This is a genomic window from uncultured Parasphingorhabdus sp., assembly GCF_963975555.1.
Lineage (GTDB): Bacteria > Pseudomonadota > Alphaproteobacteria > Sphingomonadales > Sphingomonadaceae > Parasphingorhabdus.
Window position 1 is genome coordinate 402,690 of the sequence record NZ_CAXBHH010000002.1, and the last position, 55,177, is coordinate 457,866.

The 55,177-nt window shown below is 55.9% G+C and carries 61 protein-coding genes and 1 other RNA gene (2 of these 62 only partly in view); 32 read left to right on the forward strand and 30 right to left on the reverse strand.

Annotation, left to right across the window (positions count from 1 at the left end):
* Positions 1–608: the final stretch of a diguanylate cyclase gene (locus AAC060_RS07270; protein WP_339824398.1), read on the forward strand. 865 nt of this gene lie to the left of the window's left edge; the window shows 608 of its 1,473 coding nt (coding positions 866–1,473); its start codon lies off the left edge, out of view; the stop codon is at positions 606–608.
* Positions 609–813: 205 nt separating this feature from the next.
* The gene (locus AAC060_RS07275; protein WP_339824400.1) at positions 814–1,062 is read left to right on the forward strand and encodes a DUF465 domain-containing protein; all 249 of its coding nucleotides are present in this window, start codon (positions 814–816) and stop codon (positions 1,060–1,062) included.
* Between the two features lie 102 nt (positions 1,063–1,164).
* Here the strand turns inward: AAC060_RS07275 and topA are convergent, their stop codons facing one another.
* From topA to plsY, 3 genes are all read right to left on the reverse strand, one after another.
* A complete protein-coding gene (topA, locus tag AAC060_RS07280) occupies positions 1,165–3,759 on the reverse strand; it encodes a type I DNA topoisomerase (protein ID WP_339824402.1) in 2,595 nt (864 codons plus the stop codon).
* Between the two features lie 123 nt (positions 3,760–3,882).
* Positions 3,883–5,001 (reverse strand): DNA-processing protein DprA, encoded by a 1,119-nt coding sequence (dprA, locus tag AAC060_RS07285; protein WP_339824404.1) that lies wholly within the window; start codon positions 4,999–5,001, stop codon positions 3,883–3,885.
* Positions 5,002–5,006: 5 nt separating this feature from the next.
* Positions 5,007–5,600: a glycerol-3-phosphate 1-O-acyltransferase PlsY gene (gene plsY / locus AAC060_RS07290; protein WP_339824406.1), complete on the reverse strand. Its 594-nt coding sequence runs from the start codon at positions 5,598–5,600 to the stop codon at positions 5,007–5,009.
* Positions 5,601–5,753: 153 nt separating this feature from the next.
* On the opposite strand from plsY, the gene murI reads away from it, so the two are divergent.
* Both murI and hemA read left to right on the forward strand, forming a co-directional pair.
* Positions 5,754–6,566, forward strand: a complete 813-nt coding sequence (gene murI / locus AAC060_RS07295) for a glutamate racemase (protein ID WP_339824408.1) — start codon at positions 5,754–5,756, stop codon at positions 6,564–6,566.
* 116 nt (positions 6,567–6,682) lie between these two features.
* Positions 6,683–7,903: a 5-aminolevulinate synthase gene (hemA, locus tag AAC060_RS07300; protein WP_339824410.1), complete on the forward strand. Its 1,221-nt coding sequence runs from the start codon at positions 6,683–6,685 to the stop codon at positions 7,901–7,903.
* Between the two features lie 335 nt (positions 7,904–8,238).
* Here hemA and AAC060_RS07305 read toward each other — a convergent pair whose 3' ends face one another.
* Positions 8,239–9,222, reverse strand: coding sequence for a threonine/serine dehydratase (locus AAC060_RS07305; RefSeq protein WP_339824412.1), 984 nt, complete (start codon positions 9,220–9,222; stop codon positions 8,239–8,241).
* Positions 9,223–9,275: 53 nt separating this feature from the next.
* Here AAC060_RS07305 and AAC060_RS07310 point away from each other — a divergent pair, with 53 nt between their 5' ends.
* From AAC060_RS07310 to AAC060_RS07330, 5 genes are all read left to right on the forward strand, one after another.
* Positions 9,276–10,493 (forward strand): saccharopine dehydrogenase family protein, encoded by a 1,218-nt coding sequence (locus AAC060_RS07310; RefSeq protein ID WP_339824414.1) that lies wholly within the window; start codon positions 9,276–9,278, stop codon positions 10,491–10,493.
* A gap of 1 nt (position 10,494) precedes the next feature.
* Positions 10,495–11,664 carry a carboxynorspermidine decarboxylase gene (locus AAC060_RS07315; RefSeq protein WP_339824416.1) on the forward strand — a complete coding sequence of 390 codons (1,170 nt, stop codon included), beginning with the start codon at positions 10,495–10,497 and terminating at the stop codon, positions 11,662–11,664.
* 145 nt (positions 11,665–11,809) lie between these two features.
* A complete protein-coding gene (locus tag AAC060_RS07320) occupies positions 11,810–13,009 on the forward strand; it encodes a type III PLP-dependent enzyme (protein WP_339824418.1) in 1,200 nt (399 codons plus the stop codon).
* Between the two features lie 76 nt (positions 13,010–13,085).
* Positions 13,086–13,517 (forward strand): MAPEG family protein, encoded by a 432-nt coding sequence (locus tag AAC060_RS07325; RefSeq protein ID WP_339824420.1) that lies wholly within the window; start codon positions 13,086–13,088, stop codon positions 13,515–13,517.
* Positions 13,518–13,545: 28 nt separating this feature from the next.
* Positions 13,546–13,977 carry an MAPEG family protein gene (locus AAC060_RS07330; RefSeq protein ID WP_339824422.1) on the forward strand — a complete coding sequence of 144 codons (432 nt, stop codon included), beginning with the start codon at positions 13,546–13,548 and terminating at the stop codon, positions 13,975–13,977.
* A 42-nt stretch (positions 13,978–14,019) separates the two neighbouring features.
* Here the strand turns inward: AAC060_RS07330 and AAC060_RS07335 are convergent, their stop codons facing one another.
* From AAC060_RS07335 to AAC060_RS07370, 8 genes are read right to left on the reverse strand one after another with little or no spacing between them, the layout of a single operon-like run.
* Complete coding sequence (locus AAC060_RS07335; protein ID WP_339824424.1) at positions 14,020–15,228, reverse strand: class I SAM-dependent RNA methyltransferase; 1,209 nt, start codon at positions 15,226–15,228, stop codon at positions 14,020–14,022.
* Complete coding sequence (locus AAC060_RS07340) at positions 15,225–16,607, reverse strand: NAD(P)H-hydrate dehydratase (protein WP_339824426.1); 1,383 nt, start codon at positions 16,605–16,607, stop codon at positions 15,225–15,227. The genes AAC060_RS07335 and AAC060_RS07340 overlap by 4 nt, the downstream gene beginning before the upstream one ends.
* A gap of 29 nt (positions 16,608–16,636) precedes the next feature.
* Positions 16,637–17,092 carry a hypothetical protein gene (locus tag AAC060_RS07345; protein ID WP_339824428.1) on the reverse strand — a complete coding sequence of 152 codons (456 nt, stop codon included), beginning with the start codon at positions 17,090–17,092 and terminating at the stop codon, positions 16,637–16,639.
* Positions 17,073–18,794 carry a dihydroxy-acid dehydratase gene (gene ilvD, locus AAC060_RS07350; RefSeq protein WP_339824430.1) on the reverse strand — a complete coding sequence of 574 codons (1,722 nt, stop codon included), beginning with the start codon at positions 18,792–18,794 and terminating at the stop codon, positions 17,073–17,075. Before ilvD ends, AAC060_RS07345 begins: the two co-directional genes overlap by 20 nt.
* Positions 18,795–18,845: 51 nt before the next feature.
* Positions 18,846–19,574, reverse strand: a complete 729-nt coding sequence (locus tag AAC060_RS07355; protein WP_339824431.1) for an N-formylglutamate amidohydrolase — start codon at positions 19,572–19,574, stop codon at positions 18,846–18,848.
* Positions 19,571–20,425, reverse strand: coding sequence for a 4-(cytidine 5'-diphospho)-2-C-methyl-D-erythritol kinase (locus AAC060_RS07360; RefSeq protein ID WP_339824433.1), 855 nt, complete (start codon positions 20,423–20,425; stop codon positions 19,571–19,573). Before AAC060_RS07360 ends, AAC060_RS07355 begins: the two co-directional genes overlap by 4 nt.
* A complete protein-coding gene (locus AAC060_RS07365; RefSeq protein ID WP_339824435.1) occupies positions 20,425–22,062 on the reverse strand; it encodes a tetratricopeptide repeat protein in 1,638 nt (545 codons plus the stop codon). Before AAC060_RS07365 ends, AAC060_RS07360 begins: the two co-directional genes overlap by 1 nt.
* A 19-nt stretch (positions 22,063–22,081) precedes the next feature.
* On the reverse strand, positions 22,082–23,737 hold the full coding sequence (locus AAC060_RS07370; protein ID WP_339824437.1) for an electron transfer flavoprotein-ubiquinone oxidoreductase: 1,656 nt from the start codon (positions 23,735–23,737) through the stop codon (positions 22,082–22,084).
* A 128-nt stretch (positions 23,738–23,865) separates the two neighbouring features.
* Between AAC060_RS07370 and AAC060_RS07375 the strand changes: the two genes are divergently transcribed.
* Both AAC060_RS07375 and AAC060_RS07380 read left to right on the forward strand, forming a co-directional pair.
* Positions 23,866–24,642: a uracil-DNA glycosylase family protein gene (locus tag AAC060_RS07375; RefSeq protein WP_339824439.1), complete on the forward strand. Its 777-nt coding sequence runs from the start codon at positions 23,866–23,868 to the stop codon at positions 24,640–24,642.
* Entirely contained in the window at positions 24,639–26,381 is a 1,743-nt protein-coding gene (locus tag AAC060_RS07380) for a lytic transglycosylase domain-containing protein (protein ID WP_339824441.1), read from the forward strand. The genes AAC060_RS07375 and AAC060_RS07380 overlap by 4 nt, the downstream gene beginning before the upstream one ends.
* Positions 26,382–26,466: 85 nt before the next feature.
* Here the strand turns inward: AAC060_RS07380 and ahcY are convergent, their stop codons facing one another.
* Together ahcY and AAC060_RS07390 are read right to left on the reverse strand one after the other, a co-directional pair.
* A complete protein-coding gene (gene ahcY / locus AAC060_RS07385; RefSeq protein WP_339824443.1) occupies positions 26,467–27,867 on the reverse strand; it encodes an adenosylhomocysteinase in 1,401 nt (466 codons plus the stop codon).
* 157 nt (positions 27,868–28,024) lie between these two features.
* Positions 28,025–28,585, reverse strand: coding sequence for a YqgE/AlgH family protein (locus AAC060_RS07390; protein WP_339824445.1), 561 nt, complete (start codon positions 28,583–28,585; stop codon positions 28,025–28,027).
* A gap of 151 nt (positions 28,586–28,736) precedes the next feature.
* Here AAC060_RS07390 and AAC060_RS07395 point away from each other — a divergent pair, with 151 nt between their 5' ends.
* Positions 28,737–29,213 carry a peroxiredoxin gene (locus tag AAC060_RS07395; protein ID WP_339824447.1) on the forward strand — a complete coding sequence of 159 codons (477 nt, stop codon included), beginning with the start codon at positions 28,737–28,739 and terminating at the stop codon, positions 29,211–29,213.
* Positions 29,214–29,270: 57 nt separating this feature from the next.
* On the opposite strand, the gene AAC060_RS07400 is transcribed toward AAC060_RS07395, so the two are convergent.
* The 4 genes from AAC060_RS07400 to AAC060_RS07415 all read right to left on the reverse strand — a co-directional run bounded on the left by AAC060_RS07400 (position 29,271) and on the right by AAC060_RS07415 (position 33,276).
* The gene (locus tag AAC060_RS07400; RefSeq protein ID WP_339824448.1) at positions 29,271–31,109 is read right to left on the reverse strand and encodes a M2 family metallopeptidase; all 1,839 of its coding nucleotides are present in this window, start codon (positions 31,107–31,109) and stop codon (positions 29,271–29,273) included.
* Between the two features lie 57 nt (positions 31,110–31,166).
* Positions 31,167–31,694 carry a hypothetical protein gene (locus AAC060_RS07405; protein ID WP_339824449.1) on the reverse strand — a complete coding sequence of 176 codons (528 nt, stop codon included), beginning with the start codon at positions 31,692–31,694 and terminating at the stop codon, positions 31,167–31,169.
* 8 nt (positions 31,695–31,702) lie between these two features.
* On the reverse strand, positions 31,703–32,455 hold the full coding sequence (locus tag AAC060_RS07410; protein WP_339824450.1) for an alpha/beta fold hydrolase: 753 nt from the start codon (positions 32,453–32,455) through the stop codon (positions 31,703–31,705).
* 173 nt (positions 32,456–32,628) lie between these two features.
* Entirely contained in the window at positions 32,629–33,276 is a 648-nt protein-coding gene (locus tag AAC060_RS07415; protein ID WP_339824452.1) for a DsbA family protein, read from the reverse strand.
* An 89-nt stretch (positions 33,277–33,365) separates the two neighbouring features.
* Between AAC060_RS07415 and AAC060_RS07420 the strand changes: the two genes are divergently transcribed.
* Genes AAC060_RS07420 through AAC060_RS07430 form a run of 3 tightly spaced genes read left to right on the forward strand, consistent with a single transcriptional unit; the run spans position 33,366 to position 36,452 of the window.
* On the forward strand, positions 33,366–33,827 hold the full coding sequence (locus tag AAC060_RS07420; RefSeq protein WP_339824453.1) for a MarR family transcriptional regulator: 462 nt from the start codon (positions 33,366–33,368) through the stop codon (positions 33,825–33,827).
* On the forward strand, positions 33,817–34,905 hold the full coding sequence (locus AAC060_RS07425; RefSeq protein WP_339824454.1) for an HlyD family secretion protein: 1,089 nt from the start codon (positions 33,817–33,819) through the stop codon (positions 34,903–34,905). The genes AAC060_RS07420 and AAC060_RS07425 overlap by 11 nt, the downstream gene beginning before the upstream one ends.
* On the forward strand, positions 34,902–36,452 hold the full coding sequence (locus AAC060_RS07430) for a DHA2 family efflux MFS transporter permease subunit (protein ID WP_339824456.1): 1,551 nt from the start codon (positions 34,902–34,904) through the stop codon (positions 36,450–36,452). Before AAC060_RS07425 ends, AAC060_RS07430 begins: the two co-directional genes overlap by 4 nt.
* Here the strand turns inward: AAC060_RS07430 and AAC060_RS07435 are convergent.
* From AAC060_RS07435 to ffh, 7 genes are all read right to left on the reverse strand, one after another.
* Positions 36,449–37,474, reverse strand: coding sequence for an aspartate-semialdehyde dehydrogenase (locus AAC060_RS07435; protein WP_339824457.1), 1,026 nt, complete (start codon positions 37,472–37,474; stop codon positions 36,449–36,451). The genes AAC060_RS07430 and AAC060_RS07435 overlap by 4 nt on opposite strands.
* Positions 37,475–37,558: 84 nt before the next feature.
* Positions 37,559–37,951 (reverse strand): 50S ribosomal protein L19, encoded by a 393-nt coding sequence (gene rplS, locus AAC060_RS07440; protein ID WP_335651785.1) that lies wholly within the window; start codon positions 37,949–37,951, stop codon positions 37,559–37,561.
* A gap of 3 nt (positions 37,952–37,954) precedes the next feature.
* Positions 37,955–38,698, reverse strand: coding sequence for a tRNA (guanosine(37)-N1)-methyltransferase TrmD (gene trmD, locus AAC060_RS07445; protein WP_339824459.1), 744 nt, complete (start codon positions 38,696–38,698; stop codon positions 37,955–37,957).
* On the reverse strand, positions 38,695–39,009 hold the full coding sequence (locus AAC060_RS07450) for a hypothetical protein (RefSeq protein WP_339824460.1): 315 nt from the start codon (positions 39,007–39,009) through the stop codon (positions 38,695–38,697). Before AAC060_RS07450 ends, trmD begins: the two co-directional genes overlap by 4 nt.
* The gene (gene rimM / locus AAC060_RS07455; protein ID WP_339824461.1) at positions 39,006–39,488 is read right to left on the reverse strand and encodes a ribosome maturation factor RimM; all 483 of its coding nucleotides are present in this window, start codon (positions 39,486–39,488) and stop codon (positions 39,006–39,008) included. Before rimM ends, AAC060_RS07450 begins: the two co-directional genes overlap by 4 nt.
* 120 nt (positions 39,489–39,608) lie before the next feature.
* Positions 39,609–40,136 (reverse strand): 30S ribosomal protein S16, encoded by a 528-nt coding sequence (rpsP, locus tag AAC060_RS07460; protein ID WP_339824463.1) that lies wholly within the window; start codon positions 40,134–40,136, stop codon positions 39,609–39,611.
* Between the two features lie 44 nt (positions 40,137–40,180).
* Complete coding sequence (ffh, locus tag AAC060_RS07465; RefSeq protein WP_339824465.1) at positions 40,181–41,644, reverse strand: signal recognition particle protein; 1,464 nt, start codon at positions 41,642–41,644, stop codon at positions 40,181–40,183.
* A 257-nt stretch (positions 41,645–41,901) separates the two neighbouring features.
* On the opposite strand from ffh, the gene AAC060_RS07470 reads away from it, so the two are divergent.
* From AAC060_RS07470 to ispZ, 5 genes are all read left to right on the forward strand, one after another.
* On the forward strand, positions 41,902–43,575 hold the full coding sequence (locus tag AAC060_RS07470; protein ID WP_339824467.1) for an EAL domain-containing protein: 1,674 nt from the start codon (positions 41,902–41,904) through the stop codon (positions 43,573–43,575).
* A 71-nt stretch (positions 43,576–43,646) separates the two neighbouring features.
* Positions 43,647–44,453: a diaminopimelate epimerase gene (dapF, locus tag AAC060_RS07475; protein WP_339824469.1), complete on the forward strand. Its 807-nt coding sequence runs from the start codon at positions 43,647–43,649 to the stop codon at positions 44,451–44,453.
* Positions 44,450–45,715, forward strand: a complete 1,266-nt coding sequence (mtaB, locus tag AAC060_RS07480; protein ID WP_339824470.1) for a tRNA (N(6)-L-threonylcarbamoyladenosine(37)-C(2))-methylthiotransferase MtaB — start codon at positions 44,450–44,452, stop codon at positions 45,713–45,715. Before dapF ends, mtaB begins: the two co-directional genes overlap by 4 nt.
* Positions 45,712–46,641: a signal recognition particle-docking protein FtsY gene (ftsY, locus tag AAC060_RS07485; RefSeq protein WP_339824472.1), complete on the forward strand. Its 930-nt coding sequence runs from the start codon at positions 45,712–45,714 to the stop codon at positions 46,639–46,641. Before mtaB ends, ftsY begins: the two co-directional genes overlap by 4 nt.
* Positions 46,638–47,276, forward strand: a complete 639-nt coding sequence (ispZ, locus tag AAC060_RS07490) for a septation protein IspZ (protein ID WP_339824474.1) — start codon at positions 46,638–46,640, stop codon at positions 47,274–47,276. The genes ftsY and ispZ overlap by 4 nt, the downstream gene beginning before the upstream one ends.
* 15 nt (positions 47,277–47,291) lie before the next feature.
* Here the strand turns inward: ispZ and AAC060_RS07495 are convergent, their stop codons facing one another.
* Positions 47,292–47,897, reverse strand: a complete 606-nt coding sequence (locus AAC060_RS07495; protein WP_339824475.1) for a superoxide dismutase — start codon at positions 47,895–47,897, stop codon at positions 47,292–47,294.
* A 184-nt stretch (positions 47,898–48,081) separates the two neighbouring features.
* On the opposite strand from AAC060_RS07495, the gene AAC060_RS07500 reads away from it, so the two are divergent.
* A complete protein-coding gene (locus AAC060_RS07500) occupies positions 48,082–48,645 on the forward strand; it encodes a urate hydroxylase PuuD (protein ID WP_339824476.1) in 564 nt (187 codons plus the stop codon).
* A gap of 48 nt (positions 48,646–48,693) precedes the next feature.
* Here AAC060_RS07500 and pspF read toward each other — a convergent pair whose 3' ends face one another.
* Positions 48,694–49,740: a phage shock protein operon transcriptional activator gene (pspF, locus tag AAC060_RS07505; protein WP_339824477.1), complete on the reverse strand. Its 1,047-nt coding sequence runs from the start codon at positions 49,738–49,740 to the stop codon at positions 48,694–48,696.
* Positions 49,741–49,901: 161 nt separating this feature from the next.
* On the opposite strand from pspF, the gene AAC060_RS07510 reads away from it, so the two are divergent.
* The 11 genes from AAC060_RS07510 to AAC060_RS07560 all read left to right on the forward strand — a co-directional run bounded on the left by AAC060_RS07510 (position 49,902) and on the right by AAC060_RS07560 (position 53,911).
* Positions 49,902–50,078: a hypothetical protein gene (locus AAC060_RS07510; RefSeq protein WP_339824478.1), complete on the forward strand. Its 177-nt coding sequence runs from the start codon at positions 49,902–49,904 to the stop codon at positions 50,076–50,078.
* A gap of 149 nt (positions 50,079–50,227) precedes the next feature.
* Positions 50,228–50,902: a phage shock protein PspA gene (pspA, locus tag AAC060_RS07515; protein WP_339824479.1), complete on the forward strand. Its 675-nt coding sequence runs from the start codon at positions 50,228–50,230 to the stop codon at positions 50,900–50,902.
* Entirely contained in the window at positions 50,902–51,210 is a 309-nt protein-coding gene (gene pspB / locus AAC060_RS07520; RefSeq protein ID WP_339824480.1) for an envelope stress response membrane protein PspB, read from the forward strand. Before pspA ends, pspB begins: the two co-directional genes overlap by 1 nt.
* On the forward strand, positions 51,207–51,590 hold the full coding sequence (gene pspC / locus AAC060_RS07525) for an envelope stress response membrane protein PspC (RefSeq protein ID WP_339824481.1): 384 nt from the start codon (positions 51,207–51,209) through the stop codon (positions 51,588–51,590). The genes pspB and pspC overlap by 4 nt, the downstream gene beginning before the upstream one ends.
* 23 nt (positions 51,591–51,613) lie before the next feature.
* Complete coding sequence (locus tag AAC060_RS07530; protein ID WP_339824482.1) at positions 51,614–51,922, forward strand: hypothetical protein; 309 nt, start codon at positions 51,614–51,616, stop codon at positions 51,920–51,922.
* Positions 51,922–52,251: a hypothetical protein gene (locus AAC060_RS07535; RefSeq protein WP_339824483.1), complete on the forward strand. Its 330-nt coding sequence runs from the start codon at positions 51,922–51,924 to the stop codon at positions 52,249–52,251. The genes AAC060_RS07530 and AAC060_RS07535 overlap by 1 nt, the downstream gene beginning before the upstream one ends.
* Before the next feature lie 30 nt (positions 52,252–52,281).
* Entirely contained in the window at positions 52,282–52,560 is a 279-nt protein-coding gene (locus AAC060_RS07540) for a hypothetical protein (protein WP_339824484.1), read from the forward strand.
* A complete protein-coding gene (locus AAC060_RS07545; protein WP_339824486.1) occupies positions 52,560–52,814 on the forward strand; it encodes a hypothetical protein in 255 nt (84 codons plus the stop codon). Before AAC060_RS07540 ends, AAC060_RS07545 begins: the two co-directional genes overlap by 1 nt.
* A 33-nt stretch (positions 52,815–52,847) precedes the next feature.
* On the forward strand, positions 52,848–53,108 hold the full coding sequence (locus AAC060_RS07550; RefSeq protein ID WP_339824488.1) for a hypothetical protein: 261 nt from the start codon (positions 52,848–52,850) through the stop codon (positions 53,106–53,108).
* 30 nt (positions 53,109–53,138) lie between these two features.
* Positions 53,139–53,369, forward strand: a complete 231-nt coding sequence (locus AAC060_RS07555; protein ID WP_339690792.1) for a hypothetical protein — start codon at positions 53,139–53,141, stop codon at positions 53,367–53,369.
* 131 nt (positions 53,370–53,500) lie between these two features.
* Positions 53,501–53,911 carry a SufE family protein gene (locus AAC060_RS07560; protein ID WP_339824490.1) on the forward strand — a complete coding sequence of 137 codons (411 nt, stop codon included), beginning with the start codon at positions 53,501–53,503 and terminating at the stop codon, positions 53,909–53,911.
* Here the strand turns inward: AAC060_RS07560 and AAC060_RS07565 are convergent.
* The 3 genes from AAC060_RS07565 to AAC060_RS07575 all read right to left on the reverse strand — a co-directional run.
* A complete protein-coding gene (locus AAC060_RS07565) occupies positions 53,908–54,444 on the reverse strand; it encodes a J domain-containing protein (protein WP_339824493.1) in 537 nt (178 codons plus the stop codon). The two genes, AAC060_RS07560 and AAC060_RS07565, sit on opposite strands and share 4 nt — an antisense overlap.
* Before the next feature lie 46 nt (positions 54,445–54,490).
* An RNA gene (gene rnpB, locus AAC060_RS07570) (RNase P RNA component class A) lies at positions 54,491–54,860 on the reverse strand.
* A 6-nt stretch (positions 54,861–54,866) separates the two neighbouring features.
* Positions 54,867–55,177, reverse strand: the 3' portion of a protein-coding gene (locus tag AAC060_RS07575; protein ID WP_339824496.1) for an N-acetylmuramoyl-L-alanine amidase. The gene runs 382 nt beyond the window's last position; 311 of the gene's 693 nt are visible here — the last part of the coding sequence; its start codon lies beyond the right edge, outside the window; its stop codon occupies positions 54,867–54,869.

Sequence of the window (55,177 nt, forward strand, 5' to 3'; positions counted from 1 at the left end):
CGTCCCTATTGGCCGATCGACAGAGCAAGGTTGATAAAATCATCGAACATGAAAAACTGCTTCGATCTATGGCTGAGAAGGCCCATCGAAAGGCCGATGCGGCAAAGCTACAAAAGATCCGTCTGCTTGCTCGTGATGAACTGACCGGTCTTTCATCAAGACGCCATATCATGGAACAAAGCGAGCAAGCCTTCCAGCGCGCGCAATCGGGACGCAGGGTCCTATCCATCGCCATTTTTGATGTGGATGAGTTTAAATCGGTCAATGACCAGTTCGGACACGCCGTCGGAGACGAAATACTCAGCATGATCGGCAAGGTCGCCAGGCGCAGCCAAACCAGAAAACAATTGATTGGCCGTATAGGTGGTGAGGAATTTCTGGTTTTGATGCCGGACACTTCCATCGCTGAGGCCGAAGCCCAAGTCGAGACGTTGCGCCTAGCGATAATGAACGCGCGGTTGCCCGACCGCGGTATCGGAGTAACGGTTAGCGCGGGACTGGCAGAAAGCTCCGGGGCGGATGATCTGAAGAAAATGTTGCTACTGGCAGATATTGCGCTTTACGCTGCAAAACATGCGGGGCGAAATCGTCTGGAAATCGCGGCATAATCTGCATCCATGTTTGGGCACAAATACCGAAGAATCTGTAGATAAGAATCCGCTCATGCGCGCATCGCCTGCCATAGGTAAATCTCCTGATATCCGAAAACCAGAGTTGCGAATATTCGAAGACTGGAAAGAAGGCACTGCTTTGGTGCCCCGGACAGCCCGCTTTCATTCGAGAGAATTTACCAGTCGCAGCAAAGGAATATATATGAGCCACGTATCGCATGACCTCCACGCCGAATTCCCGAATGACGAGAAAATACTTCACGAACTGAAATTGTCAGACGCGCATTTCAAAACAGTTTCCGACCGCTATCACGATATTAACAAGGAAATTCATCGCATTGAATCAGAAGTCGAAGCCGCATCTGACGAGCGCAGCGAAGAGCTGAAAAAGCAGCGTCTGCTGATTCTGGACGAAGTTGCCACCATGATTTCAAAGGCCAAAGGCGCCTGAATGAAAAATGGCGCAGGATGCACTAAAATAAGCTACCTGCGCCATGATTGCAAAAACCGATAGTTTGGACGAACCCGTTGGCAGGCGCATCCAAACTACATTCTATTCTTCTTTGGCCTTAACCGGAGCTTTCTTGGCGGCAGGCTTCTTTTTTGTTGCCGGTTTCTTCTTCGCAGCGGGCTTTTTCTTGGCGGCCGGTTTCTTCTTAGGCGCGGCTTTCTTAGCCCGCTTTTTGGCGGGGCCTTTGGCGGCGCGATCGTCAATCAGCTGCGCTGCTTCTTCCAGCGTCAGCTGGTCCTTGTCGACCGTCTTGGGCAAGGACGCATTGGTCGTACCATCGGTGACATAAGGACCGAAGCGGCCGTCCATCAGCTTGATCTCTTCCTCTGTGCGCGGATGCTTGCCCATGATCTTGAGTGGCTCCATCTTGCCGCGACCTCGACCACCGCCGTTTTTCGCGGCGTCCGCCAATTTGGCAACGGCAGCGTTCATACCGATTTCGAACACTTCCACCGTATTCTCGAGCCGTGCCGATTTACCATTGTGGCTCAGATAGGGGCCATAGCGACCAATTTGCGCTGTTACCGGCTCGCTGGTCTCCGGATGGATACCGACTTCGCGCGGCAGTGACAGAAGTTTAACCGCCCATTCGAGCCCGAAATCTTCGGCCGGGATATCCTTGGGAATAGACGAGCGCTTGGCTTCCTTGCCCTCGCCTTTTTCGACATAGGGTCCGAAACGGCCTACCTTTTTGGTGATTTTTTCATCGCTGTCGGGATCAACTCCCAGTTCCTGTGGACCTTCGTCCTCGTCGGCATTGGCGCCACCACCTTGCGCAAAACGCCGGGTGAATTTGCATTCCGGATAGTTGGAACAAGCTACAAAGGCTCCAAAGCGCCCGCCGCGCAAGGCCAGCTTTCCTTCGTTACAACGCGGGCAAAGCCGGGGATCGCTGCCATCTTCCTTTTCCGGGAAAAGATAATCCCCCAGGAACGTGTCCAGCTCTGCCGTCACTTCCGACGGCAATTTCTCCATTACTTCGACGGTCTTGGGCTTGAAGTCATGCCAGAAGGCTTCGAGAATGGCCTGCCACTGGGCGCGACCACCACTGACTTCGTCGAGTTCGTCTTCCAGCGCGGACGTATAATCATAAGCTACGTAACGGTCGAAAAACCGCTCGAGAAATCCGGTCAATAAGCGCCCGCTTTCCTCTGCAAAGAAACGGTTTTTCTCGATCCTGACATAGGCGCGGTCTTTTAGCGTCTTGATGATCGAAGCATAGGTCGATGGCCTTCCGATGCCCAGTTCTTCCATTTTCTTGACCAGACTGGCTTCGCTGTAGCGTGGTGGCGGCTGGGTAAAATGCTGGGAAGCATCAACGGATTTCTTCGCCGGACTGTCACCTTGGGACATGGCCGGCAACAAGCCGCCATCTTCATCCTTGTCGTCGTCCCTGCCTTCTTCGTAAAGGGCAAGGAATCCGGGGAATTTCACGACCTGACCATTTGCCCTCAGACCGGTTTTTCCCGTTCCATCGAGCATTTCGACGGTGGTCCGTTCGAGCCGGGCAGACGCCATCTGGCTGGCCATCGCGCGCTTCAGGACAAGATCATAAAGCTTTGCATGGTCGCCGCTACCGACGGTTTTCTTGGTGAAACTGGTCGGGCGGATGGCTTCATGCGCTTCCTGCGCATTTTTTGCCTTGGATTTGTAGATCCGCGGGCTGTCCGGAACATAGCTTGCGTCATAGCGATCCGAGATCGCCTTGCGCGCTTCGGAAATAGCGCTGCCGTCCATCTGCACACCATCGGTACGCATATAGGTAATTGCGCCATCTTCATAAAGTTGCTGGGCGATCCGCATGGTGTGGCTAGCCGAATAGCCGAGTTTTCGGGCCGCTTCCTGCTGCAAGGTCGACGTCGTGAACGGCGGCGGCGGATTGCGGGTCAGCGGCTTGGTTTCGATCGACTCAATCGTGAAAAGGCCGTTTTCAACAGCGGTCTTGGCCAGCATGGCCTGCCCTTCGTTGGCCAGATCCATCTTGCCCAGTTTCTTGCCGTCATGGATTGTCAGCCGAGCTTCAAATGCCTGACCGCCCTGTTCCATTTGCGCAGTGACAGACCAATATTCCTGTGGTTTGAATATTTCGATTTCACGTTCCCGCTCGACGATCAGCCTGAGCGAGACAGACTGTACGCGGCCCGCAGATTTCGCGCCGGGAAGCTTCCGCCACAAGACCGGAGACAAGGTGAAGCCAACCAGATAATCCAGTGCCCGGCGTGCGCGATAGGCGTCGATCAGATCCTCGTCCAATGCCCTCGGATGAGCCATGGCTTCGGTCACGGCAGCCTTGGTAATCGCATTGAAGGTTACGCGGTCGACCTTGTCGGGAAGCGCCTTCTTATTGCGAAGAACTTCCTGAACATGCCAGCTGATCGCTTCCCCTTCACGGTCAGGGTCGGTTGCGAGGATCAATCGTGTGGCTTTTTTCGACTCAGCGGTAATCTCTTTGAGCTGCTTGGCTTTGTCGGGATAGTTCTGCCAGGTCATGGAGAAGCCATCGTCCGGATCGACCGAACCATCTTTGGGCGGAAGGTCGCGAATATGGCCGTAGGAAGCCAATACCTTGAAATCCGATCCCAGATATTTCTCAATGGTTTTGGCTTTGGCGGGGGACTCGACAATAACTAGCTGCATATGTTCCGATTTTCTTTGTTCTCACGTATACGCGCGAGGCTGTGACAGGGATTAGGGTTAGGTCAAGGCCCTGATTGAAGTTTTTTGTCAATGGCGATGAAAATTTAGCGCGGTCAACAGTAGCTAGCTGGACAGGCTTACACGAGCACCCGCATGACGCGCCAGACGGCCGGCGAGTTCCAGCTCAAGCAAAGCCAATTGCACCAAAGAGGGGGACATTCCGGATTGCCGGACGAGTTCGTCGACGGCGACCGGGGTCACGCTGAGCAAGGGCAATAGAGAGGTCCTATCCGCGCCGTGGACATCCGCAAGATCGGATTTTCCGATATCCGAGAATTTACAATTACTCGGAATTTCATCGCTGCGGATCGCAGATTCCGCCCGATCATCAAAATGATGGATCAGTTCCAGGACATCATCAGCTGACTGGACCAGATTTGCCCCATCGCGGATCAGCATGTTGCAGCCCCTCGACCGCGGATCGAGCGGAGAGCCGGGGATAGCCATGACCTGTCGTCCCGATTCCGCCGCCAATCTAGCCGTAATCAGCGAACCGGAACGCGGCGCAGCTTCAACAACCACCGTTCCTCTCGCCAGTCCTGCGATGATACGGTTGCGATAAGGAAAATGCCTGACGCGCGGTTCCGTGCCCGGTGGTTGTTCCGCCAACAACAGCCCGTGTTCGGCGATCGATCGCTGGAGATCCATATTTTCCGGCGGATAGAATATGTCGAGTCCGCCAGCAATAACGCCGATGGTCGCCTTCCCCAAAGAACCTTGATGGGCCGCCGTATCGACACCCTTTGCCAGTCCAGATACAATGGCGACACCCGCCTCTACCAGACTATTGGCAAGGTCCCGGGCAAAGCGGCATGCAGCCGCAGAGGCGTTTCGTGCGCCGACCATGGCGACGGTTGGACGTTCCAGAAGCTCCAGCCTCCCGCGCCAGATCAATGCCGGTGGCGGATTGCCGAGTTCCGCCAGAAGAGCCGGATAGGCAGCGTCGCCGAGGAAGAGAAACCGGGCGCCAAGTTTGTGAACCGCCTTCATTTCAGAGATGATTTGCTTCTCGTCAGCAATCCGCGGCGACCGTCCGCCGCCCCGTGCAGCCAGATCGGGGATAGCCTCCAGCGCGCGCGCTGCGGAGCCATATCTTCTGATCAATTGCTGATATGTAACGGGTCCGATATTCTCGGATCGGATAAGCCGGAGCCGGTCAAACGCTTCCTGGCTTTCTCCCATTCACTTCAAACCTTTTTAGATGCTCCGACTTTCGGTTCTTCGCCCGCTATCAGACGCTCGATATTCGAGCGATGCTTCCACAAAACCAGCAGCGCCAGTCCTATGAACATGGGAATCATGCTGGATTCCCCCAATACGAAGGCCGCTATCGGTACCGATATGGCGGCAAGCATTCCTCCCACCGACGAATAGCGCCACAGCGCAAGCGAGCCAAGCCATGTGACCGCAAATATCAACCCTGCGACAGGGATCAGGGCGGTTACGACACCGAGCAGGGTCGCAACCCCCTTGCCGCCGCTAAACCTGAGCCAGACGGGGTAAAGATGGCCAAGGAAGGCCCCCAGCCCGGCAAGTACGCCAAGCCCACCGGAAACCTGCATGGCCAGATAGACCGCTGCATATCCCTTGCCGATATCGAGCAACAGGGTCAGGGCCGCGAGCCCCTTGTTGCCGGAGCGCAATACATTGGTCGCACCGATATTGCCCGATCCGGTTTTGCGCAAATCGCCGCCGCCGGTCACGCGGGTCAACAGAAGTCCAAAGGGGATCGAGCCCAGCAAATAGCCGAACAACAACGCCAATATTGGTTCTACCCACATAGACTGCACCGAAATTACCCCTTGTTGCGTTCGCGCTATATTCACAGCGGATATTCGGCAAGCGTTTCGTCGCAAAAAACGGCCAAGGGCAAACATCTGTCGGACGAACCGAAGCAGTTGCCGTGTCCGTGCAATTCTGGCTATGGACAAAATATGACAGAAGCACAGATTGCCGAATGCCCTCCCCTGTTATTTTTCGACACCGGCGTCGGCGGATTGTCGGTGTTGCGCGAAACGATCAAACTGCTACCGCATGCGCCGATTGTCTATGCTGCGGACTATGCCGGACTACCTTACGGGATGAAATCCGAAGCGGAATTGGCAGCGCGGGTACCGGCACTTCTCGGCCGACTCGTCGAGCGCTATAAGCCGATATTGGCGACGATCGCCTGCAACACCGCCTCGACTATCGCGCTGGATCATGTCCGGTCCGCCTTGAATATTCCGGTTGTCGGGACTGTACCCGCGATCAAGCCCGCCAGTATGTTGACCAAAACCGGCGTGATCGGCCTACTGGGAACCCGCGCAACCATCCGGCAACCCTATGTCGACCGGCTTGCCGCCGATTTCGCATCCAACAAGATATTGCTTCGTCATGCTGCTCCCGATCTCGTCTATGCAGCAGAAGCCAAGCTGCGCGGGGAAAAACCGGATCCGCGGGTGATCAGAGAGGCCATGGAAGGATTGATGGATCAGCCGGACGGCGGGCAGATCGATACCGTCATTCTCGCTTGCACCCATTTCCCGCTATTGCGCGACGAATTGTCAGAGGCAGCCCAACGGCCGGTCCAGTTCATCGACGGCGCAGCGGGAATTGCGCGGCGCATTGCCTATCTTACCAAAGAAATATCCTGGCCGGCGGCCGGTCGGGAGGGAATATTTGTTACAACAGGAGCGCTCGACGATATCGAACCCTATCGCCCGACTATCGCTCAATATGGCATCAAACGGTTCGAAACCCTCTAACTCTATGGTAGGCAACTCTTATTGCGAGTGGTTTGCGCTGGAAATTCCGAGGAAAGGCCGCTAAGGGCCATTTCAAGACAACCGCAAAACAGATTTGACGCAGGATTTGGTATACAGTGGATTACGACAAGATTTTTTCGCAAGCGATTGACCGGCTCCATGCCGAAGGACGCTATCGGGTATTCATTGACATTTTGCGCAACAAGGGTTCGTTCCCGAACGCCCGCTGTTTCGCGCATCACAACGGACCGCAACCGGTCACTGTCTGGTGCTCCAACGATTATCTGGCGATGGGCCAACATCCCGATGTGATCGTGGCGATGGAAGAAGCGCTGCACAATGTCGGCGCCGGCTCGGGCGGAACCCGCAATATCGGCGGCAACACCCATTATCACATTCAGCTCGAGCGGGAACTGGCCGACTGGCACAATAAATCCGGCGCACTGCTTTTCACGTCCGGCTACGTATCCAACGAAGCCACGCTCTCGACGCTGACCAAAATCCTGCCGGGCTGCATTATTTTTTCCGACGAACTGAACCATGCGTCGATGATCGCCGGGATCAAGAACAGCGGCTGCGAGAAACGGGTTTTCCGTCATAATGATCTGGAACATCTCGAAGAATTGCTGGCGGCCGAAAATCCGGAAGTACCAAAGCTGATCGCTTTCGAAAGTATTTACTCGATGGATGGCGATATCGCGCCATTGCACGCGATCTGCGATCTGGCCGACAAATATAATGCGCTCACCTATTGCGATGAAGTGCATGCTGTCGGAATGTACGGCGAACGCGGTGGCGGTATTTCGGAACGCGACAAGGCCGCCGACCGCATCACGATCATTGAAGGCACGCTGGCCAAGGCCGTGGGCGTCATGGGCGGCTATATTACCGCCGACCAGAAGATCGTCGACGTGATCCGCTCCTATGCACCCGGCTTTATCTTCACCACCAGCCTGTCACCAGTGCTTGTTGCCGGTGCTCTGGCAAGCATTCGTCATCTGAAACAGTCAACCGCAGAGCGCGATGGTCAGCAGGCTGCTGCCCAGATGCTCAAGGACCTTTTTGCAGAATCAGGCCTGCCGGTAATGGATTCATCGACCCATATTGTTCCGCTGCTGGTCGGTGATCCGGTCAAAGCCAAGAAAATCAGCGACATATTGCTCGCTGAATATGGTGTTTATGTACAGCCGATAAATTATCCCACCGTACCGCGCGGTCTCGAACGGCTGCGGTTTACGCCTGGCCCTGCGCATAGCGAAGCGATGATGAAAGACCTGGCCCAGGCGCTGGTCGAAATCTGGAGCCGACTGGATCTGGAACTGGCGATCGCGGCCTAGTTTCCGGATCAGGAGTCCCGCATTATAGTGAAATTATCGGGCCAATTTCCCGATTGAAGCTCGCTGTTTTCGCCGCACGATAAAAATCCGCCGGAACTTTACACAGGCGCGCGCTTTTCTTTTCTGTGACCTTTGGCTCCAGTCCGCAGAATTCCGGCCATTTTCGTTTCGACCCTTGTAGGCGAGTGTGACCTTCCAGACGGGCGTCAAAATTAGTACGGTTTCGCGCGCGGACGGGCGGTGGCGCTATCATCTATCCAATATGTCAAAGAGCCCAAATTAGAACCGCCAGAAGATATGCCCTCAGGGCCGGTGTAGGAAAGAATTATCAGGCCCTAGCCACCCGCGATGATTTCCGCGAACCGCTGACGATCTACATTGCCGCCGGACAGGGTGATGGCCGTCCGGTCGCCCAGCCCGACCTTGCCGGCAAGAATTGCGGCCAGAGCAACGGCGCCGCCCGGTTCAACGACCAGACGCAATTTCTCGAATGCGACCCGCATCGCGTGATGCACTTCAGCGGTGGAAACAGAGATCCCTGTCGCGTTGCGATCTTTCAGAATATTGAACGTGATTGGAGCGACGCTGAGCGTCTGCAGCGCGTCACAATCGGTGGCGGGCGGGTTGTCCCCTACCGGTACGATTGCTCCGCCTTCCAGCGAGCGTTTCATGTCGTCCCAGCCTTCCGGCTCGACGACCAGAATTTTGGCATCGGGGTTGGCCAGAGCCGTGCCGCTCGCAAGACCGCCACCGCCGCAACAGATGACCAGCTGATCCGGCTGATATCCGGTTAGTGCCAGCATCTGCTCGCGTATCTCGATACCGCAACTGCCCTGCCCTTCGACGATCCATGGGTCATCGAAACTGGGCACTACCACGGCTCCGGTTTTCTGCGAAAATTCTGCCGCCAATTGCTCGCGATTGCCACTCATCCGGTCATAGGTGATAATCTTGGCACCCAATGCCCTGGTGTTCTCCAGTTTCGCCTTGGGAGCATCCTCGGGCATGATGATGGTCGTGGGCACATCCAGTTCGCGGGCCGCCCATGCGACTCCCTGAGCGTGATTGCCGCTGGAAAACGCGACAACACCATATTTGCGCTGTTCGTCGGTCAAATCGGTCAGACGGTGCCATCCTCCTCGAATCTTGAACGCGCCAATCGGTTGCAGGCATTCCGCCTTGCACCAGATTGTTGTGCCGTCGATATCGAGCGGCAGCAAGGGTGTGGCGGGCAGAATGGAGGCGATTTTCTGCGCCGCGCGTTCGACACCCCTGAAACTTGGTTGGCGCTCCGGGTCCATCAGGTATTGCTCTGTCATGGTCTCTCCCTATATGCGGAGCTAACATTTCTCCAGCATTTAGAGTGGAAATCATGGGTAAGATATTGGTGATCGGCGCAGGCGGCGTCAGTTCGGTAGCAGTGCATAAAATGGCACAGTTGATAGCGGCAGACAGCGGCCCTTTTAGCGAAATTCTATTGGCCAGTCGCACTTTATCAAAATGCGAAGCGATAGCCGACTCGGTCAAGCAGCGCACCGGTGTGACCATTAGAACGTCTCAAATTGACGCCGATGATGTTCCGGCCCTGACCGCACTGATCGAGCAGGAAAAGCCCGATCTCGTGGTTAATCTGGCGCTGCCCTATCAGGATCTGCCGATCATGGATGCGTGCCTGGCGACCAAGACCGACTATCTCGATACCGCCAATTACGAACCGCGCGACGAGGCGAAGTTCGAGTATAAATGGCAGTGGGATTATCAGGACCGGTTCAAGAATGCGGGGATCATGGCGCTGCTCGGCTCCGGCTTTGACCCTGGTGTAACCAGCATATTCACCAGCTGGCTGAAGAAACATCATTTCGACCGGATCGACACGCTCGATATTCTCGACTGCAACGGCGGCGATCACGGTCAGCATTTCGCGACCAATTTCAATCCGGAGATCAATATCCGGGAAGTGACTGCCAATTCCCGCCACTGGGAAAATGGCGACTGGGTGGAAGGACCGCCGCTGACGCAAAAGCAGGAATTTGATTTCGAGGCGGTCGGCCCGAAGAATATGTATTTAATGTATCACGAGGAAATTGAATCACTGAAGACGCATCTCCCGGAAATCCAGCGCATCCGCTTCTGGATGACCTTTGGCGACGCTTATCTGACCCATCTCGAGGTGCTGCAGAATGTCGGTATGACGCGGATCGATCCGGTAATGTACGAAGGCCGCGAGATCATCCCGTTGCAGTTCCTGAAGGCCGTATTGCCCGAACCGGCGAGCCTCGGCGAAACAACCAAGGGCAACACCAATATCGGTGTCATCGCGACCGGCGTGAAAGACGGCGTTCAGAAGACGCTCTACGTCAAGAATATCTGCAGCCATGAAGCGGCGTTTGAGGAAACCGGCAATCAGGGTGTCAGCTATACCACCGGCGTTCCGGCGATGATTGGCGCGGCGATGATGTTGTCCGGCCAGTGGAAGGGCGACGGCGTATTCAACATGGAACAGTTCGATCCGGACCCGTTCATGGAGATGCTGAACCAGCATGGCCTGCCATGGACATTGGAAGAATTGGAAGCACCTTTGGCGTTCTAGGATGGAGACCAAGGCAGGCAATCCCGGCGCTTTTTCGCGCTTTAACCTAGGCCGGGTGCCCTCGCCTGCCTTTGTCGTCGATGAAGTCGCGGTGCGGCGGAATTTGGAAATTCTGGCTGATATCAAGGAACGGTCGGGCGCCAAGGTCCTGCTGGCGCTCAAGGCTTTTTCGATGTGGTCGCTGGCGCCATTGATCGACGAATATCTTGATGGCTATTGCGCCTCTGGCCTGTGGGAGGCTCGGCTTGCCAAAGAACATTTTAGCGGCCCCATCAGCACTTATTCACCGGCATATAAGGCAGACGATCTGGCCGAACTATGCCGGATTTCCGAGCATATCACCTTCAACAATCCGGCCCAAATAGATCGATGGAAAAATGATTCTAATCAGAATCTTCCACTTGATAGCTCAGAAATTGGTTTAAGAATTAACCCGCAAATCCCGTTGGGCGAGACGGAGAAATATGATCCGAGCCAGCCCCATAGCCGGCTGGGCTTCCCGATCAGCCAGTTGCGGCCTGACCATTTTCAGCATCTCTCTGGCATCCACTTCCACAATCTCTGCGAACAGGGCTTCGATGCTCTGCAGAGGACCTGGGAGAAAGTTGAGCCGATTATCGCACCGCATTTCGGCACGTTGAAATGGATCAATCTTGGCGGCGGTCACCACATTACGCGTGACGATTATGACCGTGACGCGCTGGTCGGCTTTCTGAAAGAGCTGATAGCAAAATCCGGCTGCGAGATCTATCTCGAACCCGGTGAAGCCGTGGCACTGGATGCCGGCATATTGGTCGGCGAGATACTGGATGTGTTCGACAATGGCATGCCGGTCGGGATCACCGACATTTCGGCAACCTGCCATATGCCCGATGTTATCGAGGCCCCTTATCGCCCGGCCATGCTGGATGAACGCAGCGAAGGTACAGCGATCCGACTCGGGGGACCGAGTTGTCTGGCCGGAGATATTATCGGCGATTATATACTGCCCGAAGCCCCGCATATCGGCCAGCGTATCGCGTTTCTCGATCAGGCCCATTATTCGATGGTCAAGACCAACACGTTCAATGGCGTTCCCCTGCCGTCGATCTGGCTGTGGAACAGTGAAAAGGATGAGCTGAAATGCGTCAAAACCTTCGACTGGACGGCGTTCAGGGATCGGCTCAGCTAAAAAATGCTTTTGTTCAGCTTCTGTAAGGACTTCGGTCTTTACAGAGCCATCAAGTGGCCATATAGCCGCGCCTTGCTGCCCCATGGCCGCTTGCGTATCCGCAAGGCAGCTCAATCGATCTTAGCCTATAAGGGGGTCCCTTGAGTTGCACCATTATCTTGATGCTGAGGAGCTGACGAAGGCTCTAAGCCCAGACATTCCAGTTTTGCTTAACCGGCCACATGCAGCCCGACGTGCTGCGCGTTATTTTGTCGAGCAATTTCCCGGCAAATCCCTTTACGCCGTCAAAGCGAATCCTTCGCCCGCATTGCTGCAATTGCTGTGGGAAGAAGGCGTGACCCATTTCGACGTGGCTTCGATCGACGAAGTCCGCATCGTTCGCGCAGCTTTGCCCGACGCGACGCTCTGCTACATGAATCCGGTCAAGCAATTGTCATCGATACGCGAAGCCTATCGCGACCATGGCGTTCGGATTTTCTCGCTTGATAGTATCGAAGAACTGGAAAAAGTCGAACTGGGCACCGAGTTTGCGGATGACCTGACACTTTGCGTCCGGATCCGGGTTGCGTCCGAATTCGCGGAAATCAGCCTTGCTTCGAAATTCGGCATTGATGTCGATGAATCCGCAGAATTGCTCCAGCGTGCGCGGCAACGGGCAGACAGCCTCGGCATTTGCTTCCACGTCGGCAGCCAGGCGATGACGCCGCTTGCCTATGTCCATGCTCTGGAACGGGTCCGTACCGCCATTGTCGGGGCGTCGGTTACCGTCGACATCGTCAATGTAGGGGGTGGCTTTCCATCGATCTATCCTGATCTGGAGCCGGTTTCGCTCAACCATTATTTTACTGCTATCGACCGCACGTTCGAAGATTTGCCGATCAGCTATTCCGCCGAACTCTGGTGCGAGCCAGGCCGTGCGCTGTCTGCCGAATATAGCTCGCTGGTGGTTAAGGTCGAACGGCGCCGTGGTAACGAGCTGTTTATCAACGACGGCGCCTATGGCACCCTGTTCGACGCCGCGCATATCGGCTGGCGGTTTCCCGTGCGCCAGGTTGGTGCGGATGGGGAAGGCGGAACGACCACCGGCTTCAGCTTCTATGGTCCGACCTGCGACGACATGGATTTCATGGCCGGCCCGTTTAACCTGCCCGACAGCATCAAGGCCGATGATTATATCGAGATCGGTATGATCGGTGCTTATGGTTCTGCGATGCGGACGAAATTCAACGGCTATGGCAGCAGTCACGAATATGATGTCACCGACGAACCCATGGCCAGCCTCTATGTCGGCGAAAATCTGGACCGGTCCGATCGCGACAATGTGGTGTCTTTCCCGACCGCCTGACGGCCAAACTAGGTTGCAATTGACAATCCTTTGTAATTGAAGCAGTTTCTCCCCGGGCTTGGGGAGATTAAGAATCATGGATATTGCTATTCTGACACCCGCTGCGGTGCTTGTCTTGTGGTCGCTGATCATGTTGCTGTGGATGGCGGGCACGCGATTCCCGGCGATGGCGAAATCGGGGGCGGATCTGTCCAAGGCCGCGCCCGGCGGACGGGGAAGTGATCTGGAAGGGGTAATCCCTGACAAGGTGAACTGGAAATCCCACAATTACACCCATCTGATGGAACAACCGACACTGTTCTACGCCACGGTGGCGATCCTTGCGATTGCCGGCGCAGGCCACGGGATGAATCTCTATTTCGCCTGGGCCTATGTCATCATCAGGATCATCCACAGCATCTGGCAGGCAACCGTCAATCTGGTGAAAGTCCGCTTCATGCTCTTTGTGCTGTCGACGATCTGCCTGCTTGTCATGGCGATCAATGCGCTGTGGGCCACGCTTGTTTAGAGTAATAATAATATAAGGGAGGGAATTTATGGAGAATAGCCTGTTGCTGCAGCCGATGGTTGCGCTCATTTTATGGACGATGCTGATCTGGCTGTGGATGTATGTCACGCGGATACCGGCGATGAACAAGGCCAAGATCGACTCAGCCAATCTGGTCGGTGGCAAGGGTGGCGATCTTGATGAACTGCTGCCACCGGAAGTGCAGTGGAAAGCGCATAATTATAACCATTTGCTGACAGAACCGACGCTTTTTTACGCAATTTGTGTCGTTTTGATCCTCTCCGGTCAGGATTATGGACTGAACCTGACCATCGCCTGGATCTATGTCGGCCTGCGGGTTCTACACAGTCTTGTTCAGGTGACAATCAACCGCGTGATCTTTCGGTTCATGCTATTTTCCCTGTCCAGTCTTTGCATCATCGCCCTGGCAATTCATGCGGCGATTGCAGTATTCCACTAGTTCCGGCGTTCCTGCGGAGGCATTTGCTTTCGCAGGCCCCGGCTAGCGGCTGAAGCTGGACACGATCTCGACATGGGTAGACCATAGAAACTGCCCGACCGGCCATACCTGGCGGAGCTTGTATCCGGCATCGCAAAGCTGCTTTGCATCTCTGGCGAAGCTCGCCGGATTGCAGCTGATATAGCAGATTTTCTCGACCTCTGATTGTGCCAGTTGCAAGATCTGTTCGCGTGCGCCGGCCCGTGGCGGGTCAAGAATGACGGCATCAAAACGGTTGAGCTCTTCAGCGCTCAGCGGCCGACGGAAAAGGTCGCGATGCTCGCAGAATATCTGACGGGTGGAATGATTGGCCACCATTTTGAGCGCGCCCATCGTGTCGCGAGCGCCTTCGGCAGCATAGACCTTCTTGTCATCGCCGAGCGCCAGAGTGAACGTGCCCAGTCCTGCGAACAGGTCGGCGACAAGCCGCGCGTCACCAACGGCCTCGAGCATCGCCCAAACGAGCATCTGCTGGCCGTCGCGAGTCGGCTGCAAAAAGGCGCTATGCGGGAAGCTGACGGCCATTCCGCCCAACGTGATCGTCACCGGCTCCGGTTCCCACTGTGTCTCCGAGCCATAGCCGCCATCGACGGACAGACGCGCCAATCCATTGGCTTTGGCAAAATCCGACAAGGCCTCGCGCTGCTCCAAGCCCTCAGGCTCGTAATTGCTGATCAGCAGGTCGATCCCCTGATCCACGAGCGTCATCTCGATATTCATGTCATGCTTGCGACGCGACGCATTTTTCAGAAACGTCCGCAGAGGCGCGAGAAGCGCGAATAATTCGGGTGCCATGATCTCGCATTGCTGCAGATCGACGATGCGATGGCTGCCGGCACCGCTGAACCCTAGCTTGAATTGGTCGCCGAGCTTGGCAGCGCGCAGACTGGCGCGGATTCTGGTTTTTGGCCGGGAGACCTGCGGCGGGTGCAGCAGTTCTGCCGCCAGCCCCTGTCCTTCCAGTGCGTAGGCCACTCGCTCGGTGAGGAAGCGGGTGTAGCTTTCGTCATCAAGATGCTGCAGATTGCAACCGCCGCAGGTCTGAAAATGCTGGCACGGAGGCTCGACATGATGCGGCCCCTTGATCAGGCCACCATCTTCATTCAACCGGTCGAGCGGGGCAGAAAAGGCGACATGGCGGCCATCAGCGGTCACGCCATCACCTTTTGCGGCAACACGAAGAATCAGGTCGGGATCGGGAGTCGCGGTCATAAGCATTCCTGCAAAGTGGCGGGGAGTTGGTCGATAAGCATTTCAGGCGTGAAAGCGGGGCCAGCCAGTTGTCCTGCCCTGCTGTGCAGCCATTGGCCCTCGCACGCTGCCTTATAAGCACTGATGCCCGTTGCCAAGCGACTTGCGATAATCCCGGCCAACACGTCACCGGTACCCGCTGTTGACAGCCATGGACAGGATTGCGCCGATATCGATGCTTTGCCGTCCGGGCTGACGATTACGGTATCGGAACCTTTCAGCAGAATGCTGCATTCCGCTTGATTGGCAAGACTGCGGCTATCCTCGAGTTTGTGGTGCGAAGCGTCTGGCATCAGACCGGAAAACTCTCCCGCATGGGGTGTTGCGATGGTCTCGGCAGAGCGGCCCTTCACCAGGTCGATAAATTGCGATCCCCCAACGGTTAGCGCATCGGCATCCAGAACAAGTGGTGCATCTGCAGCGAGCGCAGTGGTGAGTAATTCCCTCGCCCGGTCATCCCGGCCCAGACCGGGACCCAGGACGATGGCGGAGATACGCTGATCGGAAAGCTTATGTTGAAGTTCGGCCATGTCCTGCACCGTCTCGACCACAATGCTGGGATGCGGAGCGATAAAACCGGCACGTGCGAAGATTTTGATATAGCCTGCCCCCGTTTTCTGGGCGGCCATCGCGGTGAGCTGGGCTGCGCCGGGCATGGCCCCGGCGACGATGGCGACTAGGCCACGGCTATATTTATGGTCGTGCGATGTCGGCGGGGGAATCCGGGGTCTGGACAGAATCCCGAGATCGCTGTCCCCTGCGATACCTATATCAATCCCGACCAGATCGCCCATTTTGGATCGCGCAGGTTCGAGGAAATGGGAAGGCTTGAACGCGCCGAGGGCGATGCATGTATCAAATGCCGGGATATCGTTGAGCAGCTTGCCATGATCGGACTCGACACCGCTGGGCAGATCGATCGCAATCCGTCGCTTTGCGCCTACAAACAGGCGGGTGAAATGGGCGAACCATTCGTCGCCGACTGCGCGGGTCAGGCCGGTGCCGAAGAGGCAATCGACAAATTGCGCTGCCAGTTGCGCATCTGGGAGTGCGACAGTCTTGCCTCGCCACTGCGATTTCGCATGTCGCGCTGCTTCTGTTGTCGGTTCCAGCGGTGCGGCAATACTGACATCGACGCCTTTTTCGAGCAGCCATTGCGCGATGACATAGCCGTCTCCGCCATTATTGCCGGGACCGCACAGCACCAACGTTGGCATATCGGCGGCGATCCGCCAGATCATTTGCGCGGCGCCCTGCCCGGCCCGACGCATCAGTTCCTGCACCGCAACACCGCTGTCGATCAAGAGCTGCTCCGCCAGCTTCATTTCAGCGGCGGTCAATATGTTCCCGTTATTCAGCAAAAATGCCTCTAGTTTCCGGCTTGTGCCGGATCTTTGCTAGTCTCTGTCGCGTTCGCGGGCAAGGCTTCGGATTTTGCGGTGGACTTGATTTGTGCCGGCAGCAGATATTTGTCGGGGCCGACGCTGACCAGTATCTTGCCATCCTCGACGATAGATATCTGCGCCTTGTCGAAACCGTCGGCGGCTTCGAGGCCGTGGCCATCGGTCAGGACGTTAAAGCGGCGAAAACCGCCATCGGGATGGCGGATGATCATCGTGACGCCGCCTTCACCGCTCAACCGTTCGGTAAAACAGTCACGTGTATAGTCGCTTGCGCCATCAATCGCGCATTCGATTTTACCGTCATCACCGGCCTGATCCGCCGCCCGCTGTTCCGCGTCTGCGAGAACGCCATTATCGGGCCGGTTCTCGCAGGCGGTCAGCAACAGCGTCAGGCCGACAATATTAGATATCCGCATAGACATGTTTTTCTGCTTTGGCTCCAGGATGGGTCACCGCCCCCTGATAGGCCGGTCCCACGTTTTGCGCATAGCGCCACAATGCTCCTGAACCATAATCGGTTTCGCGTCGTGTAAATTTTTCTCTACGCTCCGCCAATATTGCCTCGTCGACTTCCAGATCAATGATGCCCTTCTCGGCATCGATATTGATCATGTCGCCTTCCTCGATTAGACCGATAGGCCCGCCATCCGCCGCTTCCGGACCGACGTGACCGATACAGAATCCGCGTGTCGCACCGGAGAAACGGCCATCGGTGATCAGCGCGACCTTCTCGCCCATGCCCTGGCCATAAAGCGCAGCGGTGGTGGCCAGCATTTCGCGCATGCCGGGACCGCCTTTTGGTCCTTCGTTGCGAATGACGACAACCGCGCCTTCCTTGATTTCGCGCTTTTCGACGCAAGCAAAGGCATCCTCCTCGCATTCGAACACCTGGGCCGGGCCGCGGAACTGCAAGCGTTCCATGCCGGCTACTTTGACGATTGCGCCTTCGGGTGCCAGCGAACCGCGCAGGCCGACTACGCCGCCGGTTGCGGTGATCGCGTGCTGGACATCATAGATGACCTTCTGGTCAGGGTTCCAGACGATTTCCTCGATATTCTCGCCCAGGGTCTTGCCGGTGACGGTAATGCAATCACCGTTGATCAGACCGTTATCCATCATCGTCTTCATCAGCATATAGACACCGCCGGCATCATGCATGTCCTTGGCGACATATTTGCCGCCCGGTTTGAGATCGGCGAGATAAGGCGTTGTTTTGAAAATCTCGGCGACATCGAACAGATCGAATTCAATTCCCGCTTCGCTGGCCATGGCCGGCAGATGCAAGGCAGCGTTGGTCGAACCGCCGGTGGCAGCAACCACGCGGGCCGCGTTGATGAAAGCATCTCTGGTGCAGATATCGCGCGGCCGCAAATTGAGCTCGATCAGGTTCATGATCTGGCGGCCCGCTGCCCGCGCCATATCGTCGCGGGTTTCATAGGGCGCTGGTGCCATATTGCTGTTCGGCAAGGACAGGCCGATCGCTTCTGCGACGCAGGCCATGGTGTTGGCGGTGAACTGGCCGCCGCAGGCACCGTGACCGGGGCAAGCGACTTTTTCCAGTTCGATCAGTTCCTGCAACGGGCAATTGCCGGCGCTATGCTGTCCGACGGCTTCAAACACGTCGACAACGGTTACGTCATGGTCGTGGAAGCGGCCTGGAAGGATCGAACCGCCATAGACGAAGATCGATGGCACGTTGAGTCGCAGCATCGCCATCATCATGCCAGGCAGGCTCTTGTCGCAGCCAGCATAGCCGATGACCGCGTCATAGCAGTGGCCGCGGACGCTCAGTTCGACGCTGTCGGCGATGACTTCGCGAGATACCAGCGATGCTTTCATGCCCTGATGGCCCATGGCAATGCCGTCGGTAACCGTGATCGTGTTGAACCGTCGCGGCGTACCACCGGCTTCGATAACGCCTTCGCGCGCCATATCGGCCTGACCGTCGAGCAAGGTGTTGCATGGAGCGCTGTCATTACCCGCCGAGGCGATGCCGACGAACGGCTTGGCAATATCTTCTTCTGTCATGCCCATCGCATAATAATAGCTGCGCTGGGGTGCGCGCTCTGGTCCGACACTGACGTGACGGCTTGGCAAACGGGACTTGTCGAATCTGTTGGTCATTCTGGCTTCCAATATGGCTATTTCCGGATCGTCCTTTCAAAAGTCCGCCGGTTAAGCAAGGGCTGTTCTTATTTTATCGCAACTACGCAATAATATATCAGCGAAACGGCGCTGTCCGGCCTCTTCCCGGATCAGATCCTGACGAATCTCGACCCCGATATAGGGCTGACCAATGGTTTCGCACTGCCGGTTCATCGTCGCGTTCAGGTCTTTGCCGGAATAAGGCATCTGGTCACCAATGATCAGCCCCTCTTCTTCGCCGAGAAACTGGAGCGCCAGACGCGGGGCCGCCTGATGCTCATTATACATGATTCCCATGTCCCACGGACGTTGCAGGTCCGGTTTGGAACGAAGCACCGGCGAGAAACTGTGTAGAGAAGCCACAAGGGCCGGCTTCAGGTCCGCTATCAGCGCCGCCACCCGGTCGTGATAGGGCGTGAAAAAGCGATCCAGTCTGGTTTGTCGGTCCTCGTCAGACAGATGGTTGCCCGGGATTTCTATGCCATCGCTGCTTTCCACGATAACGGCCGCTTCGTCAGGATAGCGGTTGAGATCGACAATCAGACGGGAATTTGCGCTGAGAACGGCAAGATATCCGCTATTTTCTGTCATCAGGCGCGCAATCGGCGCGATGCCCGGATCATAGGCGATATGGTCATCTTCATATTCCGGCGAGATACCCAGATCGATATCGTCGGGTATATGTCTCGAGGCATGATCGACCACGATCAACACGCCACCTTCGGAAGGAACTCCGGATATTTCAAAAGCTTCGGTCATCGAAAACTCCCAATCATGGTCCACGCCCCGTCCATTGCCTGCAGACAATGGTTTTCGGCATTTTTGGCCTCAGCGAGCGTATCAAACAAGGCAAAACATGTCGCGCCAGAGCCGGACATCCGCGCGATGACCGGCTGGCACTCTTCGAGCATTTTCAGGACATCGGTCAATATCGGCACCAGCGCGACCGCCGGTTTCTGCAGGTCATTTCTGCCGCTCCGCGCGACAGTGATGACCGGCCCGCTTTCGAGAGCACCGCGATCGACACCATCCCAGGCAGCAAATATGTCAGCCGTGGAGACAGGAACCAGCGGATTGACCAGAAGCGCGGTGCATTGCCTCAGATCGTCGTCGGCTATGCTGGCCAGGTCCTGACCGATGCCCGTACCGCTGCATGTCTGGCTGATCACACAGGCGGGAACATCGGCACCCAACGGTTTGGCAATTTCGGCCAGTTCTGTGATATTATAGTCCAGCCCCCAGAAGCGATTGAGCAGCCGCAGCGTTGCCGCAGCATCGGCGGAACCGCCGCCAATACCGGAAGCTACCGGAAGCCGCTTGTCGAGATGCAGATGCGCCCCGCGCGCTAGATTTGATTTCCCTAAAAGCCGTTTGGCCGCTTGGATAACCAGATTGTCCGTCGTGCTTAACCCTTCGGCGAAAGGACCGCTAATGTCCAAAATCACACCATCTCCCGGCTCGACAGAAATCACATCGCCAGCATCGAGAAAGGCGAATATCGTCTCCAGTTCATGATAGCCATTTGGCAGTTGCTTGCGGACATGCAGCGCCAGATTTATCTTTGCATAGGCCGTTTCGCTGTTCACCATATCCAAAAGCGGATCGGGCATCAGGGCGATACGAGATCGGGCCGGAGCCCCATGTCTATTTTGCTGGCGAGACGCTGGGCATCATCACCCTCGGCGAATAATTCAGCAGATCTCCAAGCATAGCGCGCTTCATAGAGCCGACCAGCGGTCCAATAGGCATCGCCTAGATGCTCGTTGATCGTCGGGTCCTTTGGCTGACCTTCGAGAGCATTTTCCAGATAGCCGATAGCCCGGTCATGCTCGCCGGTAATATAATAAGCCCAGCCCAGAGAATCGGTGATCGCTGGCGAATCCGAGCGCAGCTCATGCGCTTGCTTGATCGCGGCAATGGCCTCTTCCTCGTTTTCGCGGCGTTCGAGCTGGGCATAGCCCAGATAATTGAGAATCGTCGGGGAGTTGGGCAGCAGTTCATTTGCTTTTTGCAACGCTTGCAAAGCTGCGGGCCAAATCCCGGCCTGTTCCTGCGCTCCGCCCAATGCCAGCCAGTAATTGGCCATGACCAGAGCCGGTTGATCCTGTTTTTCACCCAGCGCGACCGCCGATTCAAACGAGCTTGCCGCAGCCTTGTTATCGCCCATCGCTTGCAAGGCCTGACCCTGCAATATGTACAGTTCGGGAGCATCCGGGTTATATTTCAAGGCCATATCCAGCCGGGCAAGTGCCCGGTCATATTGCCTGTTCGTGACCAGACTGGCGATCTGGGAACTCAGCGCGACCAGATAATAAGGACTATCGACTGCAATACGTTCATATTCCGCCACGGCCAGATCGTGGTTTTCGGCACTGGCAAATGCGCGGCCCAGCGTCAGCGATGCATAGTCCGATGTACCGGCTACCCGCGCGCCCACTTGCGCCATAACCTGCGAGAGGAACTCGACCCGCTGAGCCAGCAGATCGTTTGACAGTCGTTGAAAAAGAAACGCCATGCCAGTGGACGGGGTTACCCTGAGGGCCACACCCTTTTTCTGGCCCGCCTCGATCTGCTGCAACAGTTTCTGCTCTGGTCCCGATGACCGGAACTGTAGGATTTCATTCGCCGTGGCCGGATCATTATTCGCCCAGAAATGCCGCGCTGCGGCGACCCTTAGCGGTGCCATGCGGGCTTCGTTGCGTTTGACCAGTCCGGCCAGCAAGCCGATGGCTTCGCTTTCCTTCCGGCTTGCCAGCCTGTTCAATATGAGCTGCTCTTCAAGATAATATCTCGCCGTGGTATCCGCCTGTGCCAGCGACAGAGTGGCCGAGGCATCCTGACCTCTGGCGGTTTCGAGCCAGGCTTGCAGAAACGGCTGCATGAACGCAAAATTCTTGAGCGCTTCCAGCTCGACGATCGCCCGCTCGGCACCATTCCAGTCATTCTGTGCGAAAGCTGCAGCAAAGGGCAGCAACGGCATCTCCGGATCCGCTTTGCCGCGCAGTTGCAGCGTGCGGACGGCTGTCACCGCCAGATCGAAATCACCCACAGCAATAGCGCTGACAAAGGCCTTGCCAGCGAGCAGTTCGTTATCCGGCTGCTCTTTCAGGCTTTCCGCGTAAATCGCGGCGGCGGCCTGAGATTCATTGGATGATTCAGCAAGCCGCGCCGCGACAAAACGGTTCAGGGCCGACGAGCTGTCGCCGCGGCTGGCCAGCGCCGGAGTACCGGCTAGTCCGGCAACCACCAACGCACAAAAACCAAGTTTACATATTCGGATAATTTGGACCTCCGCCCCCTTCGGGAACAACCCAGTTAATATTCTGGGACGGATCCTTGATATCACAGGTTTTGCAGTGAACGCAATTCTGCGCGTTGATCTGGAACTTCGGCTTTCCGGCCTCGTCCTCGATAAATTCATAGACACCCGCCGGGCAATATCGCGCCGATGGTCCGGCAAAGACGGGCAGATTGACATCAACCGGAATATTCGGGTCCTTCAACTGCAGATGCACCGGCTGGTCTTCCACATGATTGGTGTTGGACAGGAACACCGAAGACAGACGGTCAAAACTGATCACACCATCCGGTTTCGGATATTCGATCTTCTCGCAATGTTCGGCCCGTTTCAGTCGTGACCAGTCGGGATGCAATTTCATCGTGAACGGCATTTTGATTTTGAGATGCTCTGCCCACATATTCATGCCGGACAATATCGTGCCGAGGAAATCACCATATTTCTCGACCGCGGGCAGGACATTGCGAACAACCCGCAATTCTTCACGAACCCAGCTATTCTCGTAAGCAGTTCCGTAAGCGACAAGCTCGTCGCTTGTGCGCTCGGCGACAATCGCTTCATAGGCTGCCTCGGCCGCCATCATACCGGTTTTCATCGACGTATGCGTGCCCTTGATCCGAGGTACGTTGACGAAACCGGCAGAACATCCGATCAGGGCGCCACCGGGGAAATATAATTTCGGAACGGCTTGGAAGCCGCCGTCGTTGATCGCACGGGCGCCATAAGAAACGCGCTTGCCGCCTTCCAGGATCTTGCGGATTTCCGGATGCTGCTTCCAGCGCTGCATTTCTTCGAACGGCGAGAGATAGGGATTTTCATAGTTCAGCCAGGTGACGAAACCGAGTGCGACCTGGTTATCAGCCTGATGATAGAGGAAGCCGCCGCCGTTTGCGCCGCCGCTGAGCGGCCAGCCTTGCGAATGGATGACTCGACCGGCCTTGTGTTTGGCCGGGTCGATATCCCACAATTCCTTGACACCGAGACCATAGATTTGCGGCTGGCTGTCTGCAGTCAGTTCAAACTGCCTTTTCAATATCTTGGTGAGATGGCCATGGGCGCCCTCGGCGAAGAATGTATATTTGGCATGCAGTTCGAGGCCGGGCTCGTAATCCGGCTTGTGACTGCCATCGCGGGCGACGCCCATATCTCCCGTGGCGACGCCTTTTACCGATCCATCGTTATTATAAAGAATCTCCGCAGCAGCGAAGCCGGGGAAAATCTCGATGCCCATATTCTCGGCCCGTTCGGCAAGCCAGCGGCACAGATTGCCAAGTGATCCGGTGTAGGTTCCCTTATTGTGCATGAACGACGGTGTCATGAGATGGGGTATCGAAAATTTCTTGGTCTTGGTCAGCACCCAGTGATGATTCTCGGTAACCGGCGTTTTCGCCAGCGGACAATCCTCGTCCCGCCAAGCCGGAATCAATTCATCAAGCGCCTTGGGATCGATAACCGCGCCAGACAGGATATGTGCGCCGATTTCGGACCCCTTTTCAAGGATACAAACCGAGAGCTCCTTGCCTGCCTCGTCCGCCAGCTGTTTGAACCTTATGGCTGCGCTGAGACCGGCGGGACCACCCCCGACTATCACCAGATCATACGGCATTGACTCTCGTTCGCTCATGTCGATTTTCCTACAATTCTTGCTTTTATTCTCATCTACATTCGGTCTGTCGTAAACCGAAACCCTCTGGGCAGGAACCTGCTTTCCCGCCAATTGACCTATTCGTCAACTCATGACTCTATGCATGAATGAATTTAATTACCCCCCCCACGGCAAATCCATCCACTGAGTCGATCATCCACAGCCTGCAAAACTGGTGGTCACTTGCCGGTGTCGAACTGGATTATAATGATCAGCCGTCGGCGCTTTTGGCAGCGGAGGTTGCACCACCCGTCGCTGTCCGTCCGACCCCGGCTTCCGTTACGAAACCTTTGCCGGAAGAGACCATAATCCCGGTCCGCGACGAGCCGTTGCCGGAGTCTCATGAGGGCTTTCTCGACTGGCTGGCCAATGACAAGAACTTGATCGAAGCGAAATGGTCGCGGAGCAGAGTGCTGCCAGAGGGCATATTGGAACCGGAAATTATGACCATCTCCGCGCTCCCCGAAAAAAATCGTGATGGCAACGTCCAGTTGTTCAGTCAGGACAATCAGAAGCTGTTGAACAACATGCTGGCAGCAATCGGTGCCGATTCGCAAAAATCTTATATGGCGACCATCGCCACATCCCTTCCCGTTGACGGCAGAATCGATGAACAACATTGGAAAGCCCTGAAAATGAGGCTTTTACACCATATCGGGCTGGTCCGACCCAAGCGGATAATCTGTTTTGGCGACCTTGCTGCGAAGATCATATTTGGTGAAGACTTGCTGTCTGCCCGCAAAAATAAGCAAATTATTAACCATGGTGCCTCAAAAACAGAGACGATCGTAACATTTCATCCCCGGATCCTGATCGAGCGGCCATTGTTCAAGGCCGAAGCTTGGAAGGATTTGCAAATGCTGACAAGGATTTCTGCCCCGTGAAACTGAAATTTGCACTGACTGTATCGCTTTTCACCCTCATGGCGTCGCCGGCATTCGCCGACGACGGAGCGGTGCTCTACAATAGTGCATCGATCGCCAAGGACATCCCCTCGCAATTGAAGCGACAACAATCCGACCATTACCGAGCGCTTTTCTCGGCGATGACCGCCAACCAGTGGGATGTTGCGCAGAACCTGATGGACACAGCGCCAACCGGTCCGCTCAAGTCGATCGCACAGGCAGAATTTTTTCTCGCGGCGAACAGTCCGCGAGCAGAACTCGGACCGTTGCTGACTCTGGTCAACGAAGCTCCGCAGATACCGCAAGCCGCCCAACTGGGCCGACTGGCAGAAAAACGCGGCGCGCAACTGCTGCCCAGCCTGCCACAGCGCCGGAATCTTTCATGGGTGCCCGGCTCTCCCATCCGTTCCAAACCGAATGACGTGAATTCGGATAGCGCGGCCAATGGCGTACGCGGCCAGATCATCGATTTTATCAAGAATGACAATCCGCAAGGCGCGGAATCATTGCTCAGCGGCAGCGCGATGAACATGTCGTCCGAAGGGCGTACCGAACTCGAACAGCGGGTCGCATGGTCTTATTATATCGAAAATGACGACGCCTCCGCCCTGCGTATGGCTCGACAGGCTCAAAATGGTGCAGGAGAGTGGGTCGGTCATGCCGACTGGGTTGCAGGACTGGCGGCATGGCGGCTGAACGATTGCCGGTCGGCGAGCAGTTCTTTCGAGAAAGTCGGACGGTCTGCCGACAATGTCGACCTGAAGGCAACTGGCCTTTACTGGAGCGCGCGGGCCGATCTGAAATGCGGTCAGCCGGAAAAGGTACAGGGCAAGTTGCAAGCGGCAGCGCGCTATGACGACAGCTTCTACGGAATGCTTGCCGCGCAAACGCTGGGGATGGAACCAAACCAGTCGGAACAGACGAAGCTATTCGAAAAATCGGACTGGCGGGCGCTCGAGCGGCATGAGAATGTCCGCGCGGCCATTGCGCTGGTCGAGATCGGCGAGGAGCGACTGGCCGATGAAGTGCTGCGGCATCAGGCCACTATCGGTCCGGATGCCGATCACCCTGCCCTGATCAAACTCGCCCGCGAACTGGATCTGCCACGGACCCAGTTGTGGCTCGCTCATAATGCACCACGCGGCATGACGCCCGACGCCCAGGCCCGCTTCCCCGCGCCGAAATGGACACCCGACGGCGGCTGGAGGGTCGATCCCGCTCTTATCTACGCCCATACATTGCAGGAATCCGGATTTCGCAGCCAGGTGGTCAGCCCGGCCAATGCCATCGGATTGATGCAGGTACGTCCGGGCACCGCCGGCGATATCGCCAGAGCCAACGGCATGCATTTTAGCGAAGCCGATCTCTACAAGCCTTCTACCAATCTGGAATATGGCCAGTCCTATCTGGAATATCTCGGGAGATCATCGATCACCGGCGGCAAGCTGCCCAAGATTGCAGCGGCCTATAATGCCGGCCCTGGCGCGGTGCAGCGCTGGAACACGGAGATACGGGACAATGACGATCCGCTATTGTTCATGGAAAGCATCCCCTATGTCGAGACCCGCGGTTATGTCTCAATCATCCTGCGCAACTACTGGATGTACGAGAAGCAGGCGGGCATCCAGTCCGTCAGCGCGCGTGCGCTGTCACAAAATCACTGGCCGGAATTTCCTGGCCATCCGGACGGGCGCAAGACCCAGTTCACTGCCCGCTAAACTCCGGGTCCCAAACGCCTGACAGCAAAAAGCCGGAAAGTGATTTTCACACTGCCCGGCTTTTCATTTCGGAATATTGTATCGCCTAGTAGCGGTAGTGGTCCGGCTTGAACGGGCCTTCGACCGGAACGCCGATATAATCAGCCTGTTCCTGGCTAAGCTTGTCGAGCTTCACGCCGAGTTTCGCGAGATGCAGTTCCGCGACCTTCTCGTCGAGATGCTTCGGCAGAACATAAACATCATTTTCATATTGCTCGGGCCGCACCCACAATTCGATTTGCGCCAGCACCTGGTTGGTGAAGCTTGCCGACATAACAAAGCTCGGGTGACCGGTTGCGCAGCCAAGATTGACCAGACGACCCTGGGCCAGAATGATCAGTTTCTTGCCATCCGGGAATTTGACTTCATCAACCTGCGGCTTGATTTCGGTCCACTGCATGTTCTTCAGGCCGCTGATCTGGATTTCGCTGTCGAAGTGACCGATGTTACAGACGATCGCGCGATCCTTCATGGCCCGCATGTGATCAACGGTGATGACGTCCTTGTTGCCGGTTGTGGTGACGAAGATGTCAGCGCGTTTCGTCGCTTCTTCCATCGTCACAACTTCAAAGCCTTCCATCGCCGCCTGCAGCGCGCAGATCGGATCGATTTCGGTTACCAGCACGCGTGCGCCGCCGTTGCGGAGCGATTGTGCGGAACCCTTGCCGACATCGCCGAAGCCTGCGACCGCTGCGACCTTACCGGCCAGCATGACGTCGGTTGCACGACGGATCGCGTCGACCAGCGACTCTTTGCAGCCATAGAGATTGTCGAACTTGGATTTGGTCACGCTGTCGTTGACGTTGATCGCCGGGAAAGGAAGTTTGCCGATTTTGGCGAGTTCATAGAGACGGTGAACACCGGTGGTGGTTTCTTCTGAAACACCCTTGATGGTTTCAACTGTCTTGGTCAGATAGCCGGGACGTTCGGCCAGAAAGCGGGTCAGGGTCGCGACGAAGACTTCTTCTTCTTCGTTTTCTGGTGTGAACAATTTTTCACCGGCTTCAACCCGAGCACCCCAGAGAGCGAACATGGTGGCATCACCGCCGTCGTCGAGGATCAGGTTGCAGGTTTCGTCTGTGCCCCAGTCAAATATACGCTCAACATAGGACCAATATTCTTCCAGAGTTTCGCCCTTGATCGCGAAAACCGGAGTTCCGCCCGCTGCGATAGCGGCAGCGGCGTGATCCTGGGTCGAGAAGATGTTGCACGATGCCCAACGGACTTCTGCGCCGAGATCGAGCAGGGTTTCGATCAATACTGCGGTCTGGATAGTCATGTGCAGCGAACCGGTGATCCGGGCGCCTTTCAAAGGCTTGTCTGCGCCAAATTCTTCACGCAAAGCCATCAGACCCGGCATTTCGGTTTCGGCTATTTCAATCTCTTTGCGACCGAAATCGGCGAGGGAAATATCCTTGATAACATAATCTTGGGTTGCGGTGGCCACGTCATATCTCCTTGAAAAACGAAATGCCGCACGGGCGATCCTGTGCGGCAACATGGCTTTTCAATAACGCCTTGCGGCCTCTGAAGCAAATATAAAGATGTCTTTATATTTGATATTTTGTGAGGTCACTCCCTTGCGCGCCGCAACAATCAAAAGGTCAGGCGCTGCCAAATCCGCTGGACAGTTTCGACGGATCAATGCCCAGCGCGTCCCATGCCATCAGCCATTTGTCGCCCGACCCTGTCTCGTACAGCCAGTCAGGAGACCCTTCGGCGATGGTCCAGCCATTCTGGGTCAGTTCACTTTCCAGCTGTCCTTCACCCCATCCGGAATAGCCAAGCGCGATGATCCAGTGTTCCGGCCCGCGCCCTTGGGCTATTGCCTTCAGCATATCGATCGAACTGCTGAGCCCCCAGCACTCCCCGACCTGCAGTGTATCCGACATGTTGATATCGAGACTGTGGAGGATGAAGCCGCGCTGTGTTTCCATCGGACCGCCCAGAAAGACATCGCAGTTGGGCGCTTCGGTTGTGTCGATATCGAACTGCCGGAGAATATCGTGGAAACTGATGCCCTCTACCGTCTCGCCGATGTTGATGCCCAAGGCACCATTTTCATCATGGGAACAGATCGCCACAACTGATCGGGAAAACCGTGGATCCGCCATTCCGGGTGTGGCGAGAAGAAATTGTCCGGAGAAAAATATCGTGTCATGCATCGGAGGCAGCATAGCAACGCAAATATCCGCTGCCCATATTAAATTTCGTCGCTGATTTGTTTGCCCGGCTCGCTTGCAATTTCCCGCGCCGGTCACCACTATTAGCTGTAGAGGCAGGCATATTCAGTCCAACCCAAACAAGGAGCATAAGATGATCAACAAAGGCGATAAAATTCCAGAAGTGAAACTGGTCAAGGCAACCGCAGAAGGTCCGCAGCAGGTCAGCTCGAGCGAATATTTCGCAGGCAAGAAAGTGGCACTGTTTTCGGTTCCCGGCGCGTTCACGCCGACTTGCTCCGCGAAACATCTCCCCGGCTATGTCGACAAAGCCGCCGAGCTGAAAGCCAAAGGCGTAGACGAAATCGCCTGCACCGCAGTCAATGACGCGTTCGTAATGGGTGCATGGAATAATGCATCGGGTTCAGAAGATGTCACCATGCTGGCTGACGGCAATGGCGAATTTGCTCAGGCAGTTGGCCTGACCATGGACGGTTCCGGCTTTGGTCTGGGCCAGCGCGGCCAGCGTTTCTCGATGATCGTTAACGACGGCGTCGTTGAAGAACTTAACGTCGAAGCGCCGGGCGACTTCAAGGTCAGCACCGCAGAATATATGCTCGACCAGCTTTAATATAAGCGACAAAATAATAGCCGGCGGGAACTCAGGTTCCCGCCGGCTTTTCTATGCCTACCAACCGCAAGACTTGCCTTTATTTTCTTCCTTCAGCCAGTCCATCAATGGCGCGAAATAGCTGATCATAGCCTTGCCGTCCATTTCACGGGTGCCGGTGAAGGCTTCGAGAGCGTCGGGCCAGGGCTTGGATGCGCCCATTTCGAGCATCGCGTTCAGCTTCGCGCCGACTTTCTTGTTGCCATAGAAAGAACAGCGGTGAAGCGGGCCTTTCCAGCCAGCAGCATCGCAGGCAGCTTTATAAAACTGAAATTGCAGGATGCGGGCGAGGAAATAGCGCGAATAAGGCGTGTTGCCCGGGATATGATATTTTGCGCCAGGATCGAAGGCATCGTCCGGACGTTCGACTGGTGGCGCAATGCCCTGATATTCGAGCTTAAGGTCATGCCAGGCCTTAGTATAATCCGCCGGCTGGATATCACCGGAGAACACCTGCCAGCGCCATTTGTCGACCAGCAGGCCGAATGGCAGGAAGGCCACTTTGTCCATCGCCTGACGCAGTAACAGACCGATATCCTTGTCTGCGCTCGGCACCTTGCTCTTGTCGAGCAAGCCCACCTGAACCAGATATTCCGGTGTAATCGAAAGCGCTACAGCATCGCCGATCGCTTCATGGAAACCGTCATTGGCGCCGTCGAGATGGAGATAGCTCTGCTTGTTATAGGCGCGCTGATAATAATTATGGCCCAGCTCGTGATGGATGGTGGTGAAATCATCGCCATTCACCTTGATGCACATCTTGATCCGGATATCGTCAACATTGTCGATATCCCAGGCACTGGCGTGACACACGACTTCGCGATCAGCAGGCTTCGTGAACAAGGACCTCTGATAGAAGGTTTCCGGCAGCGGATCGAAGCCGAGCGAGGAGAAGAAGCCCTCGCCTGCCTTGACCATCTTCATCGCGTCATAATCTTTCGCGACCAGCAATTCGGTCGTGTCGAACCCAATGTCGCCAGCTCCTTCCGGTGCGACGATATCATAGATATTGCCCCATTCCTGCGCCCACATATTGCCGAGAAGATCGGCGCGGATCGGGCCGGCTTCCGGTTGCACAGCGTCGCCATATTTTTCATTGAGCTTGTCGCGTGTGTAGCAATGGAGTTGGTCGTAAAGCGGTTTGACCTGCGCCCATAGCTTATCGGTAAGCTTGGCAAAATCATCGGCAGACATGTCATAGCCCGACCGCCACATCGCGCCGACATCAGCAAAGCCGAGTTCCTTGGCGCCTTCGTTGGCAATCTCGACCATGCGGGCATAATCATCCTTCATCGGCGCGCCGACATTGCTGTGCCAGCTGGCCCACATTTCGGAAAGTTCTTCGGGGTTGCGATTGGTGCCCATTTCGGCTTCGATATCGGACCCGTTGATTTCCTTGCCGTTCAGCGTGCCCTTGCCTTTACCGTAAGCGGAGTTCAGCTTGGTCGCGATTTCGTTCAGTTCAGTCGAAGCGCCCTCTGTGGTTGGCGCGGGGAGCACGATACCGCCGCGCAATTTGTCCAGTTTCCGCCGTGTGACAGCGTCCAGCCCCTTGACATCGTTGAACATCGCCGCATCAATGGCTGCCTGCACCGACATCGTCGTTCCCTCTGCACCGACCTTGGCGGCCAAAGCGTCGGTGTCATCGGTGATGAAGTTCGCGTTTATCCAGTAGATCCGAGAGGCGTCCAAAGAGAAATCGAACAATTTCTGTTCGGTTTCCTCGACGAATTGCTTTGCATCGGCAGCGGTCGGGACAGCGGTTGCTTCCACGGCATCAGTTTCGTGATGCTGGGCCAATGCTGGTGTTGCTAGAGCCATAGTGGCGATTGCGACGATCGAAGCGGCGGTTCTCATGATATGATCCTCAACTGTTTTGAATTTGGTTGGAATTGAAACTTTATTGCCTGCCGGTCAAGCCCGTGTTTCGCGCCATCGCCAGATTAGCGCCACGATCATGGCGACTGTGCCGACAATCCAGCTGATGGTCTTGACCGGTTTGGCCAGCGCCGCAGTTCCGGCCAGAATGTCGCTGCCCTGTTCGTTGACCAGCTGAACCAGCTGGCAGACGGTCTCGACATAGTCGGTCAGGCCAAAGATAAAATAGCTCAGCACGCACAGCAGGCCGACCTTTTTGAGTGTCGGGGAATTGGCCCGCTGCCAGATCAGCCGTCCGCCGATTATCCCGCCAGACATATAGAGGGTGATGAAAACCAGATCGGCGATCATGCCCCAGCGAGCGAGATCGAGCACACCCGCAGCGGCCCAACTCTGCTGGATCGCGTTCACCCGCTCCGCCGTCGCTGCGCTCTGGTGATCCAATATGCCTCCCGGCGCGACCGTCGTTTCGAGCACTCCGCCCGTTGCAACCAGATAGATAAACAGCGCCAGTCCACCGCCCCAGAATATCCAGAAATTACGCCAGCTATACAATTTCGGCATTGTCTCTCCTATCCGGCCAGAAAGCGCACCATTTCCCGGCTCATTTCCGATTTGGTCACACTGCTCATATGGGTACCCGGTATGGCGACATGTTGCCCCCGGGACAATAGTTCGGTCAGCTTCACCGGATCGCCATTGTCGCGATCTTCCGATCCACACAGCACCAGTGTAGGCGTGTCTATAACCGCCAACGCTTCTGGCTCCAGATCGGAGAAAGTCCTGAGCAGATAGGATGCGGCGACCGGATCCACCTTCTGGCTCTTCATGAACTGGATAGCCATCCAGTGCGGATCGCCGCGTTTGGCCGTGTCCTTGATCCGGATCGCTTCCTGAAAAAATTCCTGCCGCCGTTCCCATCCGGCAAGCCCTTCGAGCCCCATACCCATCAGCATCGCCTTGGCCGGCTTTGCGCCTGTGACCAGCAGCCGTGCCGTCGTCCGGGCTCCGAGCGAGAAACCACCAAGATCATAGTCGGATAATTGCAGATGTTCGATCAACGCCTGCACGTCCTTGACCAGAACATCGTCGGGATAGGCAGCCGGATCATGCGGCGCCGCGCTTTCACCGTGAGCGCGCAGGTCGGGCATGATCACCCGGAAGCCGGCGTCGACCAAGGCCTGCGCATGACCAAATTTGATCCAGTTGGTATCGGCGTTGGAAAACAGCCCGTGGAGCAGGATCACGGGGCGGCCTGCGCCCATTTCGTGGATTTTGAGGATTACTCCGTCAAAGGATGAAAAGTCCCAGTTTTTTGCGGTCATCAATCGGTTCTCATATTCCAAAATGTGTCAGAGCCAGCGCCAAACGAAGAGATTCCGTCATGCCCGTCGGCTTCGGATTTCCCTGGATTGGGAAGCCCAGCTTGGACCAAGATAAAATGCGAACATCACGCGCAGCCTAACGCCTCATACTGATCGTGGAAAGACCGAAAAAACTATCGCTCGGCAAGGCCCTTTTGCTTCATCCGCCATACAGCCAAATCGATCCGATCCTGCCCAAAGAAAGGTTCACCCTCGAACACCAGCGTCGGCACGCCCCAGTGGCCAGCAGCCTCGAGCGCTATCTGGTTCTCCGCAATTTCGGCGTCCAGACCGTCCGACTGGGTTGCTGCTTCGACTCGAAGTTCGGTCAGGTTCAGTCCGGCCCGCTCCGCCGCTTTTTCCAGATGGTCGCCTTCGTTCCAGCCAGCGGTGCCGCCCCAGATCATCTGCGAGACTTCATTGGCAAATTCCAGACCCTTGCCGCGCCGGGATGCGGCCTGCCCCATCCGGGTCAGTTCGAAAATATAGGGCTGTTCAGCGGCGATCTTTCGGGTTGCGATATCCTGCACGATCGGATCGGGATTGGGCGGTGCCATCGGGATGCCCATATGCTGCGCGACCCGGAATATATCCCTGAACACATAGCCGAGCCAGTTGGGATGGTTCTTCTCGAAAAAATCCGGTTCGCGGATCGCCAGCGGATAGACGAAGCGCTGGTTGATCTGCAGGTCATATTCCTGCGTGAGCGCCACATAACGCCGCGTAGCCAGATAGCTGTAGGGCGAACGGAAGGACCAATATACGTCTGCTTTCAATGTCATGCCGGTCATATGGCACAAGAATAAGTCTCCATCCACGATTTTCGAACCTAATCATTGCATATAATAAACTATGTTATTAAATCGTGGAAATGAGTGACAATTTAGGATTTCTGATCGGCGACGTCTCGCGCCTGATTCGCCGGACGTTTGACAAGCGGGCCAAGGCGATCGGCGTGACACGGCCGCAATGGCGGGTACTGACCTGGCTGCAATATAACGAAGGCATCAACCAGAGCGCACTGGCAGATCGACTCGAACTGGACGCCATGACGCTGTGCCGCATGGTTGACCGGTTGCAGTCCGCAGAACTGGTCGAACGTCGTTCCGATCCCGCCGATCGCCGTGCGTGGAAACTTTATCTGACAGAAAAAGGCATCGCGTTGACGAGCCAGTTGAAACCGCTCGGAGAGCAATTGCTGCAAGAGGCACTGCACGACGTAACGGAAAAAGATCAGGAACAGCTTCATCAACTGCTCGAACAGTTTCGCAGCAATCTGCTGACGATTGATGACGAAGATTCTCAAGAGAAGCGAGCGGCCAATGGCGGATAATCCCAACCCGGAAATCGAAATGGCGGAATTTGTGGAGGACATGGCTCCCAAACCTGTACCAGAGCGTTCGCTTGGCCGACGCATTGGCCGGTGGATATTGATGCTGTCGGTTCCACTGCTGCTTGCAAGTTTTGGAGTCTATTACTGGATAACCAGCGACCGCTATGCATCGACCGACAATGCCTATGTCCAGCAGGACATCGTCTCTGTATCTCCCGAGGTCGGCGGCAAGATTGTCGAGGTCGGCGTGAGCGAAAACCAGTTGGTCGATGCAGGCGACCTGTTATTCGTGATTGATCCGGTTCCCTTTGAACTGGCGGTTGCCCAGAGCAACGCCCGTATTGCCGCTGCGCAGGTCGAGGTGCAGAATCTCCAGGCCGATTATCAGGTCAGCGGCGTTGATATAGAAGTGGCGCGGCAGGACATTGCCTTCGCCCTGTCCAACTATCAACGACAGGCGGCGCTGATGGACAAAGGCTTCACTACGCGAGCGCGACTGGATGCGGCCCAGCATGAAGTCGATCTCGCCCGGGCCAAGCTGAAATCCGCGCAATCCGACGTTGTTGCCGCGAAAGCACGGCTCTCGACCGGATCGGCAGCACCGGGAGAAAATCCGGCAATTGCCGATGCGAAAGTCGCGCGGGAACAAGCGCAGCTCAATCTTCAACGCACGCGGGTCCTGGCTCCCGTCGCCGGACGCATCGCCCAGTCGACGCGTTTGCAAATCGGCCAGATGATGGTCTCCGGCCTGCCGATGGTGTCGATCGTCAATGACGCCAGCAGCTGGATAGAAGCCAATTTCAAGGAAACCGACCTCGCCCGGATGAAAGTCGGACAGAAAGCGAAGATCACCTTTGACGCCTATCCCGGCTTGGAACTGAATGGCCGGGTTGACAGTATCGGCGCCGGAACCGGATCGGAATTTTCCGTACTCCCGGCCCAGAACGCCAATGGCAATTGGGTCAAGGTCACCCAGCGGGTTCCGGTGCGGATCAAGATACTGGATAAATCACCACGGCAGCTGATCGCCGGTATTTCCGCAGAAGTGACCGTCGATCTTCGCAATGGTAAAGAGTGACCGCCCCAGATCCTGATGTAGCAGCACTGCCGGTCGACAACCGGCTGCTGCTGACGGTTGCCGTCATGCTCGGCAATATCATGCAGATACTGGATTCGACGATTGCCAATGTCGCCCTGCCGCACATGCAGTCCGGGATGGGCGCGACACTGGATACGGTGACGTGGGTTCTGACCAGCTATATATTGGCCTCGGCAGTGGCTATTCCGATTACCGGCTGGATCGCCGATCGCATCGGTTCCCGCAATCTGTTCCTGTTGTCGATTGCGGGATTCACTATTTCGTCACTGCTCTGCGCGACCGCCTCAAATCTTGAAATGCTGGTTTTTTACCGGGTGATGCAAGGGCTGTCCGGCGCTTTTGTCATGCCGCTTTCGCAAACGGTGATGCTCGACATCAACCCGCCAAAAAATCATCCGCGGGCCATGGCTATCTGGGGCATGGGCATCATGATCGCGCCAATCATGGGACCGATAATCGGCGGCTATCTGACCGAGAACTTCAGCTGGCAATGGATTTTCCTGATCAATGTTCCGCTCGGTATCATCGCCTTCGTCATGCTCTGGACGCTCCTGCCCTCGCGGCCGATCGCCCGCCGGAAGTTCGACCTGTCCGGATTTCTTCTGTTCGCGATTTTTATCGCATCCTTCCAGCTCATGCTCGATCGGGGCAATAGCGAGGACTGGTTCGACAGCTGGGAGATCATCATCGAATTTGGCATAGCGGCATCCGCTTTGTGGATATTCTCGATCCATATGGCGACGGCGAAAAATCCGTTTCTGTCCCGGGATCTGTTCCGGAACCGCAATTTGATTACGGCAATGCTGCTGATGATCGTCGCCGGCGTTTCGATGTTTTCAACGATGGCGCTGCTGCCGCCGATGCTGCAGAATATCTATCATTATATGCCCATTGATGCAGGCCTGATACTGGCACCGCGCGGGATCGGCGTGTTCCTCGGCATGGCAATCGGCAGCCGGCTGGCGACGGTAGTGGATGCCCGTTATGTCGTTGCAACCGGGATGGCGCTGGCGTCATATTCGGCCTGGATGATGACCGGATGGAGTCTGGAAATGGACCGCTGGCCAGTGATCACCAGCGGTGTTGTCCAGGGACTCGGGATGGGCGCGCTGTTCGTCACCATGAATATATTGGCCTTTTCCACGCTCACACCCGCCTTGCGGACCGATGGTGCCAGCCTGCTCAATCTCGCACGGACCATCGGCGCCTCTGTCGGGATCGCGGTATTTGTCGGTCTGCTCGGCCGTAACTGGCAAACCAGCCACGCCGATCTTGCCGGCAATGTAACCGAAGCACGGCTGTCGCCGCTTAGCCCGACCAGCATCAGCCGGCTTGGGCAATATGGCGAGCAGGCGATGATGATGATTGACGGAGAGGTAAACCGTCAGGCGCTGATGATCGCCTATCTGGGGGACTTCTGGCTAATGTCGGTTGTCACCGCATTATGTGTTCCGCTGGTGTTCCTGATGAAGAAACCCCAGCGGATGAAAGTCAATTCGGCCGAAGCGGCCAGTGCGGCGCACTAGCCCTTTTTAAGATGCTTGCGACCCAGCAGTTCTGCGATCTGGACGGCATTTAGCGCCGCACCCTTGCGGAGATTGTCGCTGACGCACCAGATGTTCAGGCCGTTTTCGACCGTCGGATCTTCGCGCACGCGGCTGATGAAAGTAGCTCCGTCGCCGACACATTCGACCGGCGTGACATAGCCTTCGTCCTCGCGCTTATCGATCAGCATGATGCCGGGCGCATCGCGGAGGATTTTCTGAGCGTCCGAAGCGGATAGCTCTTTTTCGAATTCGATGTTGATCGATTCGCTATGGCCGACAAAGACCGGGACGCGGACGCAGGTCGCGGTAAGCTTGATCTTGGGGTCAAGGATCTTCTTGGTCTCGACGACCATCTTCCATTCTTCCTTGGTCGAACCATCGTCGAGAAACGAGTCGATATGCGGGATCACGTTAAACGCGATCTGCTTGGTGAAGACGTGGTTTTCCTTGGGGTCACCGACGAAGATCGCCCGGGACTGTTCGAACAGCTCATCCATGCCGCCCTTGCCGGCACCGGAGACCGACTGATAGGTCGAGACAACGACACGCTTGATGATAGCGGCATCGTGCAGCGGCTTAAGCGCCACGACCATCTGCGCGGTCGAGCAGTTGGGGTTGGCGATGATATTGCGCTTGGTATAGCCGCTGATCGCTTCAGGGTTCACTTCGGGCACGATCAACGGAACGTCGGGATCCATACGATAGAGCGAGCTGTTGTCGATCACGACACAACCGGCGGCTGCAGCCTTGGGGGCATATTCCTTGGTCGCGGCCGAACCGGCAGCGAACAAAGCCATGTCCCAGCCAGCAAAATCGAAATGCTCGATATTCTGGACCTTGAGCATCTTGCCGGTGTCGCCAATCTCGATTTCGCTGCCCTGCGACCGCGAAGATGCGACGGCGGCGATCTCGTCATAAGGAAATTCGCGCTCTGCCAGAACATTGAGCATTTCGCGACCGACATTGCCCGTGGCACCAACAACTACAATTTTGTAACCCATGAAACTTTTCCTGTGGCTGATATGAAAACAGCCGGTTTTCCTGGTGGGGAGAACCGGCTGTTTGAAACTCTTATGAAGCGAAAATTATTTTTTTGCTTCGGTGCCCTTCGTAGGCTGGTTCAAACGGCGTTCCGCAATACGAGCGCGCTTACCGGTGAGACCGCGAAGATAATAAAGCTTCGCACGACGCACGATACCGCGGCGAACCACGGTAATGCTGTCAATGTTAGGGGAGTAAAGCGGGAACACACGCTCGACGCCTTCGCCGAACGACATTTTGCGTACGGTGAAGTTGGAGCCCATGCCGCGATTGGTACGTGCGATGCACACACCTTCATAATTCTGGGTACGAACGCGCTCGCCTTCAACGACGCGAACACCGACGCGTACTGTATCACCAGCACGGAATTCGGGGATTTCTTTCGAAGCGATAAACGCGTCTACGGCTTCTTTTTCAAGTGTTTGAATCAGGTTCATGACCTATTCCTTATCTTTATCTTTTTCCTGCGCACCAGAGGGCGACTGATCCGGAGAGTCCCTGTGACGCTCCCATAAATCCGGCCGCCTTAGCCGTGTATCTTCCTCTGCCCTTTGTTTCCGCCAAGCAGCTATTTTCGCATGATCCCCCGATCGCAAGACTTCAGGGATTATGCGCCCTTCCCATATTTGAGGTCGGGTGTACTGCGGATATTCCAGAATAACGTTCTCGAAACTCTCGTCATCTCCGCTAGAAGACGCGCCCATTACCCCGGGAAGCAGCCGAATGCAAGCGTCTAAAAGCACCAGAGCGCCCATTTCTCCGCCGGAAAGCACATAGTCGCCGATCGAGACTTCTTCAATCGGGCGAGCATCGAACAGACGCTCGTCAAATCCTTCAAAACGGCCGCAGATTATGGTGACGCCGGGACCGGCTGCGATTTCCCGGACACGGGCCTGTGTCAGCGGTTTTCCGCGCGGGGTCATGGCGAGGATCGGGACTTTTGGGTGATTTTCAATGGCCTGATCTACCGCTGCCGCCATGATATCAGCCCGGAGCACCATGCCCGCACCACCACCTGCCGGCGTGTCGTCGACGCTGCGATGCTTGTCGGTGGTAAAATCGCGCGGGTTTATGGGGTCACAAATCCATTTCCCCTCCGAAAGCGCCCTGCCCGCCAGCGATGTACCGAGTGGACCGGGGAACATCTCCGGATAAAGGGTCAGGATTTGGGCGGTGAAGGTCATTTCTTCTTGCGCCAGTTTATCCACAATATGGAAGTCGTCATACCGACGAAGAAGCTGCCGAACATAGCCACAGCAGCCCCAACCGACATGTACATGATGCCTTCCCGACCACAAACCTGGCCCTCGAGGCAATGATCGGATTGCAGCCACCAGAGGTTGAACAGCCAATATAGCACAAGCAATCCGGGTATCGGAAGACTCGCCCAAAATGGCAGCCAAGCGAGATTTATGTCCGGCTTGAGCCGTTTCGCAATCTCGACAATCGCGATGGTAAGTCCTGCGATCAGGAAGATGATGACAATCAGGATCATTGCGGCTCGACAAAATCCGCTTCCACGATCGCCGGATCGCTAGCCATATCGATTGCGATCACCGGAACCATGAATTTGGTACCATTGGCCCGCTCTATCTCGATCACGTCGCCGGCGCCGAATTCGTAGATGGCAAATATCTTGCCCAGCTGCTCGCCGGCGTCGGAGACGCAGCGCAGGCCGATGATGTCGATATGGTAAAATTCATCCTCGTCCAGCTCCGGCAAGGCGGAGCGCGGGACGGTTAGTTCGGTGCCGCGGGCGGCTTCGGCGCCGTTGCGGTCGGTAATTTCGGAAATCCGTGCAATCGCGCCCATCTTATGGGGTTTGACGGATTTCAGCGTCAATGCGCCATTGTTGAAGTTTTTGTGGACCGTCAGACTATCGATACCGTCACAGAATAGTTTCAGCCGGACTTCGCCGGTGATCCCGTGAGCACCAATGATGACGGCAAGCGGGACGGGTTTTTCCGGGTTCATCGATAGTTTCCGTTCACGCCATGGCTGTCGGCCTCATGAAACTCACAGGGCCACCACAAAAAAGCGCACCGCTCTCCTTCGACGAGCTCGGGAGGAACGGTGCGCGTTATCATGGGTTGATTAACCTTCGGCTTTGTCAGCTGCAGGAGCTTCCTCAGCTTTTGCTTCTTCGGCAGGAGCCGCTTCAACCGCAGGTGTTTCTTCAGCTGGCGCTGCTTCTGCAGCAGCTTCAGGAGCAGCAGTTTCTTCAGCCGGAGCTTCTTCTACCGGCGCAGGAGCCGCAGCGGCCTCCTTGGCGGCTTCTTCAGCAGCAGCAGCTTTTTCAGCTTTCTCTTCTACACGCTCGGTGGCTTTTTCGCCTGGCTTGCCTTTGTTCGGGTTGTTGCGTGCTTCACGCTTCAACAAACCGGCTACGTCCAGAAAACGAGCAACGCGGTCGGAAGGCTTCGCACCCATTTCCAACCAATGTTTCGCACGCTCTGCGTCGAGAACAACGCGCTTTTCGTCGTCTTTTGCGAGCAGCGGGTTGTAGCTGCCAATCCGTTCGATGAACTTGCCGTCGCGTGGTGCGCGGACGTCAGCGATCACGATCTTGTAATAAGGACGTTTCTTGGATCCGCCCCGGGACATTCTCATTGCTACTGCCATTGTAATAAACCTTTCTAAAAATACCAAAATTCAAATTGTTACGACTATTTCTTCTTATTCAATAAATTGGCCAGATCAGGTGGAAGACCGCCTGGAGACATATCCGGAAGGCCGGGCATGCCAGCCATGCCGCCGCCCTGACCGCCCATTCCGGCGCCAGCGGCTCCGCCACCTCCACCGAACATCGACATCAGTCCCTTGATTCCGCCCATCTTCTTGATGCGCTTCATCGCCTTGGCCATTTCCTGATGCATTTTGAGTAGCTTGTTGACGTCCTGCACGGTTGTACCGGAGCCAATAGCGACCCGCCGCTTGCGCTTGGCATTGAGCAGACCGGGCCGCGTACGCTCTTCCTTGGTCATCGAACCGATGATCGCATCCATCCGGACCAGAACCTTGTCGTCCATCGCTCCACCGGCCATCGCTGCCTTGGCTTTTTTCATACCCGGCATCATCGACGCCATTGCACCCAGACCACCCATTTTGGTCATCTGGTTCAGCTGGGCGCGTAGATCGTTGAGATCGAACTGCCCCTTGAGCATCTTCTCGGCGAGCGCCTCGGATTCTTCCTTGTCGACGACCTGAGCCGCTTTTTCGACCAGGCTGACGACATCGCCCATGCCCAATATCCGGCCCGCAACGCGTTCCGGATGAAATTCTTCCAATGCATCGATCTTTTCGCCGACACCGACAAATTTGATCGGCTTGCCAGTGACTGCCCGCATCGACAGAGCCGCACCGCCGCGCGCATCGCCGTCCATCCGGGTGAGAACAACACCGGTCAGATCGACCTGGTCGGAGAAATTCTGCGCGACGTTGACGGCATCCTGTCCGGTCAGCGCATCGACCACGAGCAAGATTTCCTGTGGCTGGGAGATATCGGCGACAGCCTTCATCTCGTCCATCAATTGCTGATCGACATGGAGCCGACCGGCAGTATCCAGCAAAAGTACGTCAAAGCCTTGCAACTTGGCGGCTTGCAGAGCGCGTTTCGCGATTTCGACCGGTTGCTGTCCAGCGACAATCGGCAAGGTGGCAGCGTTAATCTGCTCGCCCAATACAGCCAGTTGTTCCTGAGCCGCCGGACGATTGACGTCGAGCGAGGCCATCATGACCTTCTTGTTATCTTTGTCTTTCAGCCGTTTGGCTATTTTTGCCGTCGTGGTCGTTTTACCGGAGCCCTGCAAACCGATCATCATGATGATCGCGGGCGGCGCGACTGACAATTCCAGCGCGCTGACCTCGGAGCCGAGCATTTCGGCCAGGCCGTCATTGACGATCTTGACCACTTGCTGACCCGGCGTGACCGATTTGAGAACAGACTGGCCGACGGCCTTTTCGGTGACCTTTTCGACGAAGTCCTTAACGACAGGAAGTGCGACATCGGCTTCGAGCAGGGCAATCCGCACTTCACGCATCGCGCCGCGAACATCTTCTTCCCGTAGCGCGCCGCGCCCGCGTAGCTTGTCGAAGACTCCGCCAAGGCGGTCGCTTAACTTATCAAACATGTTCCGCCTTCCTTCTTCAAAACGGCCAGTTTCCCGGCCAACGCAAAAAACGCCGATGGGCGAAACCTCGCTGATCGACGTGTGAGTTTTTCGAACTCTAAACTGGATCGGCAATACGGATATTGCCTCTAGTAGCGGTCTATTAGTCCAGTCCTCGATTAATCGCAAGCCCGGATTTTAGCTAGTATAGATTGCTGTTAACTAGAAATTGAGAACTATCGAGGTAATGAGCGGGCATAAACAGCGGGGAAATCAACATGGCTGGACCAGTAGCCGACCAGCGCGTCAAATCAATGAAGAACGGATATCTTCTATCTGCCCGACGCGATGCTGTGACCGGTGTCGTTGTAATTTTGGCAATCCTCCTGTTTGCAAGTACGGGTGGCACCGTATTGTCCGACGCCATTTCTTCCCTTTCCGGAAAAACCAACGGCAGCGACAATGTACTCGTTTCCGCATTCCTGCTCAATATCGCCCTGATCCTGTTCGGCTGGCGCCGCTATCGGGACTTGGCTATTGAAGTCGAGGAAAGAGCTGCTGCCGAACAGCGGGCCCATTCGCTTGCGGTTACCGATCCGTTGACCGGGTTGCTCAATCGTCGGACAATCGCAGAAGAAACCGCAGACCTGGTCGAGGCTGCCGAACGGAAGCACAAAAGCATAGCGTTCATGATGCTCGACCTCGACAATTTCAAAAATATCAACGACGTCCACGGCCATAGCGCCGGCGACGTTGTCCTGAAACAGGTTGCGAACCGCCTTGCGAGCGTCCTGCCGCCGAAAAACCTGTTGGCGCGACTGGGTGGCGATGAATTTGCCTGCGCTTTCATCTTTGATCCCGAGCAGCCGGAGATGGTGGAAAGAATTGCCGATGACCTAATCGACGCAATCGCGTCACCAATCGTCGAGAATGGCACCCATCTCGTGGTCACGACATCAATCGGGATGTCTCGTTACAATCCTGATGAAGATTCTGTCGACGCGCTGATGCGCCAAGCCGATATCGCCATGTATAGTGCCAAAAAACAGGGCCGGAACCGCTATTGCTGGTTTGACGATATCATGGAAAAGGAATTGCAGACCCGCAACTGGCTCGAAACCGAAATGCGCGCGGGCATTCCTAAGGGTGAATTCGTTCCATATTATGAACAACAGGTCGATCTCGCGACCGGGAAATTGACCGGATTCGAGATGTTGTGTCGCTGGGAATCAAGGACACAGGGGCTGATTTCTCCAGAAGTTTTCATCCCGATAGCCGAAGAGACCGGCATGATCGACGAACTCTCGCTGAGCGTCTTGCGCCAGTCGTTCGAGGACGCCAAAGACTGGGATCCGGGCCTTACCATTTCCGTCAACATATCACCGATCCAGTTGCTTGATCCGTGGCTGGCGCAAAAAATTGTCAAACTGCTCGTTGAATCGGGATTTCCCGCAAATCGACTGGAAATCGAAATCACCGAGAGTTCTCTGTTTGAAAATCTTAGTCTGGCCCAGTCCATCGTCCGCAGTCTGAAAAACCAGGGCATAAAAATCGCACTGGATGATTTTGGAACCGGTTATAGTTCGCTTGCTCATTTGCGCGCCCTGCCCTTTGACCAGATAAAGATCGACCGCAGCTTCGTAACATCGATCATTCAAAATCCTGAGAGCCAAGCGATCGTAAAAGCGATCACAGGTCTTGGCGAAAGCCTCGGCATGAAGATCACGGCCGAGGGTATCGATAGCAAGGAAGCAGAGAGCGAACTCCGGCGGATCGGATGTGCCAAAGGCCAGGGCTGGTATTACGGTCGCCCGCTGTCGATGGTACAGACACGGGAGATGTTGGCCGAACGCAATTTGCTGCCCGCCAAGACAGATGGAGAAATCTCGGGACCGCAAAACATTGCCCCTGCCCAGATTGTCGATGAGCCTAGCCGGAAAAAATCCGCTTAAGTCCCATTGTCTAACGTCACAGCGAGCCGAATTGCTGGACTCGCGGGACCGGCATCCCTAAATCGCCAGACATGACGACCGGACGCTTTCATAAAATGCATGGATTGGGCAATGATTTTGTCATTATCGATGCGCGCGCGAGCGAAATCGAACTGTCCGCAGCAATAGTCACGGCCATTGCAGACCGGCATAGCGGGATCGGATGTGATCAGTTGATCATCTTGCGCCCGTCCAGCGAAGCCGACGTCAGAATGCAGATTTTTAACGCCGATGGCAGTGAAGTAGAGGCCTGCGGCAATGCCAGCAGATGCGTCGCCAAGCTGATTGGCGACGAAACCCGGATCGAAACCGGTGGCGGCATCATCACCGGCAATGCGACAGAAGACGGCGCCATCGTCGACATGGGCACACCCCGGTTCGAATGGCAATCGATTCCGCTCGGTTATGCGATGGACACGCTGACTATGCCTGTTGGCTGGGAAGACCTGCAAAATCCATCCGCCGTCAATGTCGGCAATCCGCATGTGATTTTTTTCGTCGACGATAGCAATATCGTCGAGCTGGATCGCCTCGGCCCGATGATCGAAGTCGATCCGCTGTTTCCCGATAAAGTGAATGTCAATGTTGCCCATATCAAGGACGGCAAGATCCATTTGCGCGTCTGGGAGCGCGGCGTGGGATTGACCCGGGCGTGCGGCACCGGAGCCTGCGCAACCGCTGTCGCCGCGATCAGACGCGGCATGGTGACCAGTCCCGTGCAAGTCGAATTGCCGGGCGGGACCCTGATCATCAGCTGGGAAGACGGCAATACAATCCAGATGCAGGGCCCGACCACCTATGTCTTTTCGGGTGAATCTGACTGGTCGCAGTTCGGATGAGCGCACCGGAAATGATCAGCATGGGCTGCCGGCTCAATATCGCGGAAAGCGAGACGTTGCGGCAGAATCTGGCCGCCAACAATATTGACGGGGACAATCTGATCATCGTCAATAGCTGCGCTGTGACCAACGAGGCGGTCAGACAGACGCGGCAGGCCATCCGCCGGGCCAAGAAAGACAATCCGGAGAAAAATATAATCGTGACCGGCTGCGCTGCGCAAGTCGATCCGGCAATGTTCGCGGACATGCCGGAAACCACCGCCGTGGTCGGAAATTTCGACAAATATGACGCGGCCAATTTCAAGCTGGGCCTGCAAAGCAACCGTCCGGAAATCCGGGTTTCCGATATCATGCGGATCACCGAAACCACTCCGCATATGGTCAGCGCCTTTGCCGACCGGTCACGCGCCTTTGTCGAAATCCAGAATGGCTGTGACCATCGCTGCACATTCTGCATCATCCCCTTTGGCCGTGGTAACAGCCGCTCGGTTCCCGCCGGGATTGTCGTGGAACAGGTGCAGGCTCTGGTCGACAAGGGCTTTCAGGAAGTCGTACTGACCGGCGTCGATGTCACCAGCTATGGCCCCGACCTGCCCGGCGCGCCGACATTGGGCATGTTGATCGAACGGATATTGAAACATGTTCCCGAGCTGCCAAGGCTCCGGCTTTCCTCGCTGGACGGTATCGAGATTGATGACCGCCTGTTTGATCTGCTGACCGGCGAATTACGGTTGATGCCCCATATCCACCTGTCGCTGCAGTCGGGTGACAATATGATCCTGAAGCGCATGAAACGGCGGCACAGCCGGGAACAGGCGATCGATCTGGTCGAGCGGCTGAAAGCCAGACGTCCGGAGATTGCGATCGGCGCGGATATTATCGCCGGTTTCCCGACCGAAGATGATGCCATGTTTGCCAACAGCCGCTCGATAATCGAGCAGTGCGATGTTGTTCATGGTCATATTTTTCCCTATTCGCCGAAACAGGGCACACCGGCAGCAAAAATGCCGCAAGTTGACGGCCATGTGATTAAGGAAAGAGCGAAAATATTGCGAGAAACAGTCAGCCGACGCGCCCGCTCATGGCGCCAGTCCCTGGTCGGGTCCCGACAGAATATACTGACCGAGATGTCCGGCGACACCGGATATTCGGAAAATTTTGCCCGGGTTCGATTTGATGCTTCCGCCAACAAGGGACAGATTGTTCCGGTCGAGATCGTCGACGTGCAGGACAAGCAATTGATTGGCAGGATAGCAGCGTGACCGAAAAAAGCAGTTGGAAAGACCGCCTGTTTGGCGGCTTTGGCAAGACATCCTCGCGGCTGACCGAAAATCTCGCCGGGCTGGTAACAAAGGCCAAGCTGGACGAGGCCACGCTCGACGATATCGAAGATGCGCTGATCATGTCGGACCTTGGTCCCGCTACCGCAGCGTCGATCCGCGAAAAGCTTGCGGTCGAGCGATTTGAAAAGGGTCTGAGCGAGCACGCTGTGAAGGAGATTATCCAGCGCGAAATCGCCGCGATCCTGGAACCGGTCGCCATTCCTCTGGAAATAGACGCCTTTCCGCGACCGCAGGTGATTTTGGTCATCGGCGTCAACGGTTCCGGCAAGACCACCACGATTGCCAAGCTGGCCCACCTGTTTCTGGAACAGGATTATGGTGTCATGCTGGCCGCCGGCGACACGTTCCGCGCGGCAGCCATCGGGCAGCTGAAAATCTGGGCCGAGAGACTGGGTGTTCCGATCATCAGCGGCCCGCAAGGCGGCGACAGCGCTAGCATTGTCTATGAAGGTGTCAAGCAGGCCACCGCAACTGGGATCGACGTATTAATCGTTGATACAGCCGGTCGGCTGCAGAACCGAACCGAGTTGATGGACGAACTGGACAAGATTCGCCGGGTCCTGGGACGGCTTAATCCGGCAGCGCCGCATAATGTCGTGCTGGTGCTGGATGCGACCACCGGACAGAATGCCTTGTCCCAGATCGAGGTATTCCGGGATGTCGCCAAGGTTACCGGGCTGATCATGACCAAACTGGACGGTACCGCGCGCGGCGGGGTGCTGGTCGCAGCAGCAAAGCAATTTGGTTTGCCGATCCATGCCATCGGGATCGGCGAAACCGTAGACGACTTGAGGCCTTTCAAGGCCGAAGATTTGGCCGCAGCCATAGCCGGGATAGAAAAATGACCGAAGCAACAGCAATTGAAGAAATTCCAAAAGAACATCGGGGCCTGAGCTTCGCGCTCGATTTCGGGCCGCTGCTGATTTTCTTTCTGGTTTACAAATTTGGCGCGCCGGAAGGCAATCCGATTACCTCCGCCATCTATGGCACGGTCGCGTTCATGATCGCAATCGTCGTCGCGATGATCGTCTCCAAATGGAAATTGGGCAAGGTATCGCCGATGATGTGGATGTCGGCCATTCTGATTCTGGGATTTGGCGCCCTGACCATCTATTTCAATGATCCACGCTTCATCCAGCATAAGCCGACGATCATCTATGCCGGATTTGCCGTTATATTATTTGGCGGGCTGCTGCGCGGCAAAGCGATGTTGAAGAGTCTGCTACAGGCGGCTTTCGAAGGCCTGACCGATGAAGGTTGGCTGAAATTGTCGCGCAACTGGGCGATATTTTTTGCGGCGATGGCCGTGATTAACGAGCTGATGGTCGCAACGATGAGCTTTGACTTGTGGCTGACAGTCAAGGTCTGGGGCGTAACCACCACTTCGTTCATTTTCGCGATGGCCAATATTCCGATGCTGATGAAGCACGGTTTTTCGGTCGAAGAAAAGCCGCGCCCTGACAGTCAGGACGCGGCTTGATCTGCATGTCTGCTTTTAGCCTTGGTCGGCGCGGCTGACGCCGTCTCCGTCGAGGTTCAGGGCAACAAAGTCCCAGTCAATCGCATTGTCGAGCAACGCGGAAACATAGTCTGGACGTGCATTCTGGTAATCCAGATAATAAGCATGTTCCCAGACATCGAGTGTCAGCACGGGCTTGACGCCGTGAGCGACTGGTGAATCGGCATCATGATAAGAGGTGATCTTCAACTCGTCGCCGTCGAGTACCAGCCAGGCCCAGCCACTGGCGAAATGGCCAACAGCCTCGTCCTTGAACTTGGACTTGAAATCTTCGATCGAACCGAACGTGCTTTCCAGACGCTCTTTCAGTTCGCCGGAAATTTCCTTTTTCTCGGGCGACAGGCAAAGCCAGTAGAAACTGTGGTTCCAGACTTGGGCCGCGTTGTTGAACAGGCCGCCATCGGCAGTTTCAATGATTTCCGAAAGCTTCTTGCCTTCTTTATCCGTGCCTTTGATCGCGTCATTGGTCTTGCTGACATAGGCATTATGATGCTTGCCATGGTGATAGTTGAAAGTGTCTTCGGAGATCAAATCTCCAAATGCGGTTTTCTCATAAGGAAGCGGGGGAAGTTCGAAAGCCATTTGTCTTTTCTCCAGTTAATAGGTGACACACGCTGCGTAAACGCATCAATAGAGGAAAAGATGCAAGGAGAAATGTGCCTTTCAGCCGTTCGCAGGGCTAAAAATCCATTTTTTAGTGACATCCAGCCAACGGCGACATAGTGTTGAGGCCTAAATGTAAAATCTAAATCCGGGGGGATGAATTATGGCGAAATTTTTTGGAAATCTGAATGCAGTGATGGTGGTGGGGCTGATAGCTGCTCTCGCACTGATGTTCGGCATGCACGGCGACATGGTTACCGGCAATACAATCGGCCGCTGGCTGCACCTGTTCTTCGGTGTGTTGTGGATCGGACTGCTTTATTATCTGAACTTTGTTCAGGTGCCGCTGATGCCGACTATCCCTGACGAACTGAAACCCGCCGTCGGCAAACATATCGCACCGAAAGTATTATTCTATTTCCGCTGGGCTGCTTTGCTCACTGTGGTCACCGGCCTCTATGTTGCCTGGGCTAGCGGCTGGGTCCATCAGGCGATGACCCTGCAAGCGCCATTTCAGATGATCGGTGTCGGCATGTGGATCGCCATCGTCATGGCCGCCAATGTCTGGTTCATCATCTGGCCCAAGCAGAAGAGGGTTCTCGGCATTGTCGAAGCCACAGCGGACGAGAAAGCGGCAGCCGGGAAAATCGCGCTGATAGCATCGCGGACCAATGTCCTGCTTTCGCTGCCGATGTTCTACGCGATGGTAAACGCCAACGCCGGATAAAAATGGAAGATTTGGAAGCATGAAAAGAGGGCTTGGCGGCCCTCTTTTTTATGTCCCGAGCAGATCGTGCCGCTTCAGCGAATGGCGAAGCTGGTCATAGGTCAGATTGAGCGCCTTGGCGGTCTGCCGCTGGTTGTAACGGGATTTCGCCAGCGCGGTCTCCAATATCCTTTTTTCAAAGGCTTCGACCGCTGCCTTCATATCATCGACATCGTGGAAGGCCGGCTCTGTTGCAGCGGGCGGGCTCTGCGCAGGCTGATCTTCCACAGCCGCGAGTGCCTCCGGCTCTGCTTCGGCTTTCGCAGCCGTCTCTCTGGGTTTCCAGGGCGAAGCGAAGGGATCGAACACGATGTGATCGACCGGTATCGAATGATCATTCCATTGATAGACGGCACGCTCGACCACATTGCGCAATTCACGAACATTGCCCGGCCACTCGTGCCGGTTCAGCGCCTCCGACGCGAGACGTCCGAAGCCGGGCCATGATGGCCATTCCAGTTCGGCCGCCATGCGACGGCCAAAATAGTCAACGAGCACCGGAATATCCCCTTCCCGCACGCGGAGCGGCGGCAAAGTAACCACTTCGAAGGAGAGACGGTCGAGCAAATCCGCGCGAAAGCTCTTTTCCTGCGCCATTTTCGGAAGATCGGCGTTGGTCGCCGCGACGATGCGAACATCCACCCTTTGCGGCCGGGAAGCCCCGATTCTGGTAATTTCGCCATATTCAACCGCGCGCAACAGACGTTCCTGCGCCCCGGTCGACAGGGTTCCCAATTCGTCGAGGAATAATGTGCCGCCGTCGGCTTCCTCGAAACGCCCTGCCCGCGCCTTGGTCGCGCCGGTGAAGGCACCGGCTTCGTGACCGAATAATTCCGCCTCGATCAGGGTTTCCGGCATCGCCGCGCAGTTCAGGGTGATGAATGGCCCGTCCCAGCGCAAACTCAGCCGGTGCAACCGTTCCGCGATCAGCTCCTTGCCGGTGCCGCGTTCACCGACTACAAGCACCGGACGGTCCAATGGCGCCGCCCGGCTGGCTTTTTCCACCGCATCAAGAAAAGCGCCCGATTCCCCGACAAATTGATTTTCGCGTTTCATGGCCAATATATAGTGCAAAATCCCACTAAATAGCAATTAATACCATGTTCATCTGATCGAAAAAATCATTATTCTATTGTTATTCAATTACTTAGTGGACTTGGCACGGCTTCTGCAACGTAGGTTTCAGATACGAAACAAACCAACTTCTGGAGCAAATCATGTCAGCACTGAACAAAATGAGCCGCACCGATGCTTCCGCGATCATCTCGGTCCTGCTTTTTGGCGCAACGATTTTGATCAGCGCCGTCGGACCTGCACAGGCCGAAGGCAAGGCAACCAGCAGCCAAATCTCTTCCCCCTCTGTCAGCTTGATTAACCTAGGTTATCGGGCATGACAGACAAAATGGCCGGGACCACTTCTTTCCCCCTTGCCGAAGTCAAGTCCCGGCCACCTTTTGAAATTCAACAAGATGATGTAGAACGGAACTGGAGCGAAGGCTCGAACAAGTTCGAACATAATCACAGACGTAACCGGAGTATGTACATGGCTGGTATTTTTTCAAGAACGCGTGACATCATTGCCGCCAACGTGACGGACATGCTGGACAAGGCGCAGGACCCGTCGAAGATGATCCGCATGATCATTCTGGAGATGGAAGAAACCCTCGTTGAAGTCCGCGCCTCTGCCGCCCGCACAATCGCCGATCAGAAAGAAATGCGCCGGCATATCGACAAGCTCGATCATCTGACCGAAGACTGGGGCGAAAAGGCCCAGCTCGCCCTTTCCAAGGATCGCGAAGATCTCGCCAAAGCGGCGCTGGTTGAAAAACGCAAGGCCGCCGACATGGCCGATCAACTGAAAGCCGAGATCCAGGTGCTCGATGATTCACTCCGCGCATCGGAGGGTGACATCGCGAAATTGCAGAAGAAATTGCAGGAAGCCCGCTCGCGCCAGAGCAGCCTGGTCAATCGCCTCGAAAGCGCTGAAAACCGGGTCAAGCTGCGCGAGATGTATAATGGCGAGAAGGTCCATGATGCATTCTCCCGCTTCGAATATCTCGAACGTCAGGTCGACTTTGCCGAAGGCCGTGCCGACTCGCTGGGCATGGGCGGAGAACCGCAGAGCCTGGAAAACCAGATCGCGGCGCTGGAATCCAGCGACCAGGTTGATGAAGAACTGGAAGCCATGAAGGCGGCCATGAAAAAAGGTGACGCATAATGCAGGAAGAACTCATCATCATTCCCATCGTTATGGGTACTTTGTTCATCGGGCTGCCATGGCTGATTTTCCACTATGTCACCAAATGGAAGACAGCAGCGACCATCACCAATGAAGACGAGAATCTGCTCGAGGAATTGCACCATATGGCGCGCCGGCTGGATGACCGGATGGAAACCATCGAGCGGATCATGGCGGCGGACAACCCCGACTGGCGGCAATCCGCACTGCCGCGGGCTTCCTCTGCTCCGGCACCCACGCTCGACAATTTCGACGAGCTTCTGAAAAAAGAAAGGCACCCCTCATGAGCTCCTCCCGCACCAAATTCTATCTCGACAAACAGCGCGCAAAATGGAGCGGTGTCTGTGCCGGGATAGCCGATTATACCGGGATCAACGTAGCCTGGGTACGGCTGGCAGCGATCATAGCAACGGTTACTTTTGCCTTTCCCTGGACGCTGATCGCTTACTGGATTGCGGCGAAAATTTCCGAGCCCAAACCGAGCGGCATGTATCTCAGCGACCCGGAAGATACCAAATTCTGGCAGGGCGTGCGCCAGTCACCCCGCCGCACAACCCGCGATATCAAATCACGGTTCCGGGAGATCGACCGCAAGCTGGCCGACATGGAACTTTACTACACAAGCAAGAATACGACGCTGTCTAACGAAATAGAAAATCTGCGCTAGGCGGCCGAACAGGGAGAATGGATATGGATTGGGGAAGCCCGCAATTTGTGATCGCGATTATCGCCATCAGTTACGGAGCGTGGATCGTCAATAACTGGATCCGAGCCAAACATGGCTACGAACTGGAAGACGAATGGGGCGGAAAGTCTGGCAAATCAGCCAAGACCAGCCCGGACGAGCATCGCAAGATCGAATTGCTGTCCAATGAAAATGCAGAATTGGTCGGTAAAATCGACCGGCTTCAGGAACGGCTTCAAGTGCTGGAACGGATCGCCACCGATCCCGCCAAACGCACTGCCGACGAAATTGAAGCATTACGGGAGAAGAACTGATGGACCCGGAGAAAATCGCCATGATCACAGAGCTTGCCCCGATAATAGTAGCTGTCGCCGGCATTGCAGTTGGCGGCTGGGTCCTGACAACCTGGATGCGGATCAAGAACGGCTATCCGCTGGAAAACCAGTGGGGCAAGTCGGTCTATCCCAAGACAGATCGCGAAGCGGTCGAGCGGGTCAAACTGCTGACCAACGAGAATGCCGAACTGCGAGCCGAACTGGGTTCGGTCAAAGACCGGCTCGCCAATGTCGAGCGGATTGTCACCGATGACAGCCACCGGCTGACGCAGGAAATCGAACAATTGCGCGACAAGCGCGCGAACTAGAGCCATCAGACCAATCAGGGAGCCGACGAAATGGACTTTCCAATACTTATCCCCATCCTCGGCATCTCATGCGGAATGCTCGCGATTATCGGCGGCGTTTTCGTAAAACCCTGGATAAAATACAAACAGGAACAGCTTAAGGTTCAAACGCAGATGACAGCGGAAAAGGCAGCGCAATATGCTGCCCATACCGAATTACTGGAACAGCGCGTTCGTGTGCTTGAGCGCATCGTGACCGACAAGGGCATGGATATTTCCCAACAGATTGAGAATCTGCGGGATCCCGGCGAGACAAAGGAGCTGAACTGATGAGTGATTTAGTCTGGGCATTGATACCTTTGGCGCCTTTCATGCTGGGTGGCCTCGTGATCTGGACACGGCACCAAAGCAAAATGGCAGAAAAATACGGCCATCTTCCGGGGGCTGCCGATCCCGACGCCGAACGGATGCGCGAGGAGATGAAATATCTCAAAGATCGCGTGGCGGTGCTCGAACAGATCACAACCGACGGTCACAGCAGCAAGCAGCTGAAAAACGAGATTGAACAATTGCGCGACCGTTAATCCGGTTCGGCGCAGGGCGGAGGGAATATTGAAATGAATCCATTTGAAATGGTTGTGGCCATCATTGTTGTCATCACAATCGGGAAAGTACTGAGCACCCGCTACCGGGCGCAACACGGCATTGCCGAAGATAAAAATGGCAATGCGTTGATAGCCAGCGATCCCGATGCCGGGCGGCTGAAGGAAGAGGTGAAATATTTGAAGGAGCGCGTCGCCGTGCTCGAGAAAATAGCCACCGATGACCGCGGTGCCCGCGAGCTGGAACAAGAGATTGAAAAATTGCGCGACCGCTAATCCGGTCCGGAAAGTAGAAGGACGAGCATGATGCAAGAACCTGCTTTTTACATGATTACCGCAGCCTTTTCACTGATTGGCCTGACGGTGGTTGCTCTCGTGACCCTGCGCGGATGGCGCGACTGGATCGCGCTTAAATCCCGCGAACTGGAGCAGCGACGCGAAGATAATCCGCCGACCGCAACATCGCGGATCGAGGTTGCCGATCTGAAAGAACGTATCCGTAAACTGGAAGCAATCGCCGCTGGCGTGGAGCTGTAACGGGACCCCGTACGCCCTGAGCCTGTCGAAGGGTCGGCATCGCGCGCAAGTGCGTACTTCGACAAGCTCAGCACGAGCGGACCTTTTTAAACAGATGACCTTTCAACACAGCCCTGCTAACCGCCCTCCCCATGAGCAAAATTGACGACCTGATCGAAGAATATGAATTTCTCGAACCCGATGATCGCTACCGGTTGCTGATCGATCTCGGCAAAGAGCTTGATCCGATGCCGGATGCCCTCAAAACCGATGCGACGCTGGTGCGGGGATGTTCGGCTTCGGTCTGGGTCTATCCGACGCAACTGGATGACGGGCGGCTGCATTTTCTGGCCGACAGCAATGCCGCCATCACCAAGGGCATTATCGCGCTGGTGCTGGAAACGGTGCAGGATCAGGCAGCGGGCGATATTACCAAGACCGATATCGCCGCCGTGCTCGAACCCTTTGATCTTAAGAATCAGCTCAGTTCAAACCGGACCCAGGGTATTCCCAATATGATAGCGCTGATCCAGCAAACGGCGTCGCGGCTGCAAAAAGCCTAAACCGGCTTCCAGACGCGCCGCTCTTCGGCAATCCGCAAGACATCAAAAGCCGCCTGTGCCGTCTGGAATTTCTTGGCAGCGTCTGCGTCGCCCGGATTGACGTCGGGATGATATTCCTTGGCCATCGATCGCCAGGCCTTTTTCACCGCTTCAAACTCGACATCGGGCGTCAGGTCGAAAATTTCCAGCGCCGTCATTTCATCGCGCGAACGGCTGCCGTCGCCGGAACCCATCCAGCTATAATGGGCGGATTCCTGATAGGCATTGGCATCGCGCTGCTCGTCGGCTTCGCGCTTCTTGCGCTCTTCCTTGTCGAGTCCCTCGAAATAGTCCCATCCACGATTATATTCGCCCGCATGGGTCTGGCAGAAATACCAGCGTTCGGGACTGTTGGGAGATTTCGGTGCAGGACAGTTGCCCGCTTCATCGCAGCCGTGCCGGTCACAAATCTTGACCTGCTGCGTTTCGCGGGAGCTTTCATAGCTTCCCCAGCGGGGGAAACCCCAATTATCGGATCGTTTTGCTTTTGGCATAGTCTCTATTCTAACAGAGGAACCGAGCGAGTTCTACCGCTAAGATAATACCAGAGGGTCTGTAAGCCGGGTTCTGTCCATCCGCCGAAACGGAATAGCCAGCCATTCATCTAGGCCATGCATTGCTGCATGGCTCCAGCAACCAACCCGGGCAGCAAGCCGAAAAAGCCATATGCCGCCCCTATTTGGTTTTGCTCCAGGTGGGGTTTACCATGCCAGGCCTGTTGCCAGTCCCGCGGTGCGCTCTTACCGCACCCTTTCAATGTCACGTGACCGAAGTCGTCGCGACCTGCTTTCTGTTGCACTTTCCCTAGGGTTGCCCCCGCCGGACGTTATCCGGCACCTATTAATCGTGGAGCCCGGACTTTCCTTCCACCTTCGCTAAAGCTTCGGCGGACGGCTGGCCGACCCTCTGGTTCGCCCTATTTAGAGATTCCGCGCTCTCTGTCCAACATTAAAGACAAAAGCAGCGAGCGGCATTCGCCGTCGATCACACCGTCGATATTTTTCGGCCGGAAACGCCGTTGAAAAGCGACGACTGCGGCGGACTGGTCGGAAATATCATAGCCGAAACGCTCCAGCGCCAGCATGAAACCGCCATCGGTCCACGGTGGATCGTTCAGTTTCGCCACCGGTTTTTTCAGCGCAATGCCGTGACGCGCCAAGCGCTCCCAGTCGAACAACTCGCCCGGGTCCTGTTTGCGCGCGGGCGCGAGATCACTGTGGCCAATGA

What these genes read in the sequence shown, in the direction of transcription:
- AAC060_RS07540 (WP_339824484.1), top strand. Translation starts at nt 52,282, where the DNA reads ATGGACTTTCCAATACTTATCCCCATCCTCGGCATCTCATGCGGAATG.
- AAC060_RS07530 (WP_339824482.1), top strand. Translation starts at nt 51,614, where the DNA reads ATGGATTGGGGAAGCCCGCAATTTGTGATCGCGATTATCGCCATCAGT.
- murI (WP_339824408.1), top strand. Translation starts at nt 5,754, where the DNA reads ATGACAGAAGCACAGATTGCCGAATGCCCTCCCCTGTTATTTTTCGAC.
- AAC060_RS07375 (WP_339824439.1), top strand. Translation starts at nt 23,866, where the DNA reads ATGAATTTAATTACCCCCCCCACGGCAAATCCATCCACTGAGTCGATC.
- AAC060_RS07495 (WP_339824475.1), bottom strand. Translation starts at nt 47,897, where the DNA reads ATGGCTTTCGAACTTCCCCCGCTTCCTTATGAGAAAACCGCATTTGGA.
- AAC060_RS07315 (WP_339824416.1), top strand. Translation starts at nt 10,495, where the DNA reads ATGGAGACCAAGGCAGGCAATCCCGGCGCTTTTTCGCGCTTTAACCTA.
- topA (WP_339824402.1), bottom strand. Translation starts at nt 3,759, where the DNA reads ATGCAGCTAGTTATTGTCGAGTCCCCCGCCAAAGCCAAAACCATTGAG.
- mtaB (WP_339824470.1), top strand. Translation starts at nt 44,450, where the DNA reads ATGAGCGCACCGGAAATGATCAGCATGGGCTGCCGGCTCAATATCGCG.
- AAC060_RS07470 (WP_339824467.1), top strand. Translation starts at nt 41,902, where the DNA reads ATGGCTGGACCAGTAGCCGACCAGCGCGTCAAATCAATGAAGAACGGA.
- trmD (WP_339824459.1), bottom strand. Translation starts at nt 38,698, where the DNA reads ATGACCTTCACCGCCCAAATCCTGACCCTTTATCCGGAGATGTTCCCC.
- AAC060_RS07360 (WP_339824433.1), bottom strand. Translation starts at nt 20,425, where the DNA reads ATGCCCGATCCGCTTTTGGATATGGTGAACAGCGAAACGGCCTATGCA.
- AAC060_RS07420 (WP_339824453.1), top strand. Translation starts at nt 33,366, where the DNA reads ATGAGTGACAATTTAGGATTTCTGATCGGCGACGTCTCGCGCCTGATT.
- AAC060_RS07450 (WP_339824460.1), bottom strand. Translation starts at nt 39,009, where the DNA reads ATGATCCTGATTGTCATCATCTTCCTGATCGCAGGACTTACCATCGCG.
- AAC060_RS07325 (WP_339824420.1), top strand. Translation starts at nt 13,086, where the DNA reads ATGGATATTGCTATTCTGACACCCGCTGCGGTGCTTGTCTTGTGGTCG.
- AAC060_RS07555 (WP_339690792.1), top strand. Translation starts at nt 53,139, where the DNA reads ATGCAAGAACCTGCTTTTTACATGATTACCGCAGCCTTTTCACTGATT.
- ilvD (WP_339824430.1), bottom strand. Translation starts at nt 18,794, where the DNA reads ATGACCAACAGATTCGACAAGTCCCGTTTGCCAAGCCGTCACGTCAGT.
- pspC (WP_339824481.1), top strand. Translation starts at nt 51,207, where the DNA reads ATGAGCTCCTCCCGCACCAAATTCTATCTCGACAAACAGCGCGCAAAA.
- pspA (WP_339824479.1), top strand. Translation starts at nt 50,228, where the DNA reads ATGGCTGGTATTTTTTCAAGAACGCGTGACATCATTGCCGCCAACGTG.
- AAC060_RS07390 (WP_339824445.1), bottom strand. Translation starts at nt 28,585, where the DNA reads ATGCATGACACGATATTTTTCTCCGGACAATTTCTTCTCGCCACACCC.
- rimM (WP_339824461.1), bottom strand. Translation starts at nt 39,488, where the DNA reads ATGAACCCGGAAAAACCCGTCCCGCTTGCCGTCATCATTGGTGCTCAC.
- rplS (WP_335651785.1), bottom strand. Translation starts at nt 37,951, where the DNA reads ATGAACCTGATTCAAACACTTGAAAAAGAAGCCGTAGACGCGTTTATC.
- dprA (WP_339824404.1), bottom strand. Translation starts at nt 5,001, where the DNA reads ATGGGAGAAAGCCAGGAAGCGTTTGACCGGCTCCGGCTTATCCGATCC.
- AAC060_RS07415 (WP_339824452.1), bottom strand. Translation starts at nt 33,276, where the DNA reads ATGACATTGAAAGCAGACGTATATTGGTCCTTCCGTTCGCCCTACAGC.
- ispZ (WP_339824474.1), top strand. Translation starts at nt 46,638, where the DNA reads ATGACCGAAGCAACAGCAATTGAAGAAATTCCAAAAGAACATCGGGGC.
- plsY (WP_339824406.1), bottom strand. Translation starts at nt 5,600, where the DNA reads ATGTGGGTAGAACCAATATTGGCGTTGTTGTTCGGCTATTTGCTGGGC.
- pspB (WP_339824480.1), top strand. Translation starts at nt 50,902, where the DNA reads ATGCAGGAAGAACTCATCATCATTCCCATCGTTATGGGTACTTTGTTC.
- AAC060_RS07405 (WP_339824449.1), bottom strand. Translation starts at nt 31,694, where the DNA reads ATGCCGAAATTGTATAGCTGGCGTAATTTCTGGATATTCTGGGGCGGT.
- AAC060_RS07395 (WP_339824447.1), top strand. Translation starts at nt 28,737, where the DNA reads ATGATCAACAAAGGCGATAAAATTCCAGAAGTGAAACTGGTCAAGGCA.
- AAC060_RS07345 (WP_339824428.1), bottom strand. Translation starts at nt 17,092, where the DNA reads ATGTCTATGCGGATATCTAATATTGTCGGCCTGACGCTGTTGCTGACC.
- ffh (WP_339824465.1), bottom strand. Translation starts at nt 41,644, where the DNA reads ATGTTTGATAAGTTAAGCGACCGCCTTGGCGGAGTCTTCGACAAGCTA.
- AAC060_RS07560 (WP_339824490.1), top strand. Translation starts at nt 53,501, where the DNA reads ATGAGCAAAATTGACGACCTGATCGAAGAATATGAATTTCTCGAACCC.
- AAC060_RS07335 (WP_339824424.1), bottom strand. Translation starts at nt 15,228, where the DNA reads ATGACCGCGACTCCCGATCCCGACCTGATTCTTCGTGTTGCCGCAAAA.
- AAC060_RS07535 (WP_339824483.1), top strand. Translation starts at nt 51,922, where the DNA reads ATGGACCCGGAGAAAATCGCCATGATCACAGAGCTTGCCCCGATAATA.
- AAC060_RS07435 (WP_339824457.1), bottom strand. Translation starts at nt 37,474, where the DNA reads ATGGGTTACAAAATTGTAGTTGTTGGTGCCACGGGCAATGTCGGTCGC.
- AAC060_RS07550 (WP_339824488.1), top strand. Translation starts at nt 52,848, where the DNA reads ATGAATCCATTTGAAATGGTTGTGGCCATCATTGTTGTCATCACAATC.
- AAC060_RS07355 (WP_339824431.1), bottom strand. Translation starts at nt 19,574, where the DNA reads ATGACCGAAGCTTTTGAAATATCCGGAGTTCCTTCCGAAGGTGGCGTG.
- AAC060_RS07545 (WP_339824486.1), top strand. Translation starts at nt 52,560, where the DNA reads ATGAGTGATTTAGTCTGGGCATTGATACCTTTGGCGCCTTTCATGCTG.
- AAC060_RS07425 (WP_339824454.1), top strand. Translation starts at nt 33,817, where the DNA reads ATGGCGGATAATCCCAACCCGGAAATCGAAATGGCGGAATTTGTGGAG.
- AAC060_RS07275 (WP_339824400.1), top strand. Translation starts at nt 814, where the DNA reads ATGAGCCACGTATCGCATGACCTCCACGCCGAATTCCCGAATGACGAG.
- AAC060_RS07500 (WP_339824476.1), top strand. Translation starts at nt 48,082, where the DNA reads ATGGCGAAATTTTTTGGAAATCTGAATGCAGTGATGGTGGTGGGGCTG.
- AAC060_RS07565 (WP_339824493.1), bottom strand. Translation starts at nt 54,444, where the DNA reads ATGCCAAAAGCAAAACGATCCGATAATTGGGGTTTCCCCCGCTGGGGA.
- dapF (WP_339824469.1), top strand. Translation starts at nt 43,647, where the DNA reads ATGACGACCGGACGCTTTCATAAAATGCATGGATTGGGCAATGATTTT.
- AAC060_RS07400 (WP_339824448.1), bottom strand. Translation starts at nt 31,109, where the DNA reads ATGAGAACCGCCGCTTCGATCGTCGCAATCGCCACTATGGCTCTAGCA.
- AAC060_RS07310 (WP_339824414.1), top strand. Translation starts at nt 9,276, where the DNA reads ATGGGTAAGATATTGGTGATCGGCGCAGGCGGCGTCAGTTCGGTAGCA.
- pspF (WP_339824477.1), bottom strand. Translation starts at nt 49,740, where the DNA reads ATGAAACGCGAAAATCAATTTGTCGGGGAATCGGGCGCTTTTCTTGAT.
- AAC060_RS07410 (WP_339824450.1), bottom strand. Translation starts at nt 32,455, where the DNA reads ATGACCGCAAAAAACTGGGACTTTTCATCCTTTGACGGAGTAATCCTC.
- AAC060_RS07510 (WP_339824478.1), top strand. Translation starts at nt 49,902, where the DNA reads ATGTCAGCACTGAACAAAATGAGCCGCACCGATGCTTCCGCGATCATC.
- AAC060_RS07305 (WP_339824412.1), bottom strand. Translation starts at nt 9,222, where the DNA reads ATGACAGAGCAATACCTGATGGACCCGGAGCGCCAACCAAGTTTCAGG.
- rpsP (WP_339824463.1), bottom strand. Translation starts at nt 40,136, where the DNA reads ATGGCAGTAGCAATGAGAATGTCCCGGGGCGGATCCAAGAAACGTCCT.
- AAC060_RS07370 (WP_339824437.1), bottom strand. Translation starts at nt 23,737, where the DNA reads ATGAGCGAACGAGAGTCAATGCCGTATGATCTGGTGATAGTCGGGGGT.
- AAC060_RS07330 (WP_339824422.1), top strand. Translation starts at nt 13,546, where the DNA reads ATGGAGAATAGCCTGTTGCTGCAGCCGATGGTTGCGCTCATTTTATGG.